This window comes from Kitasatospora sp. CMC57 (genome assembly GCF_045866025.2).
Lineage (GTDB): Bacteria > Actinomycetota > Actinomycetes > Streptomycetales > Streptomycetaceae > Kitasatospora.
The window spans coordinates 3023617-3081287 of sequence record NZ_AP035881.2 but is presented as its reverse complement, the minus strand read 5'-3'; the positions used below and the strand labels follow the sequence as shown (position 1 = coordinate 3081287).

General features: G+C 71.9%; 45 protein-coding genes, 1 tRNA gene, 1 pseudogene and 1 riboswitch (2 of these 48 only partly in view). Of the genes and pseudogenes, 32 read left to right on the top strand and 15 right to left on the bottom strand.

Annotated features, from left to right (window positions below):
* The 5 genes from glmU to ACKUU6_RS13460 all read left to right on the top strand — a co-directional run.
* Positions 1-1058 carry the 3' portion of a bifunctional UDP-N-acetylglucosamine diphosphorylase/glucosamine-1-phosphate N-acetyltransferase GlmU gene (glmU, locus tag ACKUU6_RS13480; protein WP_407988755.1) on the top strand. Its footprint begins 385 nt before the window's first position, so only the last 1058 of its 1443 coding nucleotides appear in the window; its start codon lies off the left edge, out of view; it ends in the stop codon at positions 1056-1058.
* 200 nt (positions 1059-1258) lie between these two features.
* Positions 1259-2236, top strand: coding sequence for a ribose-phosphate diphosphokinase (locus ACKUU6_RS13475; RefSeq protein ID WP_407988754.1), 978 nt, complete (start codon positions 1259-1261; stop codon positions 2234-2236).
* A 258-nt stretch (positions 2237-2494) separates the two neighbouring features.
* Positions 2495-3079, top strand: a complete 585-nt coding sequence (locus tag ACKUU6_RS13470) for a 50S ribosomal protein L25/general stress protein Ctc (RefSeq protein WP_407988753.1) — start codon at positions 2495-2497, stop codon at positions 3077-3079.
* A 101-nt stretch (positions 3080-3180) separates the two neighbouring features.
* Complete coding sequence (gene pth, locus ACKUU6_RS13465; RefSeq protein ID WP_407988752.1) at positions 3181-3756, top strand: aminoacyl-tRNA hydrolase; 576 nt, start codon at positions 3181-3183, stop codon at positions 3754-3756.
* 202 nt (positions 3757-3958) lie between these two features.
* Positions 3959-4183 (top strand): hypothetical protein, encoded by a 225-nt coding sequence (locus ACKUU6_RS13460; RefSeq protein ID WP_407988751.1) that lies wholly within the window; start codon positions 3959-3961, stop codon positions 4181-4183.
* A gap of 65 nt (positions 4184-4248) precedes the next feature.
* Here the strand turns inward: ACKUU6_RS13460 and ppc are convergent, their stop codons facing one another.
* Positions 4249-7044, bottom strand: a complete 2796-nt coding sequence (gene ppc, locus ACKUU6_RS13455) for a phosphoenolpyruvate carboxylase (RefSeq protein WP_407988750.1) — start codon at positions 7042-7044, stop codon at positions 4249-4251.
* A gap of 213 nt (positions 7045-7257) precedes the next feature.
* Here ppc and ACKUU6_RS13450 point away from each other — a divergent pair, with 213 nt between their 5' ends.
* A complete protein-coding gene (locus ACKUU6_RS13450) occupies positions 7258-8532 on the top strand; it encodes a sensor histidine kinase (protein ID WP_407988749.1) in 1275 nt (424 codons plus the stop codon).
* Here the strand turns inward: ACKUU6_RS13450 and ACKUU6_RS13445 are convergent.
* From ACKUU6_RS13445 to ACKUU6_RS13435, 3 genes are all read right to left on the bottom strand, one after another.
* Positions 8444-9637 (bottom strand): acyltransferase family protein, encoded by a 1194-nt coding sequence (locus ACKUU6_RS13445; RefSeq protein ID WP_407988748.1) that lies wholly within the window; start codon positions 9635-9637, stop codon positions 8444-8446. The two genes, ACKUU6_RS13450 and ACKUU6_RS13445, sit on opposite strands and share 89 nt — an antisense overlap.
* 118 nt (positions 9638-9755) lie before the next feature.
* The gene (locus ACKUU6_RS13440; protein WP_407992118.1) at positions 9756-10268 is read right to left on the bottom strand and encodes an SUKH-3 domain-containing protein; all 513 of its coding nucleotides are present in this window, start codon (positions 10266-10268) and stop codon (positions 9756-9758) included.
* Between the two features lie 29 nt (positions 10269-10297).
* Positions 10298-10759: a YwqJ-related putative deaminase gene (locus ACKUU6_RS13435; RefSeq protein ID WP_407988747.1), complete on the bottom strand. Its 462-nt coding sequence runs from the start codon at positions 10757-10759 to the stop codon at positions 10298-10300.
* A 309-nt stretch (positions 10760-11068) separates the two neighbouring features.
* Here ACKUU6_RS13435 and ACKUU6_RS13430 point away from each other — a divergent pair, with 309 nt between their 5' ends.
* From ACKUU6_RS13430 to ACKUU6_RS13395, 8 genes are all read left to right on the top strand, one after another.
* Positions 11069-12247, top strand: coding sequence for a Gfo/Idh/MocA family protein (locus ACKUU6_RS13430; protein ID WP_407988746.1), 1179 nt, complete (start codon positions 11069-11071; stop codon positions 12245-12247).
* Positions 12244-13221, top strand: a complete 978-nt coding sequence (locus tag ACKUU6_RS13425) for an NAD-dependent epimerase/dehydratase family protein (protein WP_407988745.1) — start codon at positions 12244-12246, stop codon at positions 13219-13221. The genes ACKUU6_RS13430 and ACKUU6_RS13425 overlap by 4 nt, the downstream gene beginning before the upstream one ends.
* A 35-nt stretch (positions 13222-13256) precedes the next feature.
* Positions 13257-14420 (top strand): DegT/DnrJ/EryC1/StrS family aminotransferase, encoded by a 1164-nt coding sequence (locus ACKUU6_RS13420; protein WP_407988744.1) that lies wholly within the window; start codon positions 13257-13259, stop codon positions 14418-14420.
* Positions 14417-15898: an MBL fold metallo-hydrolase gene (locus tag ACKUU6_RS13415; protein WP_407988743.1), complete on the top strand. Its 1482-nt coding sequence runs from the start codon at positions 14417-14419 to the stop codon at positions 15896-15898. The genes ACKUU6_RS13420 and ACKUU6_RS13415 overlap by 4 nt, the downstream gene beginning before the upstream one ends.
* Entirely contained in the window at positions 15895-16995 is a 1101-nt protein-coding gene (locus ACKUU6_RS13410) for a DegT/DnrJ/EryC1/StrS family aminotransferase (protein WP_407988742.1), read from the top strand. The genes ACKUU6_RS13415 and ACKUU6_RS13410 overlap by 4 nt, the downstream gene beginning before the upstream one ends.
* A gap of 120 nt (positions 16996-17115) precedes the next feature.
* Complete coding sequence (locus ACKUU6_RS13405; protein WP_407988741.1) at positions 17116-18156, top strand: SMI1/KNR4 family protein; 1041 nt, start codon at positions 17116-17118, stop codon at positions 18154-18156.
* Positions 18150-20210 carry an SUKH-4 family immunity protein gene (locus ACKUU6_RS13400; RefSeq protein ID WP_408649630.1) on the top strand — a complete coding sequence of 687 codons (2061 nt, stop codon included), beginning with the start codon at positions 18150-18152 and terminating at the stop codon, positions 20208-20210. Before ACKUU6_RS13405 ends, ACKUU6_RS13400 begins: the two co-directional genes overlap by 7 nt.
* 186 nt (positions 20211-20396) lie before the next feature.
* Positions 20397-21593: a hypothetical protein gene (locus ACKUU6_RS13395; RefSeq protein WP_407988739.1), complete on the top strand. Its 1197-nt coding sequence runs from the start codon at positions 20397-20399 to the stop codon at positions 21591-21593.
* Positions 21594-21614: 21 nt separating this feature from the next.
* Here ACKUU6_RS13395 and ACKUU6_RS13390 read toward each other — a convergent pair whose 3' ends face one another.
* The gene (locus ACKUU6_RS13390) at positions 21615-22928 is read right to left on the bottom strand and encodes a nucleotide sugar dehydrogenase (RefSeq protein ID WP_407988738.1); all 1314 of its coding nucleotides are present in this window, start codon (positions 22926-22928) and stop codon (positions 21615-21617) included.
* Positions 22929-23446: 518 nt separating this feature from the next.
* On the opposite strand from ACKUU6_RS13390, the gene mfd reads away from it, so the two are divergent.
* Positions 23447-27061 (top strand): transcription-repair coupling factor, encoded by a 3615-nt coding sequence (gene mfd, locus ACKUU6_RS13385; RefSeq protein ID WP_407988737.1) that lies wholly within the window; start codon positions 23447-23449, stop codon positions 27059-27061.
* 61 nt (positions 27062-27122) lie between these two features.
* Here the strand turns inward: mfd and ACKUU6_RS13380 are convergent, their stop codons facing one another.
* Positions 27123-28280 carry an ALF repeat-containing protein gene (locus ACKUU6_RS13380; protein ID WP_407988736.1) on the bottom strand — a complete coding sequence of 386 codons (1158 nt, stop codon included), beginning with the start codon at positions 28278-28280 and terminating at the stop codon, positions 27123-27125.
* A gap of 217 nt (positions 28281-28497) precedes the next feature.
* Between ACKUU6_RS13380 and ACKUU6_RS13375 the strand changes: the two genes are divergently transcribed.
* Together ACKUU6_RS13375 and ACKUU6_RS13370 are read left to right on the top strand one after the other, a co-directional pair.
* Positions 28498-29136 carry a SurA N-terminal domain-containing protein gene (locus ACKUU6_RS13375; protein ID WP_407988735.1) on the top strand — a complete coding sequence of 213 codons (639 nt, stop codon included), beginning with the start codon at positions 28498-28500 and terminating at the stop codon, positions 29134-29136.
* Between the two features lie 29 nt (positions 29137-29165).
* Positions 29166-30167, top strand: coding sequence for a MazG family protein (locus ACKUU6_RS13370; protein ID WP_407988734.1), 1002 nt, complete (start codon positions 29166-29168; stop codon positions 30165-30167).
* Between the two features lie 74 nt (positions 30168-30241).
* On the opposite strand, the gene ACKUU6_RS13365 is transcribed toward ACKUU6_RS13370, so the two are convergent.
* Positions 30242-30655 carry an SDR family NAD(P)-dependent oxidoreductase gene (locus ACKUU6_RS13365; protein ID WP_407988733.1) on the bottom strand — a complete coding sequence of 138 codons (414 nt, stop codon included), beginning with the start codon at positions 30653-30655 and terminating at the stop codon, positions 30242-30244.
* Positions 30656-30815: 160 nt separating this feature from the next.
* Here ACKUU6_RS13365 and ACKUU6_RS13360 point away from each other — a divergent pair, with 160 nt between their 5' ends.
* The 7 genes and pseudogenes from ACKUU6_RS13360 (at position 30816) to ACKUU6_RS13330 (ending at position 38633) form a co-directional block, all read left to right on the top strand.
* Positions 30816-32075: a cytochrome P450 family protein gene (locus ACKUU6_RS13360; protein WP_407988732.1), complete on the top strand. Its 1260-nt coding sequence runs from the start codon at positions 30816-30818 to the stop codon at positions 32073-32075.
* Positions 32076-32287: 212 nt separating this feature from the next.
* Positions 32288-32438: riboswitch (cyclic di-AMP (ydaO/yuaA leader) on the top strand.
* 5 nt (positions 32439-32443) lie between these two features.
* A complete protein-coding gene (locus ACKUU6_RS13355) occupies positions 32444-33181 on the top strand; it encodes a transglycosylase family protein (protein WP_407988731.1) in 738 nt (245 codons plus the stop codon).
* A 194-nt stretch (positions 33182-33375) separates the two neighbouring features.
* A complete protein-coding gene (eno, locus tag ACKUU6_RS13350; protein WP_407988730.1) occupies positions 33376-34662 on the top strand; it encodes a phosphopyruvate hydratase in 1287 nt (428 codons plus the stop codon).
* 129 nt (positions 34663-34791) lie between these two features.
* On the top strand, positions 34792-35214 hold the full coding sequence (locus tag ACKUU6_RS13345) for an FtsB family cell division protein (RefSeq protein ID WP_407988729.1): 423 nt from the start codon (positions 34792-34794) through the stop codon (positions 35212-35214).
* Between the two features lie 25 nt (positions 35215-35239).
* Positions 35240-35731 (top strand): annotated as a pseudogene (locus ACKUU6_RS13340) (DUF501 domain-containing protein); the annotation flags it as partial.
* Positions 35732-35877: 146 nt separating this feature from the next.
* Entirely contained in the window at positions 35878-36831 is a 954-nt protein-coding gene (locus tag ACKUU6_RS13335) for an exopolyphosphatase (RefSeq protein ID WP_407988728.1), read from the top strand.
* A 428-nt stretch (positions 36832-37259) separates the two neighbouring features.
* Positions 37260-38633 carry an NAD(P)/FAD-dependent oxidoreductase gene (locus ACKUU6_RS13330; protein ID WP_407988727.1) on the top strand — a complete coding sequence of 458 codons (1374 nt, stop codon included), beginning with the start codon at positions 37260-37262 and terminating at the stop codon, positions 38631-38633.
* 196 nt (positions 38634-38829) lie between these two features.
* Here the strand turns inward: ACKUU6_RS13330 and ACKUU6_RS13325 are convergent, their stop codons facing one another.
* Both ACKUU6_RS13325 and ACKUU6_RS13320 read right to left on the bottom strand, forming a co-directional pair.
* Positions 38830-41391, bottom strand: coding sequence for an ABC transporter permease (locus ACKUU6_RS13325; protein WP_407988726.1), 2562 nt, complete (start codon positions 41389-41391; stop codon positions 38830-38832).
* A 47-nt stretch (positions 41392-41438) separates the two neighbouring features.
* Positions 41439-42212, bottom strand: a complete 774-nt coding sequence (locus tag ACKUU6_RS13320) for an ABC transporter ATP-binding protein (protein ID WP_407988725.1) — start codon at positions 42210-42212, stop codon at positions 41439-41441.
* A gap of 347 nt (positions 42213-42559) precedes the next feature.
* On the opposite strand from ACKUU6_RS13320, the gene ACKUU6_RS13315 reads away from it, so the two are divergent.
* The 3 genes from ACKUU6_RS13315 (at position 42560) to ACKUU6_RS13305 (ending at position 44075) form a co-directional block, all read left to right on the top strand.
* A tRNA-Leu gene (locus ACKUU6_RS13315) sits at positions 42560-42644 on the top strand.
* Positions 42645-42783: 139 nt separating this feature from the next.
* Positions 42784-43674, top strand: coding sequence for a Bax inhibitor-1/YccA family membrane protein (locus tag ACKUU6_RS13310; RefSeq protein WP_407988724.1), 891 nt, complete (start codon positions 42784-42786; stop codon positions 43672-43674).
* Positions 43675-43757: 83 nt separating this feature from the next.
* Complete coding sequence (locus ACKUU6_RS13305; RefSeq protein ID WP_407988723.1) at positions 43758-44075, top strand: hypothetical protein; 318 nt, start codon at positions 43758-43760, stop codon at positions 44073-44075.
* A 63-nt stretch (positions 44076-44138) separates the two neighbouring features.
* On the opposite strand, the gene ACKUU6_RS13300 is transcribed toward ACKUU6_RS13305, so the two are convergent.
* The 3 genes from ACKUU6_RS13300 to ACKUU6_RS13290 form a co-directional block, all read right to left on the bottom strand.
* Entirely contained in the window at positions 44139-45101 is a 963-nt protein-coding gene (locus ACKUU6_RS13300) for a hypothetical protein (protein ID WP_407988722.1), read from the bottom strand.
* Between the two features lie 280 nt (positions 45102-45381).
* On the bottom strand, positions 45382-46602 hold the full coding sequence (locus ACKUU6_RS13295; protein ID WP_407988721.1) for an acetyl-CoA C-acetyltransferase: 1221 nt from the start codon (positions 46600-46602) through the stop codon (positions 45382-45384).
* Positions 46603-46692: 90 nt separating this feature from the next.
* On the bottom strand, positions 46693-47766 hold the full coding sequence (locus ACKUU6_RS13290) for an SGNH/GDSL hydrolase family protein (RefSeq protein WP_407988720.1): 1074 nt from the start codon (positions 47764-47766) through the stop codon (positions 46693-46695).
* 229 nt (positions 47767-47995) lie between these two features.
* Between ACKUU6_RS13290 and ACKUU6_RS13285 the strand changes: the two genes are divergently transcribed.
* The 4 genes from ACKUU6_RS13285 to ACKUU6_RS13270 all read left to right on the top strand — a co-directional run bounded on the left by ACKUU6_RS13285 (position 47996) and on the right by ACKUU6_RS13270 (position 53071).
* Positions 47996-49396: a cystathionine beta-synthase gene (locus ACKUU6_RS13285; RefSeq protein WP_407988719.1), complete on the top strand. Its 1401-nt coding sequence runs from the start codon at positions 47996-47998 to the stop codon at positions 49394-49396.
* Positions 49397-49832: 436 nt separating this feature from the next.
* Positions 49833-50168 (top strand): hypothetical protein, encoded by a 336-nt coding sequence (locus ACKUU6_RS13280; RefSeq protein ID WP_407988718.1) that lies wholly within the window; start codon positions 49833-49835, stop codon positions 50166-50168.
* A 178-nt stretch (positions 50169-50346) separates the two neighbouring features.
* Positions 50347-51603, top strand: coding sequence for a L,D-transpeptidase (locus ACKUU6_RS13275; protein WP_407988717.1), 1257 nt, complete (start codon positions 50347-50349; stop codon positions 51601-51603).
* A gap of 202 nt (positions 51604-51805) precedes the next feature.
* Complete coding sequence (locus tag ACKUU6_RS13270; protein WP_407988716.1) at positions 51806-53071, top strand: hypothetical protein; 1266 nt, start codon at positions 51806-51808, stop codon at positions 53069-53071.
* 88 nt (positions 53072-53159) lie between these two features.
* Here the strand turns inward: ACKUU6_RS13270 and msrA are convergent, their stop codons facing one another.
* The 3 genes from msrA to ACKUU6_RS13255 form a co-directional block, all read right to left on the bottom strand.
* Positions 53160-53825: a peptide-methionine (S)-S-oxide reductase MsrA gene (gene msrA, locus ACKUU6_RS13265; RefSeq protein ID WP_407988715.1), complete on the bottom strand. Its 666-nt coding sequence runs from the start codon at positions 53823-53825 to the stop codon at positions 53160-53162.
* An 83-nt stretch (positions 53826-53908) separates the two neighbouring features.
* On the bottom strand, positions 53909-54955 hold the full coding sequence (locus tag ACKUU6_RS13260) for a DUF4034 domain-containing protein (protein ID WP_407988714.1): 1047 nt from the start codon (positions 54953-54955) through the stop codon (positions 53909-53911).
* A gap of 18 nt (positions 54956-54973) precedes the next feature.
* Positions 54974-56593 (bottom strand): M48 family metalloprotease, encoded by a 1620-nt coding sequence (locus tag ACKUU6_RS13255; protein WP_407988713.1) that lies wholly within the window; start codon positions 56591-56593, stop codon positions 54974-54976.
* A 189-nt stretch (positions 56594-56782) separates the two neighbouring features.
* Between ACKUU6_RS13255 and ACKUU6_RS13250 the strand changes: the two genes are divergently transcribed.
* A protein-coding gene (locus ACKUU6_RS13250) for a cystathionine gamma-synthase (RefSeq protein WP_407988712.1) crosses the window boundary here: on the top strand, positions 56783-57671 show its 5' portion. Its footprint extends 266 nt past the window's final position; the window shows 889 of its 1155 coding nt (coding positions 1-889); its start codon is at positions 56783-56785; its stop codon lies beyond the right edge, outside the window.

Here is a 57671-nt window from a genome sequence, read left to right as displayed (position 1 = left end):
CGCACGCCGCGCAGGGCAACGGCGTCACCGTGCTGACCGCCGTGGTGCCGGACTCCACCGGCTACGGCCGGATCCTGCGGGACGGTGCGGACGCGGTCGCGGCGATCGTCGAGGAGAAGGACGCCACCGACGCGCAGCGCGCGATTGCCGAGATCAACTCCGGCGTCTTCGCCTTCGCCGCCAAGCTGCTGGCCGAGGCGCTGGCCCAGGTCACCACCGACAACTCGCAGGGCGAGGAGTACCTCACCGACACGCTCGGCATCCTTCGGGCGGCGGGCCACCGGGTGGGGGCCGTGGTGGCCGCCGACCACCGGGACATCCTGGGCATCAACGACCGGGTCCAGCTGGCCGAGGCCCGCCGGATCATGAACGCCCGGCTGACCGAGCGGGCCATGCGCGCGGGCGTCACCGTGGTCGACCCGGCCACCACCTGGATCGACGTCCAGGTCACGTACGAGCCGGACGCGGTGGTGCTGCCCAACACCCAGCTGCACGGCACCACCCACTTGGGCGAAGGCTGCCAGGTCGGTCCGAACTCGACCCTGACCGACACCGCCGTCGGCGCGGGCGCCACTGTGAGCAACACCACGGCAATCGGTGCCGAGATCGGCGAGCAGGCCGGCGTCGGCCCGTACGCCTACCTGCGGCCGGGCGCCAGGCTGGGCCGCAAGGCCAAGGCCGGCACGTACGTGGAGATCAAGAACTCCGAGCTCGGCGAGGGCGCCAAGGTGCCCCACCTGTCGTACATCGGGGACGCCACCATCGGCGAGCACACCAACATCGGCGCGGCCTCCGTGACGGTCAACTACGACGGTGTGAACAAGCACAGGACCACCATCGGGGCCCACTGCCGCACGGGTTCGGACAACATGTTCATCGCACCGGTGACGGTCGGGGACGGCGCCTACACCGCGGCCGGTTCGGTGATCATCAGCAATGTGCCGGCCGGTGCGCTCGGGGTCTCCCGGGCCCAGCAGCGCAACGTCCCGGGCTGGGTCGAGCGCAAGCGCCCCGGCACCGACTCGGCACGCGCGGCGGCAGAGGCCAACGGGGCCTGAGCAGCCGGTGGGGATCTTGAGGAGTGGGCCCGGGGCGGACGGTTCCCGGCCCAGCGCGTAACCTGGTGTACATACGTGCGCCACTGGGCTCCCTGGCCCGTGTCAGGGCGTACTCCCATCCCCGTTGACCACCGATCCCCGCTGCGCCGGGGTACGGCGCGGCGGGTTCATGTGCGTCAGCAACACGAGGAGACGGTGCAGTGAGCGGGATCACGACGTCGGGTGAGAAGAAGCTCAAGCTCTTCTCCGGCCGTGCCCACCCCCAGCTGGCGAAGGAGGTGGCCGAGGCGCTCGGGACGGACCTGGTGCCGACCAAGGCGCTGGACTTCGCCAACGGTGAGATCTACGTCCGTTTCCTGGACTCCGCCCGCGGGGCGGACTGCTTCGTGATGCAGAGCCACACGGCCCCGATCAACCAGTGGATCATGGAACAGCTCATCATGATCGACGCGTTGAAGCGGGCCTCGGCCCGCAGCATCACGGCGATCCTGCCGTTCTACGGGTACGCCCGTCAGGACAAGAAGCACCTCGGGCGCGAGCCCATCTCGGCCCGTCTGGTGGCCGACCTGCTGGCCGCGGCCGGTGCCGACCGGATCATGGCGGTGGACCTGCACACCGCGCAGATCCAGGGCTTCTTCTCCGGCCCGGTGGACCACCTGTTCGCGCTGCCGCTACTGGCGGACTACGTGGGCAAGAAGGTCGACCGGTCGAAGCTGACCATCGTCTCGCCGGACGCCGGCCGGGTGAAGGTCGCCGACCAGTGGTCGGACCGCCTCGGTGCGCCGCTGGCGATCATCCACAAGCGCCGGGACATGACCCAGGCCAACACCATCCTCTCCGCCGAGGTGGTCGGTGACGTCAAGGGCCGGGTCTGCGTCCTGGTCGACGACATGATCGACACGGCCGGCACCATCTGCGCCGCCGCCGACGCGCTGTTCGAGAACGGCGCCGCCGACGTCATCGTGGCCGCCACCCACGGCGTGCTGTCCGGCCCGGCCGCCGACCGGCTGAAGAACTCCCGGGTCAGCGAGTTCGTGTTCACCAACACCCTGCCCACCCCGGACGAGCTCCAGATGGACAAGGTGACCACGCTCTCGATCGCCCCGTCTATCGCCGCCGCGATCCGCGAGGTCTTCGAGGACGGCTCGGTCACCAGCCTCTTCGAGGGTGTGCACTGACCTCCCGTCAGGCCTGAATCGGCCCCGGTGCTCAGCTGAGCACCGGGGCCGATTTCGTGGTTGACGAGGCTGCGGTTAGACTTGTGAGACTGCTCGGCGAGGGATGCTGTGCGCCCATTCGGTGCCGTCTCCGTGATCGACGCGCTGCTGAGAAACATTCAGCCGTCGTCTGCCGTCGAGCGAAACCCCCAGGTATTTGAGGGTGTGGCTTCGGCGGTTTTCGCTTGTCTGCACCCGTTTTCGCTATGAGGAGCAGACGTGTCCGAGATCCGCCTTGCCGCCGAGACCCGCACCGAGTTCGGCAAGGGTGCCGCCCGTCGCGCCCGTCGCGCCGGCTTCGTCCCCGGTGTCGTCTACGGTCACGGTCACACCCCGGTTCACCTGAACCTGCCGAGCCACGACCTGATGATGGCGCTCAAGACCCCGAACGCCCTGCTGGTTGTCCCGATCGAGGGCAAGGACGAGTTCGTCCTGCCGAAGGCCGTGCAGCGCGAGGCCATCAAGCGCACCATCGAGCACGTCGACCTCCTCCTGGTGAAGCGCGGCGAGACCGTCACCGTCGAGATCCCGGTCCTCACCGAGGGCGAGCTGGCCCCCGGTGGCAACCTGCTCGAGCACGTGCTGAACAACCTCCCGGTCGAGGCCGAGGCCACCCACCTGCCCGAGTCGGTCACCGTCTCGGTCGAGGGCCTGGAGGCCGGCGCCTCGGTCCTGGCCGGCGACATCACCCTGCCGAAGGGCACCAAGCTGGCCGTCGAGGCCGACACCGTCGTGCTGCAGGTCATCGGCGCCCAGGCCTCGCAGGCCGACGCCGACGCCGAGGCCGCCGCGGCCGAGGCCTGAGCCTCACCCGTTGCCTGACCGCTGCCCCGGTCGCTCCGTACGGAGCGACCGGGGCAGCGGTGTGTCCGGGATGATGGCGGTATCCGAAGAAGGAGCGGTACATGAACGACTACGACGGTCCGTGGCTGGTCGTCGGCCTCGGCAACCCGGGTGACGAGTACGCCCGGAACCGGCACAACATCGGCTTCATGGTGGTCGACCTGCTGGCCCAGCGGATCGGCGCCAGGTTCAAGACCCACAAGAGCCGGGCGCAGATCGCCGAGGGCCGGATCGGCGGGAAGCGGGTCGTGCTGGCCAAGCCGATGACCTTCATGAACCTCTCCGGCGGCCCGACCACCGCGCTGCGCGACTTCTACAAGGCGCCCACCTCGGCGATCGTGGCCGTCCACGACGAGCTCGACCTCGACTACGCCACCCTGCGGCTCAAGCTCGGCGGCGGCGACAACGGCCACAACGGCCTGAAGTCCATCACCAAGTCGCTCGGCCCGGACTACCACCGGTTGCGCTGCGGGATCGGCCGGCCGCCGGGCCGGATGGACGTCGCGGACTTCGTGCTCAAGGACTTCTCCTCGGCGGAGCGCAAGGAACTCGACTGGTTCGTGGACCGCTCCGCCGACGCCGTGGAGGCCCTGTTGACGGAGGGCCTGGAACGCGCACAGGGCACGTACAACTCCTGACGGTCCGTCAAGACACCGCGCGGGGTTTGCACAACGGTCGTGCAACGCTTGCTCGATCGTTTCCGGAACTGTGTGGGAACGACCGGTCCGATCCGATAGCGTCAGCCCCGTACGCAGGGTTGAGGGGTTGGACTTGGGGGTAGGGACCGTGATTCGGTCACAGCGCGTCCGTGTCGGACGTGTGGTCGGTGGTACGACGTTGGTGCTCGCCGTCTCGGCGTTCGGGGTGACGGCCGCTCAGGCGGCCGACCCGTCCGCGCGGCCCGGTGGGACGCCGGAGCCGGCGGCCGCGCAGTTCCCCGCGCCGACCGGTGAGCTGGGCACCTCGTCCGGGCTGTACGCGGTGGGCACCGGCCTGGTGGTGGTCGCGGGCGGGGCGGCGATGTGGCTACGCCGCCGGAAGTCCGGCCGGTTGACGGTGCACTGAGCGTGTGTCAGCAGACGTGAGAGGAGGGGCGGTCCGTGCGGACCGCCCCTCCTTCGCTCACCCGATCAGCCGGTGTTGCGCAGACCCGCCGCGATGCCGTTGACGGTCAGCAGCAGCGCCCGGGCCCGCAGCGGGTCCTCCTCCCGGCCCTGGGCGACCTGCTCGCGCTGGTGGCGGAGCAGGGCGACCTGGAGGTACGAGATCGGGTCGAGGTAGGCGTCGCGGACCGTGAAGGTCTGCTTCAACACCTCGTTGTGCTCCAGCAGTTCGCTCTCACCGGTGAGCCGGAGCACCTCCTGCAGGGTCAGCTCGTGCTCGGCCACGATCTGGTCGAAGACGTGGTGCAGCTCGGCCGGGACCAGCTGCTCGACGTAGTGCCTGGCGATCCGCAGGTCGGTCTTGGCCAGCGTCATCGCCACGTTGGACAGGAAGTTCTGGAAGAAGTGCCACTGGCCGTGCATCTCGGCCAGCACGTCGCCCAGACCGGCCTTGCGGGCCGCCGCCAGGCCGGAGCCGACGCCGTACCAGCCGGGCACGATCTGCCGGGACTGGGTCCAGCCGAACACCCACGGGATGGCCCGCAGTCCGTCCAGGCCAGCACCGGAGTCCGGGCGGCGGGACGGGCGGGAGCCCAGGTGCAGCGAGGCCAGCTGGTCCACCGGGGTGGCCGCGAAGAAGTACTTCGGCAGGTCCTCCTGCTCGACCAGCCCGCGGTAGGCGGTGTGCGCGGCCTCGGAGACCTGGTCCATCACCTGGTCCCAGCGGGCCAGCTCCTCGGGCGCCTGGCGCGGTGCGGTGTGCAGCGCGGAGGCGGCCAGCGTGGCCGAGATGGTCAGCTCCAGGTTCTCCCTGGCCAGCGAGGGGAGCAGGTACTTGTCCGAGATCACCTCGCCCTGCTCGGTCACCTTGATCTCGCCCTCCAGGGTGCCCCACGGCTGGGCCAGGATCGCCTCGTGCGAGGGACCGCCGCCGCGGCCGACGGTGCCGCCGCGGCCGTGGAAGAGGCGCAGCCGGATGCCGTACCGGTGCGCGACGTCGCGCAGCCGGCGCTGGGCTCGGTGAATCTCCCACTGCGAGGTGGTGATGCCGCCGAACTTGGACGAGTCCGAGTAGCCGAGCATGACCTCCTGGATGTCGCCGCGGAGCGAGACCAGCAGGCGGTAGGACGGGTCGGAGAGCATTTCGTCCAGGATCCGGTCGGCCTCCTGGAGTTCGTCCGTGGTCTCCAGCAGCGGGACGATGCCGATCTTGGCGATCCCGGCATGCAGGTCGATCAGACCGGCCTCGCGGGCCAGCACGGTGGCCGCGAAGACGTCGTCCGCGCCCTGGCACATCGAGATGATGTAGCTCTCGACGATCTCGTCGCCGAACCGCTCGAAGCCCTCGCGGATGGTGTTGAAGACGCCCAGCGTCTTGGTGCCCGCCGCGTCCAGCGGGGCCGGGGTGGGCGCCAGCGGGCGGCGCGAGCGCAGCTCCTTGGCGAGCAGCTTCTGCCGGTACTCGCGCGGCATGTCCGCGTAGCGCCAGGCCTCCTCGCCGAGCCGGTCGAAGAGCTGGCCGAGCGCGTGGTGGTGCGCCTCGGCGTGCTCGCGGACGTCCATGGTGGCGAGCTGGAGGCCGAACGCCTCCACCGTGCGGATCGCCCGGGCCAGCCGGCCGTCGGCGATCAGCTCGCCGCGGTGGGCGCGCAGCGAGTCCTGAATGAGCTTCAGGTCCGCCACCAGCTCCCGGGTGCCCAGGTAGTCCCGGCCCGGGGTGTGCGGGGTGCCGGTGGCGAGCCGCTCGCGGGTGTTCTCCAGCTTGAGCCGGACGCAGGTGGCCTTGAGCCGGTACGGCTCCTCGGCGTTCATCCGCTTGTACCGGGGGCTCAGTTCGGGCAGCAGCCTGAGGTCGGCGTCCAGCGATGCGAGCAGCTCCTCCGAGGCACCGGCCAGCCGGACCGAGGTGGAGAGCGAGTTGCGCAGGTCGTCGACGGCGGCCAGGGCGTCCTTGATGCCGTACTCGTGCTGCAGGTTGAGCACGTCCCAGGTGACCTGCGGGGTGACGTTCGGGTTGCCGTCCCGGTCGCCGCCGATCCAGGTGCCGAAGGTCAGCGGGCGGACGCCCTCGGGCAGGCTCAGCCCGACCCGGGCCAGCTCCTCGTGCAGCTCCTCCAGCACCTCGGGGACGGCGTCGCGGTACAGCTCGTCCAGGTAGTAGACGGCGTTCCGGGCCTCGTCGGCGGGCTCCGGGCGGGCGATCCTGAGCTCGTCGGTCTGCCAGAGCAGGTCGATCACCTCGGCGAGGCGGCGGTCGGCCTGGCGCTTGGCGGAGCTGTGCCGGGCCGGGTCGGTCGTGGAGAGGCCGGAGGCGGCGTGCTCGCGGTGGATGCGCTCCAGCAGCTCACCGATCCGGCGCAGCTTGTTCAGCACGCTGCGGCGGGCGGCCTCGGTCGGGTGCGCGGTGAAGACCGGACGGACCGCCAGGTTCGCCAGCGTGTCGGCCAGGTGCTTCGGATCGGCGTCGGCCAGCTGGTCGGCGGTCTGCGCCAGCAGCGACCCCTCCCGAGCCCTGCGGGTGGCGAACTCGCGACCGCGGTGCACCTGCTCGGTGACGTTCGCCAGGTGGAAGTAGGTGGAGAAGGCCCGGACCAGCTTGGCCGCCGTCTCCAGGTCGATTCCGGCGAGCAGCTCGGCGGTCGCCTCGCCGTCGGTGCGGCTGAGCAGACGGACCTGCTCGACCAGGCCGAGCAACTCGGCGCCCTCCTGGCGGACCAGGGTCTCGCCGAGCAGGTCGCCGAGACGGCGGATGTCCGCGCGGAGCGCGGCGTTGTCGGCGATCGGCGTGGGGCTCTCCGCCGGAGTGGGGACCGGAGCGGTCACGGCTGGCTCCCTTGGTGGTGGGGTTCGGCAACGGCTCTCGCCGCCTGGGTCCAGGCGGTGTGTGCGGACCGCGCTGTCCGACGCGACCAGCATAGGTGGCACCCGGTGCCGTCCCGGCGAGGTAACCGCATCGCGGACACGGTGGAATCGCATGAATCGGCGGACGGCGGCCGAGCGAGTTATCCGGTTGCCCGCTCGCATAGGCTGACGTCCATGACCAACTCGCCGGGGGACGGGGGCGGGCCGGGCCGATCACTGTGGTGGTGGGGGCGGCGCCGCAGCGTGGTGCTGGATGTCGGACTGGCCGGGCTGGCCGGGCTGGAGTGTGCCCTGGGGGCGTACTCGATGGTGGCCAAGCAGCTCCACTGGGGGTTCCCGGCGGCCCTGGCCGTGGCCGTGCTGGGTGCGCTGTCGGGCGCGACGCTGGTGGTGCGGCGCAGGTGGCCCGCCGTACCGGTGGTGGCGGCGCTGGTCCTCGTACCGGGGTCGTTCGGCGTGGTGCTGCTGATGGTGTCGCTCTACACGCTGGCGACCACCTGGGAGTGGCCCACCAGGCGCTGGCGGGTGGTGGCGTTCTCGGCGCTGGCGTTCGTGGAGACGCTGGCCGTGGTGCTCTTCACCATGCTGGCGACCAGCCCGGACCAGGGCGAACAGGCGCCGCCCACCTGGGTGTTCGTGGTGATGGCGGTGCTGATCTCGATCGGGGCGACGGTCCCGCCGGTGGTGACCGGGCTGTATTTGGGGGCGCGCCGTCGGCTGGTGGAGAGCCTGAAGGACCGGGCGCACGGCCTGGAGACCGAGCTCGACCTGCTGGCCGAGCAGGCGCAGGAGCGGGCCCGTCGGGCCCGGCTGGAGGAGCGGACCCGGATCGCCCGGGAGATGCACGACGTGGTGGCGCACCGGGTGAGCCTGATGGTGGTGCACGCTGGGGCGCTGGAGCGGGTGATCCCGAAGGACCCGGCGAAGGCGCAGGAGAGCGCCAAGCTGATGGGCGAGGTGGGCCGGCAGGCGCTGAACGAGCTGCGCGAGATCCTCGGTGTGCTGCGGATGTCCGAGGAGGCGGTGGCCGCTCCGGCCGGGCTGGCCGAGCTGTCCCGACTGGTGCAGCAGTCCGAGGCGGCCGGGATGCTGGTCACCCTGACGGTCAGTGGGGCGCGGCGGCAGTTCGTGCCGGAGGCGGAGCAGACCGCGTACCGGGTGGTGCAGGAGGGGCTGACGAACGCTCACAAGCACGCCGGCGGGGCCAGGGTGTCGGTGCTGCTGGCCTTCGTGCCGAACGGTGTGCGGGTCGCGGTGCTGAACGACTGCCCGGGCGGCGGCGAGCGTGCGGCGGGCCTGCCGAGCGGGGGCAACGGGCTGGTCGGGATGCGCGAGCGGGTGCTCGCGCTGGGCGGCAGCTTCAGTGCCGGGCCGGAGCCGGACGGGGGGTTCCGGGTGGAGGCGGTCCTGCCGTCCCGGCTCGCGGTGCAGGACGCTCGGCTCGCGTAGGCGTAGGTGCGGACGCGGGGGCTTCGGCAGGGTCGGGCGACGTGGGCACGGGCGGTGCGGGACGACGCAGCAGCCACCCGATCGGCGGCTGCACCAGCGGGCCGAACAGCCGGACGCTGACCGGCAGGGCGAGCAGCACCGCCAGCGTCAGGGCGAAGCCGCCGTAGACCGGCAGCGCCGTCCAGGCGTGCTGCAGCGAACGGGCGTGGTAGACGCCGCTGGCCTGCAGCACCTTGAGCGGCAGGCCGTGCAGCAGGTAGACGTACAGCGAGGCGGCGCCGAGCGAGGTCCAGCGCAGTCGGCGGGCCGGGAGCAGGGCGAGGAAGGAGGCGGTGGCGACCAGCGAGAGCAGGCCCAGGGCGGCTTTGACGGCCAGCCAGACCGGGTAGCCGACGCCGAGCTGGGCGGCGGTCTCGGTGTACTCGACCCAGGCGGGGTTCAGCAGCTTGGGGTAGGCCAGCCAGACCGCGGCGAACGCGGACAGCAGGCCGAGCGGGGCCAGGGCGCGGACCGTCCGGCGGTGCAGCAGCTCGAAGTGGTGCGGCCGGAGCACCAGGCCGAGCACGAACCAGGGCAGGAAGCCGATGGTGCGGCCGAAGGCCAGTTCGGCCGGGTAGGCGTGCAGCGCGCCGGAACCGGCCGCGACCAGCACGGCCACCGGGAGCGGGTGCCGCAGCGCGGTCCAGAGCGGCACGCTGAGCCGCCAGATCAGCAGTGACAGCAGGAACCAGGTGAGCCATCGCGGCTCCAGCAGCCGGATCGGCTGGAGTCTCTGCTCCAGGGCCATCCCGACCAGGTTGTACAGGAGCTGGAAGACCAGGTACGGGACCGCGACCTGGGCGAGCAGCCGGCCGCCGTCCACCTGCGGGCGGCCCGGGCGGCCAGAGGGTTGACGCGAAGCCTCTCCGGCAAGGGTGGTGGTGGGCGACGGGTGGGCGAAGTAGCCGCAGAGCACGATGAAGACCGGCATCGAGAAGGCCGCGATGGTCAGCACCACCGCGCCGACGGTGCGGTCCTTCTCCAGCAGCGGCATCCAGGTGTGGGCGCAGGCCACCAGCGCCACCGCGGCGAACTTGGCGTTGTCGAAGAGCGGTTGGCGTTCCAACGCGAATCCTCCTGCTGTCCCCCGCGAAAGCTCCACAGTCGGGCTGGGGGTCAGTGTGGACTCAACGGGTCGTCAGCGGCAGCGGATTGGCGAAAGTGTCACGCGCTGACCGGACCTGTCATACCGTCAGCGCGCTCAGCCGTTCGGGCTGGAAGCCGAGCACCAGGGTGGCCACCGCCTGGTCGACCGAACAGCCCAGGTACCACTCGCCGGTGTGGTCCAGGCTGTACACCCGGCCCTCCTCGTCGATGGCCAGCAGCGCCTGGCCGTACGCCTCCTCGCCGAGCGGTGCGACCCGGCTGCCCAGCGCCCGGCCCAGGTCGGCCAGGGTGCGCGGCTGGTGCAGCCCGCAGCGCGGGTCGAGCAGGAACGGCGTCCGGGCGATGTCCCGGCCGGCCCCGGTCAGTTCGACGGCCAGACCGCCGAACTCGGCCCAGGCCTCGATCGCGGCCGGGAAGACGGCGTGCTGGGCCTGGTCGGGGGAGCCGTGCGCAACCAGCGCGTCGGCCCACTCCTCGGCCTGCCGGATCTGCCAGCGGCCCGGGTGCCAGCCGGCCTGCTTGAGCGCTGCGGCGACGTCGGCGGGGAAGCGCGGTTGGGTGCGGAGGGCGGAGTTCAGTGCGGGCTCCAGTCGTACGGGGCGGGTCGGGGCGTTGCGGGTCAGGACGTGGCGGGGCCGACCGCGACGCTTGCCACCTGGAGGTGGCCGAGCAGCGGCTCGCAGGAGCGGCAGGGCGGCGCGTGCGTGCCGTGCGCCGGGTCGCCCTCCTCCCGGATCCGGACGGTGGTCAGCCGGGAGCCCTTGAGCGCCTTGCGGGCGTCGTGCAGGGTGAGCGGCTTGCGGGCGGACCGCTTCGAGCGGGTGGTGTCCACTTCGGTCAGGAACCGGGAGAGCAGCTCTGTCTCCGGGCAGCGGCCGAGGAACCGCTCGCGCCGTTCGGCCGGCAGCCCGGCCAGGAACTCGGCGACCAACGGGTGCAGCTCGGGCAGCCGGTCGGGCTTGTGCCCGGCCAGCGTGTGCACGGTGCCGTTCTTCAACGAGAGCGCGGCGGCCACTGCGGGGAGCAGGCTGTCCCGGAGGTGGCGCAGCGCCGGGGCGTGCGAAGGCTCGGTCGGTTCCACGGGCGGCTGCTCCTCACGGGGGTCTCGGCGGTCGGTGGACAGGGTGCTGTCCGACGGTAGGGCTCAAGACTGCCAAACGCCGCCGACAACGCCGACGTCGGGGCCGGAAAGGGTGCCTGACCCGCCGTCCGCTGACCGGGCTTCACCATTCCCCCACGTTTTCCGGATTCGGGCCCCGCGCGCCGACGCCAGCCGATAGCGTTCCGGCAGCAGGGCCGGGGCGACCGCGGGGGAGCGGGCGGGCCGGGCCGACTGCAGGGCAGCCGGGGGCGAAGGGGCCCACCGGTACCGAGCAAGGGGGGTCTTGCGATGACGTCGTCCGGTGGGGTGTCTTCGGCGGAGCAGGCGCACGAGGCGCCCGGTGAGCACGTACCGACGCCCGGGGTGCCCGAGCCCAGGCCGGCCGAGCGAATCGGCATGGCGGTGGTCGGCGCCGGGTACTGGGGGCCGAACCTGGTCCGGAACGCGCAGCAGACGGCCGCACTGCGGCTGCACTGGCTGTGCGACCTGGACGAGGCCAGGTCCCGGCGGGTGCTGGGCGAGTACAGCACGGTCGGCTGCACCACCTCCTTCGAGGAGGTGCTCGCGGACCAGCGCGTCAGGGCGGTGGCGATCGCTACCCCGGCGGCCGCGCACTACCGGCTGGTGCGGGCCGCGCTGGAGGCTGGCAAGCACGTGCTGGTGGAGAAGCCGATCACCACCTCCGCCGAGGAGGCCGCCGAGCTCTGTGAGCTGGCCGAGGCGCGCGGGCTGGTGCTGATGTGCGACCACACCTTCTGCTACACGCCGGTGGTGCGCCGGATCAGGGAGCTGGTGCACGGCGGGGAGCTGGGCGACATCCAGTTCTTCGACTCGGTGCGGATCAACCTCGGCCTGGTCCAGCCCGACGTGGACGTGCTCTGGGACCTCGCCCCGCACGACCTGTCGATCCTGGACTTCGTGCTGCCGCCGGGCGTCGAGCCGGTCGGAGTGAGCGCCCAGGGGGCCGACCCGATCGGCGCCGGGCGGGCCTGCGTGGCGTACCTGACCGTGCGGCTGAGCAACGGCGCGCTGGCGCACTGCCACGTGAACTGGCTCTCCCCGACCAAGGTCCGCACCACCATGATCGGCGGCTCCCGGCGCACCCTGGTCTGGGACGACCTCAACCCGCAGGCCCGGCTCGCCGTCCACGACCGTGGGGTGGACCTCACCCCACCGGACGAGCTGACCGACGCGATCAGGCACCAGGCGCTGATCTCCTACCGGGTCGGCGAGATGGTCGCCCCGGCGCTGGTCGAGCAGGAGGCGCTGCGCAACGTGATGGCGGAGTTCGCCGCCGCGATCACCGAGGGCCGGGCGCCGCTCACCGACGGCCGGTCCGGGCTGCGGGTGCTGCGGCTGCTGCACGCCGCCTCGCGCAGCCTCGAACTCGGCGGTGCCACCGTGCCGGTGGAGACCACCGGCGACGTAGAACTGATCACTGCTCAGGAGAGGGCCACCGCCCGATGAACGCTGTCCCGATCGAGGGTTCCCGCTGTCTGGTCACCGGCGGGGCCGGGACCATCGGCTCGACCGTGGTCGACCAACTGCTCGTGGCGGGGGTCCGCGAGGTGATCGTGCTCGACAACTTCGTCCGGGGCCGGATGGCCAACCTGGCGCACGCCGAATCGATCGCCGCCCCCGGTCAACTGCGGGTGGTGGACGGTGACATCAGGGATCGCGTGCTGCTCCGCGAGCTGCTGGGCAACGACACCGACCTGCTGTTCCACCTGGCCGCGATCCGGATCACCCAGTGCGCGGCCGAGCCCAGGCTTGCCCTGGAGATCATGGTGGACGGCACTTTCGACATCGTCGAGGCGGCCGCCGAGTGCGGGGTGAAGAAGGTGATCGCCTCCTCCACCGCCTCGGTCTACGGCCTGGCCGACACCTTCCCGACGCCGGAGACCCAGCACCCTTACAACAACGACACGCTGTACGGGGCGGCCAAGGTCTTCAACGAGGGCCTGCTGCGCAGCTTCCACGCGATGTACGGGCTGGACTACGTGGCGCTGCGCTACTTCAACGTCTACGGCCCCCGGATGGACGTGCACGGCCGCTACACCGAGGTCTTCATCCGCTGGATGGAGCGGATCAACGGAGGGGAGCCGCCGCTGATCTTCGGCGACGGCGCACAGACCATGGACTTCGTGCACACCGAGGACATCGCGCGGGCCAACCTGCTGGCCGCCGCCGCCCCGGTCACCGACCGGGTCTACAACATCGCCAGCTCCACCGAGGTCTCGCTGCGCGGTCTGGCCGACGCGCTGCTGCGCGCGATGGACTCCGAGCTGGACGTCGAGCACGGCCCGGCCCGGGGCACCGCCGGCGGGGTGGTCCGTCGGCTGGCCGACATCTCCGCCGCCGAGCGGGAGCTCGGCTGGAAGCCGGAGCTCGGCCTGGACGAGGGCCTGCGCCAGCTGGTCGCCTGGTGGCGCGAGCAGTAACCGCCCTTCCCTGCAACGCACTTCGGAGCAGCCCTGTGTCCACCATCCCCTCCACGCCCCCCATTCCCGTGATGCTGCCCTGGCTCGGCGAGGAGGAGGCTCAGGCCGCCGCCGAGGCCGTCCGCTCCGGCTGGGTGGCCCAGGGCCCCCGGGTCGCCGAGTTCGAGCGGGCCATCGCCGCGTACCTCGGCGTACCGCACGCCGTCGCGGTCTCCTCCTGCACCACCGCGCTGCAGCTGGCGCTGATCGGTGCCGGGGTGGGGCCGGGTGACGAGGTGGTGGTGCCCTCGCTCTCCTTCATCGCCACGGCCAACGCGGTCACCTACGTGGGCGCCGTCCCGGTCTTCGCGGACGTCGAGCTCGCGAGTGGCAACCTGACCGCCGAGACGGTCGCGCCGCTGCTCACCGAGCGCACCAGGGCGGTGATCGCGGTGGACCAGGGCGGCGTACCGGTCGACCTGACCGCGATCGAGGCGCTGGCAGGACCGCGCGGCATCACGGTGATCGAGGACGCCGCCTGCGGGGCGGGCTCGCTGCTGCGCGGCCGCCCGGTGGGCAGCGGCGCCGCGATCGCCGCGTACTCGTTCCACCCGCGCAAGCTGCTGACCACCGGCGAGGGCGGCATGGTGACCTGTCAGGACGGTGAACTCGCGGCCCGGTTGCGGAGGTTGCGCGAGCACGGGATGAGCGTCTCGGCCGCCGACCGGCACGCCGCGAGCGGCGGGGCCGGGGTGGTCGAGACCTACGACGAGATCGGCTACAACTTCCGGATGACCGACATCCAGGCCGCGATCGGCCTGGTGCAGCTCGGCAAGCTGCCCGCGATGGTCGCGCGTCGGCGCGAACTCGCTTCTCGTTACCGCTCGTTGCTCGGCCCGTTGGGCGAGCGGCTGGTGGCTGACCCGGCGCACGGCACTGGCAACTTCCAGGCCTGCTGGCTGTTGCTGCCCGAGGACGCGCCGGACCGCACCGAGGTGCTGACCCGGCTGGCCGGGGCCGGGGTCTCCGCCCGGCGCGGCATCATGGCGGCCCACCTGGAGGCTCCGTACAAGACTGGTCGACCTCAGGGTGGCGCCCGGGTGCCGCTGCCCAACACCGAGCTGCTGACCGGGCGTTCGCTGATCCTGCCGCTCTTCCACACGCTCACCGAACAGCAGCAGGACACCGTGGTCGGCGCGCTCCGGGTGATCCTCGGTTGACCGAGATCAGGCACCTCGGCCACGCGGGATTCGTGGTCGGGCACGCCGGTCTGCGGATCCTGATCGACCCCTGGTTCCACCCCGCCTTCCTGGACGCCTGGTTCCCCTACCCCGACAACCGGGAGCTGCTGCCCGAGGTGGTGGCGGGCCGGTACGACTACCTGTACGTCTCGCACACCCACGAGGACCACTTCGACGAGCGGCTGCTCGGGCAGCTGGACCGGGACGTCACGGTGCTGGTGCCGAGGTTCCGCTCGCACGGGCTGCGCAAGCGGCTGAGCCGGCTCGGCTTCGGCCGGCAGGTGCTGCTCGGCCACCGGGAGACGTACCGGCTCGGGCCGGACGCCACCGCCACCATGCTGTTGGACACCAGTCACAAGGAGGACAGCGCCCTGCTGCTCGACCTGGGCGGCTACCGGTTCCTGGACCTGAACGACTGCAACACCCCGATGTCCGAACTCCCGGACGACGTCGACCTGCTGGCCGCCCAGTACTCCGGCGCGATGTGGTACCCGAACGCCTACGACTACCCGCCGGAGGCGATGGCCGCCAAGACCGCCGCCGTCCGGGCCGACCTGCTGGACACCCTGGTCCGCAAGGTGAAGCTGACCGGCGCCCGGGCCTACCTGCCCTCGGCCGGGCCGGCCTGCTTCCTCGACCCGGAGCTGGACCGGTTCAACGACCGGGCGGCCACCATCTTCCCGCACTGGGAGGACGTCGCCGCGACCTTCGCGGCGGCCTGTCCGGAGACCGAGGTGCTCCGCACCGGCCCCGGTGACCTGGTCGACTCCCCGTCCGAGCCCGGCCGTTGGGCCACCGACCCGGCCGGCTACCTGGCCGCGTACCGGGAGCGCCGCCGGGACGAGTGGGAGGGCTACCACCGGGGCCCGGTCACGGCCGTGGACGCCGCCGAGGTGGCCGGGTACTTCGCCCGGCTCCAGCGGCTCAACCGCCCGCTGCTCGCCGACTACCGGCGCGACCTGCGGCTGGAGACCGACGGCACGGTCTGCGCCCTGCCGCTCGGCGAACTGGCGCTGCGGGTGGAGCTGGAGGACGAACCGGTCGACCCCGCCTACACCATCCGGGTCCCGGCCCGGGCGCTGCGCGCCGTCCTGGACGGCCGGGCCGGCTGGGAGGAGGCGCTGCTCTCCATGCGGCTCAGCCTGCACCGCGACCCGGACGTCTTCGACCTCACCCTGCTCAGCCTGCTCCGGTACGGCCACCAGCCCGCCCAGACTCGGCAGTTGGTCCGCGAGCGGGCCGCCGCCGCCGAGCAGCTGGTGGAGCGGGACGGGCTGCGGTTCCAGCGCTACTGCCCGCACGCGGGTGAGGACCTGGGCCACGCCCTGATCGCGGACGGCGTCATCGAGTGCCCGCGGCACCACTGGAAGTGGGACGCCCGGACCGGCCGCTGCCTGGCCGGCGGCTCCCTGCCCCTGCTCGTCGAACACCTCTCCCTGGAAGGGCCCGTCGGATGAACCCGATCCCGCTCGTCGACCTGCACGCCGCCCACGCCGAGGTCGCCGAGGAGGTCAGGGCCGGTTTCGACCGGGTGCTCACCTCCGGCGCCTACATCAAAGGCCCGGACGTGACCGCCTTCGAAGCCGAGTACGCGGCCTTCTCCGGTGTCGCCCACGCGATCGGCACCGCCAACGGCACCGACGCGATCGAGATGGCGCTGCGGGCGCTCGAACTCCCGCCGGGGGCCCGGGTGGTGCTCCCGGCCAACACCTTCGTCGCCACCGCCGAGGCGGTGGTCAGGGCCGGACTGTACCCGGTGCTGGTGGACGTCGACCCGTACGCCCTGCTGATGGACCCGGCCCGGGCCGCCGAGGCCGCCGCCGACGCGTACCTGCCGGTGCACCTGAACGGCCAGCTCGCGCCGATGGAGCACATCCTGGAGCTGGCCGAGGGCCGTCCGGTGATCGAGGACGGCGCCCAGTCGCAGGGCGCCACCCGGCACGGCCGCCCGTCCGGCTCCTGGGGCCTGCTGGCCGCCACCAGCTTCTACCCCGGCAAGAACCTCGGCGCCTACGGCGACGCGGGTGCCGTGGTCACCGACTCGGCCGAACTCGAGTCGCTGGTCCGGGAGATCGGCGACCACGGTTCGAGCCGGAAGTACGTCCACGAGCGCTTCGGCTTCAACTCCCGGCTGGACACCCTGCAGGCCGTGGTGCTGCGGGCCAAGCTCCGCCACCTGCCGGGCTGGAACGTCGCCCGCCGGGCCGCCGCCGCCCGCTACCACTACCTGCTGGCCGGCCTGCCCGGCCTCACCCTCCCGGTCACGCTGCCCGGCAACGAACACGTCTGGCACCTCTACGCGGTCCGGGTGCCGCGCGGCCGGGACGAGGTGCTCGCCGCGCTGCACGCGGCGGGCATCGGCGCGGGCGTGCACTACCCCGTGCCGGTCCACCTCCAGCCGGCCTTCCAGTACCTCGGCCACCCCGAGGGCAGCTTCCCGGTCACCGAGCGCGCCGCCCGCGAGATCCTCACCCTTCCGCTGCATCCGCACCTGACCGAGGACCAGCAGATCTTCATCGCCGAAACCCTCGCCAAGGCGCTGAGCAGGATCTGACGGCGCAGCAGTGGCCCGGGTGGTCCGCGTCCGGACAACCCGGGCTGGCGCCACCCGGGCCACCCGGCACCCCCTAGGCTGTCTGCAGCAATCGTCGCAGCAGCCAGTGGGGGCACCCAGATGACGACAGGTCGGCCCGGTACTGCCGCCGCGCCCAACGGGGCGTACGCGGGGCAGGTGGTGCAGTTTCCCGATCCGGTGCGGGCGGGGAAGTACCCGGCCGGTGTGCGGGTGGACGAGGCAGGGCTGCCGGACTTCGGCCCGTACGCCGTGGCGGTGGCCGAGGTGGCCGATCCGCCGGACGGCTTCGGGGTGGACGAGCTCCGGCTGACCGACTACGTGTCGGCGAACGCCGCGCTCTACACCCAGGGGCACGAGCTCTGGGCCGACCAGGACACCGCCGTGGCCACCCCGCCCGGCTGGACCTGGCACCACGTCAGCGGCCGGGCCGAGCCCGGCTGGCGACGGATGGAGCTGGTCCCGGTCGAGGTCAAGGCCCTGCTGCGGCACCACGGCGGACTGGCCCGCTCCGGTGCCGACCACGGCCGCCGGGGCACCAGGCCGCTACAGGACCACCGCCCCGCACACTTCCCGCTCGCGCTGGACGGCGGCGACCCGCTGGCCGTCACCGAGGACCTGGTGCAGCGCGCCGAACAGCGGCTCGGCCACCCCCTGCCGCCCGCCTACCGGGACTTCCTCAAACTCGCGGGCGGCCGGGCCCCGGTCGGCGTGGCGCTGGACACCGAGCTCGGGCTGCTGCTGGACCAGCCGTTCCTGACGCTCAGTGAGGAGTACGGCGTCCACGACCTGGTGTACGCCAACAAGTGCCTGCGCGACCACCTCACCAAGGACTACCTGGGCATCGCGTACGTGCAGGGCGGTCTGCTGGCGGTCAAGGTGCGCGGGGAGGACACCGGTTCGGTCTGGTTCTGCCTGTACGACGACGCCCGGGACGCGGGCGACCCGGCGGAGACCCCCGAGCAGCGGGCGGCCAGGCTGCTGCTGCCGTGCGGGGCGGACTTCGACCAGTTCCTGCTCCGACTGGCGGGCAGCCCACAGGAGTTGGAGACGGTGGCGGCGATGATGGTGGACGGCGGCTTCGTCCGCGCCGTCCCGGTGAGTGTCCCGGTGAACGGGGAAGGGGTGCAGCGGGCGTGGTGACGTACGCGCAGGCGCAGGAGCTGGCCGAGGACTGGATCAACGCCGGGGTGCCGCGCTCGCAGCAACGCGAGGTCCGGGTCCGGGAGTTCGACCTGGGTTTCGTCTGCTGGGCGGAGCCGCGGACGGACGCCCCGTCGGCCGACCCCGGTTCGGCGCCCGGACCCCGGCTGGTGATCGCCCGGGACAGCGGGGCCAGCACCCTCTGGCCCGCGTTGCCGGTCAACGAGGTGGTCAGCCGCTACGAGGCCGCCTACGGCAGCCCGACCGAGCCCAACCCCGCCGGGGCCGCCAAGCCCGTGCAGGGCGCGGTGGAGGCCACCTCCTTCCTGCTCAGCCCGCCGCAGTGGCTGAAGGACGCGGGCGAGGCGGCGATCGCGGCCGAGCACGCCCGGCTCGGCGAGCCGGGGGCGTCGGACGGACCGACCCTGACCAAGGGCGTCCTGCCGGAGCCCGACGCGTCCGGTAGCTCGGCCACGGTCCAGACCCCGGTCCCGAATCCGAACCCGGCCCCGGCCCCGGCCCCGGCCGATGGTCCGTCGGTTCCGCCCGCCGTGTTCACCACGCCCCCGGCCTCCGGCCGTCCGGCGGGTGACGCTCCGACCATGCTGGCTCCGCCGCCGGGGATGCAGCCGCCCGGGACACCGCCACCGTACGGGGCCGCGCCGACGCCGCCCGCCCCGCCCGGTGCCCCGTACGCGCCCACCCTGCTGGCGGCCGACGGCCTGCCCGGCGCGCCGTTCCCGCCGCCGGTCGGCCCGCCGCGCGGGGTGGCCGTGCCGCCGCCGGGGCACCCGGCCGCGCCGCCGCCCCCGCCGCCCGTGGAGCTGCGCGGCCCGGCGACCCCGCCGCCCACCCCGCCCGGCGCAGGCCGCGCCCCGAGCGCTCCGCCGCCGCCCCCGCCCGCCGAGCTGCGCTCCCCGGGCGCGACGCCCGTACCCGGCTCCGTGCCGGTCCCCGGGGCGCCGCCGGTCGGTTACGGCTACCCGGACGCCGCCTCGCTGGGCGCCCCCGCCCCGGCCTCGCCCCCGGCGCCGATGCCCCCGCCGGTCGTGCTGCCGGTGAACCCCGGCGTACCGTCGATCGGCCCGGGCAGCAGCGCGGTGGTCCGCTACCGGGGCCCGGACGGCTCCGAGCAGACCCTGATCCAGCGCAGCGAGCCCGGCACCCCGCACCCGGAGTGGAAGGCGCTCCAGGAGCTGCGCCGGCTCAACGTCCCGCCGGACCAGGTGCTCGAATTGCACACCGACCTGGAGTGCTGCGACCTGCCCGGCGGCTACTGCCTGCGGATGGTCCGGGCCGCCTGGCCGAACGTCCGGCTCAGCCACACCGCCCCGTACGGCCGGGACCAGCAGGCCAGGCAGGCCGGGATGGCGGTGCTGCTCGACCACGTGGACCAGCTGCACCAGCTCGCGGCCGCGCCGCGGCGCCCCCGGCCGGTCCGTGCGCCGCTGCCGCAGCCCGGTGCGCCGGCCGGTGCGGCGGTACCGCTGCCACCGGCCGCGCCGCAGCAGCTGGCCGCCGAGCTGGGCCAGGTCTTCGGGCCGGCCGTGTTCCGCTTCGAGCAGCGCGCGGTCTCCCGGCAGGGGGTGCCCGAGCCGGTCGCGCAGACCCTGATGTGGGCCGGCCTGCCGCGTGACTTCGCGCCGTTCTTCTGGGCCCAGGCCCAGGAGGGCCGCCCGATCCCGACGCTGGCCGAGCTGGCCGCCGAGCGCGGCCTGCCGGCCGGTCCCGACTTCGGTGGCTACCTGGTGCTGGGCAATGACTACGGCCGCCAGCTCTGCGTCCAGTACGGCACGGCCGCCGTGGTGGCGGTCGACCTGGAGAACGGCGGCGAGGGCCCGCGCTTCGTCAACACCGGCGTCCCGGAGTTCGTCCGCTCGCTCGCCCTGCTCGGCCGGATGTGGCGTCTGCGCTACGGGCTCACGCCTGATCAGGCGGGCCGGTGGACCACCGACTTCCAGGCCCAGCTGCTGGCCGTCGACCCGGCCGCGCTGCAGTCGCCGGAGACCTGGTGGTCGGTGCTGCTGGAGCAGTTCTGGGACGGGCTGTTCTGACCGTCGGCGTGAGCTCGGTCACGCGGACCCGGAGTGAAGCCGAGTCCGTTGGCCGCACTCCGGCTCTGCCTTGTTTGGGTTTCGATGACGTCTGCGCAAAATAGGTCAAGAGGAACGTCGTACCGGCGGTCCTCCGTCACGTCCGTCACCGGGGCTCCGCAGCCCGCGAGCACGAGGGAAGAGCCCATGAGCGACGCAGTCTCCCCGCACGGCTTCACCGCTGCCCGGCGGGGCTACGCGCCCGAGCAGGTCGATCAGACCCTGGCCGCACTCACCGCCGAGCGGGACCGCGCGTGGGAGCAGCTCGGCATCCTCGGTTCGGGTGTCCGCGAGATGGAGAAGCGGCTCGCCGAGGTCACCCAGGCCGCGGCCGACGCGCCCGCTCCGGACTACGGGGTGCTCAGCGAACAGGCCGCCAAGCTGATGGGCATCGCCCAGGCCGAGGCACAGGCCGTCCGAGAGCTCGCCCAGCGGGCTGCCGAGGACGCCAGGGACGACGCGTACGAGGCCGGGCAGGCCGCCGCCGCAGCAGCGGAGAAGTACGCCGCCACCACCCGCAACGACGCCGACCAGGCCGCCCGCCGGACTGAGGAGCGGACCAGGGCCGAGGCGGCGCAGCTGCGCGCGGACGCCGACCGGGAGGCCAGGGCGATCCGGGACACCGCCACCGCCGAAGCGGCCAAGACCAGGGTCGCGGCGGCCGAGGCGGAGGAACTGGCCGAGGACAAGCTGGCCGAGCTGCGCCGCCGGGCCGACGAGACCTTCGCCGCCGCCGAGGCCAAGGCCGACGCGGAGGACGCCAAGATCTCCGCGACCGCCGAGCGCCGCCTCAAGGAGGCCGAGCAGTACCGCGACTCGGTGCTCGCCCAGGTCAAGCAGTCCGACGCGAAGGCGAACGCCGAGGCCGAGAAGCTGATCGCGGCGGCCCGGCGCGAGGCGGAGAAGATCCACTCGACGATCGAGCGCGAGCAGACCGAGTTCGCCGCCGAGCTGGAGCAGGTGCAGCAGCACCTCGACCACATCAAGCAGACCCTGGCCGCCCTGACCGGTGCGGCGGTCGGTCAGATCGAGAAGTCGGTGCCCGCCGCGGCTCCGGCCGAGGCAGCGGCCAAGGCCGAGGTCGAGGACGCAGCCCCCAAGGACGAACCCAAGGACGAACCCAAGGACGAACCCAAGGACGCAGCCCCCAAGGAAGCACCCCAGGACACGCCCACCACGGTCCTGCCGGTGGTCCCGGCCGTCCCGGCGAAGCCCCCGGCCCCGCCGGCCGCCCCCGCTGCTGCCCCTGCCGCTCCTGGCGACGCGGCGACCCGGGTGATCCCCAAGATCGTGATCGTGGACGACGGCAACGAGTACCCGAGCGAAGTGATCCGCCGGGGCTGACGGCCGTTCACCGGCGCCCGCTCAGAGCACCTCGACCGAGGCGCCGGTGAGTCGGCGGCGGCAGTCCAGGACGTAGCGGGCGTGCGCGGTGACGGCCTCGTAGTCGAAGTCGTCGTGGTCGGCGAGCAGCACCACGGCGTCGGCGGCGGCCAGCTCCTCGGGGGTGGCCTCGACCCGGCGGACGGCGGCGAACGGGTCGCCGTGGCTGTCCGGTTCGGCGGCTCGCTGGCCGGGAACCACCGGGTCGGGCACGTGCACGCCGACGACCACGTGCGGGTCGGCGGCACACACCTGGGCGCCCATCCGGACCAGCAGCTCGGCCACCCGGGCCGCCGGGGTCTCCCGGGCGTCGCCGGTGTTCTTCTTGTACGCCAGGCCGAGCAGCAGCACCCGCGAGCCGTTGACCGACCGCTGACGGTCGTTCAGCGCCTCGGCCAGCCGGCGCACCACGTAGTCGGGCATGTGGCTGTTCACGTCGTTGGCCAGCTCGACGAACCGGAACGACTGCCCGAGCGCCCGCTCGACCCGCCAGGACAGGTAGGAGGGGTCGATCGGCAGGCAGTGCCCGCCCACGCCCGGGCCCGGGGTGAAGCGCAGGTAGCCGAAGGGTTTGGTGGAGGCGGCGTCGATCGCCTCCCAGACGTCGATGCCGAGGTCGTGCGCGAACATCGCCAGCTCGTTCACCAGGGCGATGTTGACGTGCCGGAAGGTGTTCTCCAGCAGCTTGGTCAGCTCGGCCTCCTTGCAGGAGGAGACCGGCACGGTGCGCTCGACCAGCTGGGCGTAGAAGCCGTCCACGGCCGCCAGCCCGGCCGGCGAGGTGCCGGAGACCACCTTGGGGGTGTTCTCCAGCTTCCAGATCGGGTTGCCCGGGTCGATCCGCTCCGGGCTGTAGCCGAGGTGGAAGTCCTGTCCGGCCGTCAGGCCGGAGCCCTGCTCCAGCAGCGGAGCGAGCAGCTCCTCGGTGGTGCCCGGGTAGGTGGTGGACTCCAGGACCACGGTGGCCCCCGGGCGGAGGTGCCGGGCGAGCAGCCGGGCCGAGGACTCGATGTACGAGAGGTCCGGCACCCCGTCCCGCAGCGGCGTCGGCACGGTGATCACCGCGACGTCGAAGCCCGCCACCTCGGCCGGATCGGCGGTCGGCTGGTAGCTGCCGTTCTCCAGCAGCGGCCGCAGCCGCTCCGCCGGGATGTCCTCGACGTACGACTCGCCGAGGGCCAGCCGCTTGATCCGCCGCTCGTCCACGTCGTACCCGACCACCTGGTGCCCGACCTCGGCGGCCCGGACCGCCAGTGGCAGCCCCACGTACCCCTGGCCTGCGATGACGACGCGCATGACGAAGTACCCCCTCCATCGCGATTCACGGTGTCCCCACACCGCCTTCACACGAGAGAGTACGGAGCCCGGCCGGGCCGCGTGGGCCTTCGGGCAAAGTGGCGGGAACGGTGCAGTCCCCGGAAAAGCCGAGGGCCGTGGCGCCCTCGACAGAGGACACCACGGCTCCCGCGAATGGGCGCGGGCGCCCCCACCCAGGGCCGCCCGGCCACGCACTCCGACCCCCATCGGGGTGCGTCCGCGCCACCACAGCCATCCCCCACGGTTGGGTGCGGCGGGCACGCACACCATCCTGCGCGACCACCATGGACGGGCAGTGACGGCCATATGTCGAGCTCGTGATCTGTCGGGCACGCGGTGAGCTCCGGCGGCGGCTCCGAGCCCCCTGGTGTCAGATGCCCGGAGCGCATCCCGCGGCGTAGGCTGGAGACCCCCGGGGCGCTCCGCGTTCCGGGCCGTTCGCGTTGCCCGGCCGGTCGCTCCGGCGCCTGGGCACTCCAGCCGTGGAGCCGAGAAGTATGAGCCTGTCCGGACTGCTCGATGTCGTCGTACGGGACGCCGCCCTCGCCGAGGCGATCGAGGCCGCGGCCGCCGGGCAGCGGCAGCACCTCGACCTGGTGGGGCCGCCCGCCGCCCGCCCGTTCGCGATCGCCGCGCTGGCCCGTTCGCTGGCCGGGAAGGCGGGGGAGCGGGGCCGCCCGGTGCTCGCGGTGACCGCCACCGGCCGGGAGGCCGAGGACCTGGCGGCGAGCCTGCGCTCGCTGCTGCCGCCGGACGCGGTGGCGGAGTTCCCGGCGTGGGAGACGCTGCCGCACGAGCGGCTGTCGCCGCGCTCGGACACCGTCGGCCGCCGACTCGCGGTGCTGCGGCGAATCGTTCACCCCCGGGCCGACGATCCGGCGGCGGGCCCGGTCCAGGTGATCGTGGCGCCGGTCCGCTCGGTGCTGCAGCCGCAGGTGAAGGGGCTGGCCGAGCTGGAGCCGGTGGCCCTGCAGCGGGGCGAGCAGCACGACCTGGAGCAGGTGGCCCGCAGGCTCGCGGCCGCCGCGTACTCCCGGGTCGAACTGGTCGAGAAGCGCGGCGAGTTCGCCGTCCGCGGCGGCATCCTGGACGTCTTCCCGCCGACCGAGGAGCACCCGCTGCGGGTGGAGTTCTGGGGCGACGACGTCGAGGAGATCCGGTTCTTCAAGATCGCCGACCAGCGCTCGCTGGAGATCGCCGAGCACGGCCTCTGGGCGCCCCCCTGCCGGGAGCTGCTGCTCACCGACGACGTACGGGCCCGGGCCGCCGAGCTGGCGCAGCGTCACCCCGAACTGGCCGAGATCCTGGACAAGATCGCCCAGGGCATCGCCGTCGAGGGCATGGAGTCACTGGCGCCCGTGCTGGTGGACGAGATGGAGCTGCTGCTCGACGTGCTGCCGACCGGCTCGGTCGCGGTGGTCTGCGACCCCGAGCGGGTCCGCACCCGGGCGGCCGATCTGGTGGCGACCAGCCAGGAGTTCCTGCACGCCTCCTGGGTCGCGGCCGCGAGCGGTGGCGACCGGCCGATCGACATCGAGATGATCGACGTCTCGGCGGCGTCGCTCTGGTCGCTCGCCGACGTCCGGGAGCACGCGGCCGAGGTCGGACTGCCCTGGTGGTCGGTCAGCCCGTTCGCCACCAGTGACTCGACCGTCACGGAGATCCTCGAGTTCGACGCCAACACCCTCACCCTGGGCATGCACGCCGTCGAGGCGTACCGGGGCGACACCGCCCGCGCCATCGCGGACGCCAAGGAGCGGCTGAACGCCGACTGGCGGGTCGTCATGGTGACCGAGGGCCACGGCCCGGCCTCCCGGCTCGCCGAGGTGCTGAGCGGCGAGGGCATCCCGGCCCGGCTGGTCGCCGACCTGGCCGAGGCCCCGACCCGGGACGTCGTGTACGTCTCCTGCGGCTCGATCGAGCACGGCTTCGTGGACGAGCAGCTCAAGCTGACCGTGATCACCGAGACCGACCTGTCGGGCCAGAAGTCCTCCACCAAGGACATGCGCCGGATGCCGTCCAGGCGCCGGAACGCGATCGACCCGCTGGCCCTGGCGGCCGGCGACTACGTCGTCCACGAGGCGCACGGCGTCGGCCGGTACGTGGAGATGGTGCAGCGCACCGTGCAGGGCGCCACCCGCGAGTACCTGGTGCTGGAGTACGCGCCCGCGAAGCGCGGCCACCCCGGCGACCGGCTGTTCGTGCCGACCGACCAGCTCGACCAGGTGACCAAGTACGTCGGCGGCGAGGCCCCGACCCTGCACCGGCTCGGCGGGGCGGACTGGGCGAAGACCAAGCAGCGGGCCAAGAAGGCGGTCAAGGAGATCGCCGCCGACCTCATCAGGCTCTACTCGGCCCGGATGGCCGCGCCCGGCCACACCTTCGGCCCGGACACCCCCTGGCAGCGCGAGCTGGAGGACGCCTTCCCGTACGCGGAGACGCCCGACCAGCTGACCACCATCGCCGAGGTCAAGTCCGACATGGAGAAGTCGGTCCCGATGGACCGGCTGATCTGCGGCGACGTCGGTTACGGCAAGACCGAGATCGCGGTCCGGGCGGCGTTCAAGGCGGTGCAGGACGGCAAGCAGGTGGCCGTCCTGGTGCCGACCACGCTGCTGGTGCAGCAGCACTTCTCGACCTTCGCCGAGCGGTACGCCAACTTCCCGGTGAACGTGAAGGCGCTGTCCCGGTTCCAGAGCGACTCCGAGGCCAAGGCCGTGCTCGAAGGGCTCTTCGAGGGCTCGGTGGACGTCGTGATCGGCACCCACCGGCTGTTCTCCAGCGAGACGAGGTTCAAGGATCTCGGGCTGGTGATCGTGGACGAGGAGCAGCGGTTCGGTGTCGAGCACAAGGAGCAGCTGAAGAAGCTCCGCGCCAACGTGGACGTGCTGACCATGTCCGCCACCCCGATCCCGCGCACCCTGGAGATGGCGGTCACCGGCATCCGGGAGATGTCCACCATCACCACCCCGCCGGAGGAGCGGCACCCGGTGCTGACCTTCGTCGGCCCGTACGACGAGAAGCAGATCTCGGCCGCGATCCGGCGTGAACTCCTGCGCGAGGGCCAGGTTTTCTACATCCACAACCGGGTCGAGTCGATCGACAAGGCGGCCGCCCGGCTGAAGGAACTGGTGCCGGAGGCCCGGATCGCCACCGCGCACGGGCAGATGGGCGAGAACCAGCTCGAGAAGGTGGTGGTCGACTTCTGGGAGAAGGAGTTCGACGTGCTGGTCTCCACCACCATCGTGGAGTCGGGCATCGACATCTCGAACGCCAACACCCTGATCGTGGAGCGCGGCGACACCTTCGGACTCTCCCAACTGCACCAGCTGCGAGGCCGGGTGGGCCGTGGTCGGGAGCGCGGCTACGCCTACATGCTGTACCCGCCGGAGAAGCCGCTCACCGAGACCGCGCACGAGCGGCTGGCCACCATCGCCCAGCACACCGAGATGGGCGCGGGCATGTACGTGGCGATGAAGGACCTGGAGATCCGCGGCGCGGGCAACCTGCTCGGCGGCGAGCAGTCCGGGCACATCGCGGGCGTCGGCTTCGACCTCTACATGCGGATGGTCGGTGAGGCGGTGGCGGAGTTCCGCGACTCGTTGGCCGGCGGCGGTGCGGAGCCGGAGGAGGAGCCGCTGGAGGTGAAGATCGAGCTGCCGGTGGACGCCCACGTGCCGCACGACTACGCCCCTGGCGAGCGGCTGCGCCTCCAGGCGTACCGCTCGATCGCGGCGGTCAACTCCGAGGACGACATCGTCCAGGTCCGGGACGAGCTGACGGACCGTTACGGCAAGCTGCCCGAGGCGGTGGAGAACCTGCTGCTGGTCGCGGCCCTGCGGCTGTACGCGCGGCGCTGCGGGATCGGCGACATCACGCTGGCCGGGGCCAACGTCCGGTTCGGGCCGGTGGAGCTGCGCGAGTCGCAGCAGCTGCGGCTGAACCGGCTCTACCCGCGCAGCCAGGTCAAGGCCACCGCCCAGCAGCTGCTGGTGCCCCGGCCGTCCACCGGACGGATCGGGGGCAAGCCGCTGGTCGGGCGTGAACTGCTGGACTGGTGCCGGGAGTTCCTGACCACGATGTTCGACGATCTGGCGGGTGCGAAGAGGTAACCGGCGCACTGCCGGACGACGGAGGGGCGGGCCGGTCGGCCCGCCCCTCCGTCGTCCGTGATCAGACCTCGGTGCCCGAGCGGCGGCGCGAGGCCACCAGCAGGGCCGCGCCGAGGCCGACGGCGGCCGCGCCGCCGCCGATCTGCCACGGGAGGTCGGTGCCGCCACCGGTCGCGGCCAGCTCGGTCGCGGTGGTCGAAGCCGTGGTGGTGGACGTGGTGGTGGTCGACGTGATGCTGGTCAGACCGGCCTGGGTGACGGTGCCGTTCGCCTTGTCCCTGGCCGTCTGCTCGGCAGCGGCCTTGTCCTTCGCGGCCTGCTCGGCAACGGCCTTGTCCTTGGCCGCCTGCTCCTCGACCGCCTTCTCCGCAGCGGCCTTGGCGTCCGCCTTGTCCTTGGCCTCGGCCTCGGCCCAGCCGGTGTTCAGGAACGCGGCGACATCCGCGTAGGTGCCGTCGAGCGCCGCGAGAGCGGCCGCCCTGACGGCCGGGCCGCCGGTCTCGGCGAGCTGGCTGGTGTGCACCCGGTCGGCGCTCTTGGCCTTGGCCCAGCCGGTGTTCAGGAACGCGGCGACATCCGCGTAGGTGCCGTCGAGCGCCGCGAGAGCGGCCGCCCTGACGGCCGGGCCGCCGGTCTCGGCGAGCTGGCTGGTGTGCACCCGGTCGGCGCTCTTGGCCTTCTCCCAACCGGAGTTGAGGAAGACGGCGATGTCGTCGTAGGTGCCGTTGAAGGCCGCGTTGGCGGCATCCCTGACGGCGGGGCCGCCGACGCTCATCAGCTGGGCGGCGTGCACCCGGTCGTCGTCCTGGGCGATCTTCAGGCCGACGGTGAGGAACGCCCGGACATCCTCGATCGTGCCGCTCATCGCGGTGTTGGCGGCCTCCCGCACCGCAGGGCCGCCCTTGGACAGGATCTGCATGAGGCGGACGCGGTCGTCGTCCTCCCGTGCCTTGAACTGCCCGACCTTCAGGAACTGGACCCGATCCTCCGGGGTGCCGTTCATGGCCGTCTGGGCGGCCTCCATCAGGCCCCGGCCGGTGTTCTTGTCGGCGATGATCCGCAGGATCGCGACCCGGTTGTCTTCGTCAGCCTGGTCGGGCGCGGAGATCCCGGCCGGTCCGGCGGTGTCGGTCGAGGTGTCGGTGGCGGAGGCGCTGGCCGGGAACAGGATCGCCGGGGCGAGAGCCACCGCCGTCAGGACGGCCGAAACACGGGACAACTTCTTCACTGGACGAACCCCCACCTGCACAAAACGATCAGAGGATCGAATGATAGTTCGCCAACGGTTCGGGCCGACAACGGGTTACCGATGTCCGGAAAGCCAGGGAAAGAAGCCTTTTGGCCCGCGTCGACACCCTTGGCCAAACGCCCCCGAGCTTGGAGACTGAGCACCGTCAGGAGAACCACGCGCACCCCACAACTCCCGGGAGCCCCACGTGATCCGCACCCGCACCGCGCTCCGCCACGGCCGCACCACCGTCGGCGTCCTGCTCGCCGGGGCCGCCCTGGCCGCCTGTGGCAGTGGGGCACCCCATCAGGGGTCGGCGGCCGTGGTCGGCGGTGAGCAGATCTCCATCGCGGCCGTGGAGTCCCGGGTGACCGGCCTTCGGGACGCCGTCGCCGCCGAGTCGGGCGGCGAGCGGACCACCGAGCGGGCCGGGCTGGTCCGGCGCACGGTCGCCGAGCTGGTGCTCAACCAGGTGGTGGCCAAGGCCCTGGCGGACCGCCAACTGACGGTCACCGACGGGGAGATCGACGAGGCCAGGGAGAGCGAGGCCAAGCTGCTCGGCGGCACCGCCGAGCTCCAGCGCGAGCTGCTGTTCAAGCAGAGCGTCCCGGCCGCTGACGTCGCCGCCTTCTACCGCCAGCAGTTGGGCATCCAGAAGCTCGCCGCCGCCCAGGGCAAGGACGCCCGCACCGCCGAGGGCGACGCCGTGGTCCGGGCCGCGCTCACCGACGCCGGGGCCAAGCTGCGGATCGAGGTCAACCCGCGCTACGGCCGCTGGGACGTCAAGCAGATCGGCCTCACCAACACGGTCTCCGACTGGCTCCGGCAGCCCACGGCCACCGCCTGACCCCGGCCGGGCCGGGTAAGTTCGGTGGTGTGGACACTCCGAAGCTGATCCTGCTCACCACCACCCACCGGGTCGCCCCCGGCCTGCTCTCCTGGCCCGCCTGGCAGGCCCTGCACGGGGCGGCCCGGGTCCTCGCCGGGGACCCGGACCACCCCCAGCTGGCCGCCGTGCGGCAGGCCGGGGTCGAGGTGGAACTCGTCGAGCGCGGCACCGCCCCCGCGCTGGCCCGGCTGCTCACCGGCACCGAGGGCACCGTGCTCTGGCTCGGCAGCACCGACGGCGACCCCGGGCTGACCGACGCGCTGGCCCGGATCGCCGTCGAGGAGGCAGGCCAGGTCCCCGAGATCGAGGTGCTGCCCGGCTCGTACGACCTGCCCGGCGCCCGGCTGCTTGACCTGGCTTCGGTGATGGACCGGCTCCGCTCGCCCGGTGGCTGCCCCTGGGACGCCGAGCAGACCCACGAGTCGCTGGTGAAGTACCTGGTCGAGGAGACCTTCGAGCTGGTCGAGGCGATCGAGGACGGCGACCGCGAGACCTTCCGCGAGGAGCTCGGCGACGTGCTGCTCCAGGTCTTCTTCCACTCCCGGATCGCCGAGGAGGACGCCGAGGACCCGTTCTCCATCGACGACGTCGCCGGCGACATCGTGGAGAAGCTGATGTACCGCCACCCGCACGTCTTCGGCGACGTCGAGGCCACCGAGTCCGCGCAGGTCGAGGCCAACTGGGAGGAGCTCAAGGCCGCCGAGAAGCAGCGCGACTCGGTGCTGGACGGCGTCCCGGCCGGTCTCCCCGCCCTGGCCTACGCGGCCAAGCTGGTCTCCCGCGTCCGCCGGGCCGGCTTCACCGCCGTCCCCGACGCCCCGTACGCCCTCCCGGCCGAGCTCACGCCGGAGTCGGTGGGCCGGCTGCTGCTCGCCGTCGCCCAGCGCGCCCATGACGCCGACGTGGACATCGACGCGGCCCTCCGGGCGGCGGCTCGCGCCTACCGCGCCGACGTTCGGGCAGCCGAATCGCAGAGCTCGGCCAGGTGAGGACCAAAGGCTCGGGGCTCTGCTCAGGTACGGCTCCGGGTCCCTGACCGTGGATCGGGTGCCGTGGCGCGGCCTTACGCGGGCTGCTCGGCGCCGTTGCGCTGGCGGGGGACGACGACCTCGCTGATGGCCTCGCCGATCTGGGCGAGGAGTTCGGCCAGCGGGTCGAGGTGGTTGGGGAGGTCGGCGAGGGGGACGATGCGTTCGCCGTCGGGGCCGGCCACGCAGAAGAGGTCGATCGGGCCGAGGTGCTTCGCGGCGGTGGCCACCAGCGCCGCGACGTCGCTGGGCTGCCGGGCGTCGCCGCTGACGCCGACCACGGGGCAGCCGGGCCGGTCGAGTTCGGCGGCGAGGTCCTCGGCCACTCCGGGGTGTTGGTCGGCGATGAGCATGCCGGCGGCGCCGGCCGCCGAGAACCGGCGGGCCAGACCGATCCCTGAACCGCCTTCGAGCACCGCGATGACCACCACTGCCCCGGCTACCCGCATGGCCTGCTCCTCCCTGAGAGCTACGCCCGGTGGAGCACGCCGCACCGGCGTCCACCGAGACCGTATCGGAGGATCGTAAGCACGCCAGGATCCTCCGCAAGAGCAATTACCCGTCAGGTGACCCAGCTCACTCCTGTCCTGGCAGGTTACGGTGCACGACATGCCGGACACGTACCGAACCGCTCAGCCCGAACTCTTCACCTGGGAGTTCGCCGCCGACCCCTACCCCGCGTACGCGTGGCTGCGCGAGCACTCGCCGGTGCACCGCACCACGCTACCGAGCGGGGTGGAGGCGTGGCTGGTCACCCGGTACGCGGACGCTCGGCAGGCATTGGCGGACGGGCGGCTGTCGAAGAACCCGGCGCACCACAGCGGGCAGGCGCACACGAGCGGCCGGGTGGGCATCCCGGGCGAGCGGCAGGCGGATCTGATGACGCACCTGCTCAACATCGACCCGCCGGACCACACCCGGCTGCGGCGGCTGGTGTCGAAGGCGTTCACGCCCCGCCGGGTAGCCGAGTTCGAGCCCCGGGTGCAGCAGTTGACGGACCGGTTGATCGACGACTTCGCGGCCCGCGGCTCGGCGGACCTGATCCACGAGTTCGCCTTCCCGCTCCCCATCTACGCCATCTGCGACCTGCTCGGCGTACCGCCGGAGGACCAGGACGACCTGCGGGACTGGGCGGGCGCCATGATCCGCCACCACGGCGGCCAGCGCGGCGGGGTGGGCCGGGCGGTGAAGCGGATCAGGACGTACCTGCTGGAGCTGATCCACCGCAAGCGGGCGGACCTGGGGGACGACCTGATCTCCGGGCTGATCCGGGCGAGTGACCACGGTGAGCACCTGACCGAGAACGAGGCCGCGGCGATGGCCTTCATTCTGCTGTTCGCCGGCTTCGAGACCACCATCAACCTGATCGGGAACGGCACGTTCGCGCTGCTCCGCAACCCGGCGCAGCGCGCCCTGCTGCAGGAGTCGGTGCAGCGCGGCGAGACGGCGCTGCTGGCCACGGCGGTGGAGGAACTACTGCGCTACGACGGTCCGGTGGAGCTGGCCACCTGGCGGTTCGCCACCCAGCCGCTGACCATCGGCGGCGTGGACATCCCGGTCGGGGACCCGGTGCTGGTGGTGCTGGCGGCGGCCGACCGGGACCCGGCCAGGTTCGCCGAGGAGAACACCCTCGACCTGGCCCGCAAGGACAACCCGCACCTGGGGTTCGGCCACGGCATCCACTACTGCATCGGCGCCCCGCTGGCCCGGCTGGAGGGCCAATTCGCCCTGGCCACCCTGCTGACCCGGCTGCCCGACCTCCAACTCGCCGCCGACCCGGCAGACCTGCGGTGGCGGGGCGGTCTGATCATGCGTGGACTGCGGGAGTTGCCGGTGTCCTTCACGCCGGAGGGAGCGGTTTCCCGCTGACGGCGTGTCGGTCACATCTGATCGGGTGTGATCTGAGTGCGCATCAATCCGGACATCACAGTACGGTTTGTGGACGATCCACCGCGCAGCGTGATTTCGATGTGATGTGCTCGACATAAGCTTGTGATCTGTCTGGTCATCTGCTTACCCTCCCTGGTGTTCGCAGCTGCGAACCCCGTGCGCGGAACGCCGAATCCTGCCCGCCGCGCTGCCGGGGACACCGACCAGACCCTTGGGCAGGGGCGGGGGACCCAGGTAAGTCGCCGTCCCCCACGGCTTGGGGTGAAGCCGCCAGCAGTGGCGGCCGGGCCACCTCCCGGTCCGAACCCGACAGCTCACCTCGCAGGCGTGCGGAGAGGAAATTCTTCATGCTCTTCACCGGATCGGGCCGTCACCGTCGTCGTACCCAGGCCGAGAAGGCCATCGCCGTCGCGGGTGTCGCGGGCGTCGGCCTCGCACTCCCGCTGCTGACCGCCACCGGCGCGCACGCCGCCCCGGTCGACACCTGGGAGAAGGTCGCCCAGTGCGAGAGCGGCGGCAACTGGAGCATCAACACCGGCAACGGCTTCTACGGCGGACTCCAGTTCACCCCGAGCACCTGGAAGGCGTTCGGCGGCCAGTCCTACGCCGCGCAGGCCCACCAGGCCAGCAAGGGCCAGCAGATCGCCGTCGCCGAGCGGGTGCTCGCCTCGCAGGGCCCCGGCGCCTGGCCGGTCTGCTCCGTCAAGGCCGGTCTGACCAAGGGCGGTTCGGCCGCAGCCGTGGACACCTCGGCCGACCGGGCCTCCCGCTCGGAGACCCGCACCCCGGCGCCCAAGGCCGCCCCGGCGCCCAAGGCCGCCCCGGCCCCCAAGGCCGCGCCGAAGCAGCAGGCCGCGCCGAAGCCCGCCACCCCGAAGGTGGACGCGCCGGCGGTCAGCACGCCGAAGCACGCCGCCCCGGCGAAGCCCGTCACCGGCGGATACACCGTCAAGTCCGGTGACACGCTCTCGGGCATCGCCGCCGCGCACGGACAGGACTGGCAGCAGGTGTACCAGGCCAACCGCTCCGTCATCGGCGGTGACCCGGACCTGATCCTGCCGGGCCAGGTGCTCGGGCTCGGCTGACGCGACATCCCGCCAGAGGGGGTCGTACCGCTTACCGGTGGTACGGCCCCTTTCGTGGTCATTCAGGTGAACTACCGGCGAGTAGCCGAACCACACGGTGAGACGGGGCCGAGGTCGGCGTGGTGCCGGGGCCAGGTGCGGTTAGGCTCTGGTCGTATCGACAACAGATCCCGCTTCCGTCAAGGAGATGCCTCGTGCCGTCCATTGATGTCGTCGTAGCCCGTGAGATTCTCGACTCCCGTGGCAACCCCACGGTCGAGGTCGAGGTCGGTCTGGACGACGGCAGCACCGGCCGTGCCGCCGTCCCGTCGGGTGCCTCCACCGGTGCCTTCGAGGCTCTCGAGCTGCGTGACGGCGACAAGAACCGCTACTTCGGCAAGGGCGTCGAGAAGGCCGTGCTGGCCGTCATCGAGCAGATCGGCCCGGAGCTGGTCGGCTACGACGCCACCGAGCAGCGCCTGATCGACCAGGCCATGCTCGACCTGGACGCCACCCCGGACAAGTCCTCGCTCGGCGCCAACGCGATCCTCGGCGTCTCGCTCGCCGTGGCGCACGCCGCCTCCGAGGCCAGCGACCTGCCGCTGTTCCGCTACCTCGGTGGCCCGAACGCGCACGTGCTGCCCGTCCCGATGATGAACATCCTCAACGGTGGGTCGCACGCCGACTCCAACGTCGACATCCAGGAGTTCATGATCGCGCCGATCGGCGCGGAGTCCTTCTCCGAGGCCGTCCGCTGGGGCGTCGAGGTCTACCACACGCTCAAGGGCGTGCTGAAGGAGCGCGGTCTCTCCACCGGTCTGGGCGACGAGGGCGGCTTCGCGCCGAACCTCGACTCCAACCGCGAGGCGCTGGACCTCATCGTCGAGGCCATCAAGAAGGCCGGCTACGTGCCCGGCAAGGACGTCGCGCTGGCGCTGGACGTCGCCGCCTCCGAGTTCTTCAAGGACGGCGCCTACCAGTTCGAGGGCAAGGGCCTCACCTCGGCCGAGCTCATCGACTACTACGCCGAGCTGGTCGCCTCGTACCCGCTGGTCTCCATCGAGGACCCGCTGGACGAGCAGGACTGGGACGGCTGGAAGGCCATGACCGACAAGCTGGGCGACAAGGTGCAGCTGGTCGGTGACGACCTGTTCGTCACCAACCCGACCCGCCTGGCCCGTGGCATCGAGACCGGCACCGCCAACGCGCTGCTGGTGAAGGTCAACCAGATCGGTTCGCTGACCGAGACCCTGGACGCCGTCGAGCTGGCCCAGCGCAACGGTTACCGCTGCATGATGTCGCACCGCTCCGGCGAGACCGAGGACGTCACCATCGCCGACCTCGCCGTCGCCACCAACTGCGGCCAGATCAAGACCGGCGCCCCGGCCCGCTCCGAGCGCGTCGCCAAGTACAACCAGCTGCTGCGCATCGAGGAGATCCTCGACGACGCCGCCGAGTACGCCGGCCGTGGCGCGTTCCCGCGCTTCCGCTTTGCGGAGTAGTCGGCACGGCAAGTCGTACGCCTGAGACACCCGGGGCTGAAACCCCAGGCGTCTGCACCGGTGCCCCGGCTCCCACCCCGTAGGGTGGAGGGCCGGGGCACCGGCATGTGATCAGGAGGGGTACCAGCGATGTGGAAGATTCCGGGTTTGGCGGCGCGTCCGCGCTTCACCAGCCGGGCCACCGTCCTGGTGCTCGTGCTCTGCTCGCTGGTGGCGATCCTCGCCTACCCGACCCGGCAGTTCATCGCGCAGCGCTCGGAGATCTCCGCCCAGCGGGCCAAGGCCGAGCACGCAAGGCAGCAGGTCGAACAGCTCCGCCGGGAGCGCGCCCGCTGGCAGGACCCGGAGTTCGTGAAGGCGCAGGGCCGCGAGCGGCTGCACTACGCGATGCCCGGCGAGACCCCCTTCATCTCGGTGGACCCGCACCCGCCGACCACCAAGTCCTCCTCGGCCGACGCGGGGTCAGCTCCGCAGGCCAAGGCCGCCCAGCCCTGGTATGCCAGTGTCTGGGACTCGGTCGACCAGGCCGACTCCACCCCCGCACCCCGCTAGATACCGCCAGAGGCAGCACATCCCCATGACTGAGAACCCGACCGTCCCGGACCAGGACGTCGCCGCGATCGCGGCCCAGCTCGGCCGCGTCCCGCGCGGCCTGCGCGGCGTGGCGCACCGCTGCCCGTGCGGCAACCCCGACGTGGTGGAGACCGCGCCCCGGCTGCCGGACGGCACGCCGTTCCCCACCCTGTACTACCTGACCTGCCCCAAGGCCGCCTCGCTGATCGGTACCCTGGAGGCGGACGGCGTGATGAAGGATCAGACCGCCCGGCTGGCGGAGGACCCGGAGCTGGCGGCGGCGTACCAGAAGGCGCACGAGGACTACATCGCCCGCCGGGACGCCATCGAGGTGCTGGAGGGCTTCCCGAGCGCCGGCGGCATGCCGGACCGGGTGAAGTGCCTGCACGTGCTGGTCGGCCACTCGCTGGCGGCGGGCCCGGGGGTCAACCCGCTCGGTGACGAGGCGATCGGGATGCTGGAGGACTGGTGGGCCAAGGGCCCCTGCGTCTCACCGGAGGAGGTCGAGGCGGCCGGTGGCCGGGTGGCCAGGAACCGGGCGAAGGACCAGGACCACGCGGCCGTGATCGCCGCCAAGGAGCAGCTGGCCGCCGAGCGCGCCGCCAAGAAGGCGGCCGCCGAGGCCGAGCAGGGGGAGTCCGAGTGACCGTCACCCGGGTCGGCGCGATCGACTGCGGCACCAACTCGATCCGGCTGCTGGTCGCCGACCTCACGGTGACACCCGATGGGTCGACCGGCGAAATCACCGACCTGGACCGTCGGATGGTGATCAACCGGCTCGGCCAGGGCGTCGACCGGACCGGCCGGCTGGCGCCCGAGGCGCTGGAGCGCACCTTCGCGGCCTGCCGCGAGTACGCCGCCGTGCTGGCCGAGCACGAGGTCGGCCCGGACCGCCTGCGGTTCGTCGCCACCAGTGCCTCCCGGGACGCGGAGAACAGCGCCGAGTACACCGCAGGGGTGCGCGAGATCCTCGGCGTCGAGCCGACCGTGGTGAGCGGCGACGAGGAGGCCCGGCTGTCCTTCACCGGCGCCACCAAGGAGCTGACCGGAGGCCAGTTCCCCGCGCCCTACCTGGTCTTCGACCTCGGCGGCGGCTCGACAGAGTTCGTGCTCGGCGGTCGGGACGTCGAGGCGGCCCGCTCGGTGGACATCGGCTGCGTCCGGTTGACGGAGCGCCACTTCGCCGGCTCCGAGCTGCCCACGCCCGACCAGGTCTCCCGCGCCACGGCCGACATCCGGGCCGCGCTGGACGTGGCGGCCGAAGCCGTCCCGCTGACCGCCGCCACCACCCTGGTCGGCCTGGCGGGCACCGTCACCACCGTGGCGGGCATCGTGCTGGGACTGCCCTCGTACGACTCCGAGGCCATCCACCACGCCCGTCTGACGGTGAACCAGGTCCGCGAGGTGGCCGGCCGGCTGCTGACCATGACGCACGAGCAGCGCGCCGCGATCCCGGTGATGCACCCGGGCCGGGTGGACGTGATCGGGGCGGGCGCCCTGGTGCTGCGGGAGATCATGGAGCGGACCGGTGCCACCGAGCTGGTGGTGAGCGAGCACGACATCCTGGACGGGATCGCCTGGAGCCTGGTCTCCTGAGCCCTCGCCGGAACCCCGCCGGACGGCCCCGGGACGCCGCTGTGGCACCCGGGGCCGCGTGCTGCACGGCGTGCCGCGAGAAAGTTCGTGAATTTCTTCACATGGCGATCCAGTCATTCGACGCAGTCCGGGGCCCGGTCCGTCCGGAATGCGGGACCCAAGGTCGTTTCCGGCGGGTGTCCACTGGATCGCAGGCAGGCTTCGCGGCGGGTAATGGAATCGAAACACCGTGCGGGAACCCGGCCGCAGTGGGGATCGTTGCTGCTCAGGGCCACCCCGTCGGCCGACGGCCGCACAGGGGCCGTTCCGGCCGCGTGAGGTGAGGGTCGCGCCGGGAAAGTGTGGCCGGGCAGTGTAGCAGGTGGTGTCCAGGGGCTTGTGACGGGCCTCACGAAGGAGCCCCCGATCGGGGGTGGATACTTTCGGATATGAGCACCACGGAGCGTCCTCGCATCCTGATCGTCGGCGGTGGTTACGTCGGCCTGTATGCCGCGATGCGCATCCTCAAGAAGATGCGCTACGGCGAAGCGACCGTCACGGTCGTCGACCCGCGGTCGTACATGACGTACCTGCCCTTCCTCCCCGAGGCGGCCGGCGGCAACGTCGCGCCTCGCAACCTCGTTGCCCCGCTGCGCAGCGCCCTCAAGAAGGCGGAGGTGCTCACCGGTCACGTGACCGGCGTGGACCACGCCCGCAAGGTCGCCACCATCCACCCCGCGGCCGGCGACGCCTACGAGCTGCCCTTCGACTACCTCGTCGTGGCCACCGGCTCGGTCTCCCGCACCTTCCCGATCCCCGGCCTGGCCGAGCACGGCATCGGCATGAAGACGGTCGAAGAGGCGATCAGCCTCCGCAACCACGTCATGGCGCAGCTGGACAAGGCCGAGTCCACCACGGACGAGGCGATCCGCCGCAAGGCCCTGACCTTCGTGGTGATCGGCGGCGGCTTCGCCGGCGTCGAGACCATCGCCGAGGTCGAGGACATGGCCCGGGACGCGGCGAAGATCTACAAGACCGTCAGCCGCGACGACATGCGCTTCATCCTGGTGGAGGCGGCCAACCGCATCCTCCCGGAGATGGGCCCGGACCTCGGTCTGTGGACCAAGGAGAAGCTCGAAGAGCGCAACATCGAGATCTACATCGAGACCTCGATGGACTCCTGCGTCGACCAGCACGTGGTGCTGAAGAACGGCGTCGAGGCGGACGCCTCCACCATCGTGTGGACGGCGGGCGTCAAGCCCAACCCGGTGCTGAACCACTTCGGTCTGCCGCTCGGCCCGCGCGGTCACGTGGACACCGCCCCGACCCTCCAGGTCCAGGGCTTCGACTACGTCTGGGCGGCCGGCGACAACGCCCAGGTGCCCGACCTTGCGGTCGGCGACGGCGCCTGGTGCCCGCCGAACGCGCAGCACGCGGTCCGTCAGGCCCTGGTGCTCGCCGACAACGTGATCTCGGGCATGCGGGGCTTCCCGCAGTCCGAGTACAAGCACAAGAACCTGGGTGCGGTGGCCGGTCTCGGCCTGCACAAGGGCGTGGCGATCCTCTTCGGCAAGTACAAGCTGAAGGGGCGTCCGGCCTGGTGGTTCCACCGCCTGTACCACGGCAGCCGGGTGCCGACCATGAACCGCAAGGTCCGGGTCTTCACCGACTGGACGCTGGCGATGTTCCTCAAGCGCGAGACCGTGGGTCTGGCCGAGATGGAGAACCCGTTCGTGGCGTTCCAGGAGGCCGCGGCCCCCGCGCCGAAGCCGGTGGCCGCCGCCACCGCCGAGCCTGCGAAGGAGCTCGCGAGCAGCAAGTAGGACGACTGGCCCCGGGAGGACCCGGGGTATGAGTCGGAGGCTCTCCGCCCGGCAGCGTCGCCGGACCACGACCTCCGTGGTGCTCAGCCGGCCGTGCGACCGGGCGGAGTACAGCAAGTCCAGATCGAAGCGAGTACCAGAAGGCCCCTGCCGGATACCCTCCCGGCAGGGGCCTCTCGCGTGTCCGGACGGACCGTCAGTCGGTCTTGATGCTCTCCAGGATGTCCAGCTTGGACGCCCGGCGGGCGGGCCAGAGCGCGGCCACCAGGCCGACCAGGCCGGCCAGCAGCAGGAAGAGCAGCAGCTGACCGTACGGCAGCTCGGTGACCAGGCCCGGGATGCTGGAGCCCAGGGTGTCGTTGAGCGCCCAGGCCAGGAAGACCCCGAGCAGGACGCCGATGGTCGCGCCGAACAGCGAGATCACCACCGACTCCAGCCGGACCATCCGCTTGATACCGCTCCGGTCCAGACCGATCGCCCGCAGCATCCCGATCTCCCTCTTCCGCTCGAAGACCGACATGGCCAGGGTGTTGATCACGCCGAGCACGGCGACCAGGACCGACATGGCCAGCAGGCCGTACATCATGTTCAGCGCGAAGGAGATGATCTTGCTGTACTCCTCCTTCATGTCCGCCTGGCTCTTTACCTCGATCACCGGGTTCCGGCCGGTGGCGTCCTTGATGGACTGCTGGAGGGCTGCGGTGGCGCCGTCGGCGCCGCGGACCAGGACGTCCCGGATGTCGACGTCCTCGGGGCTGTGCTTGGTGATCTCCGCGTTGGACATCACCGTGCCGGAGAGCAGGTCGATCGGCTGGAAGACGCCGCCGACGGTGACCGTGCCGGTCGAGCCGTCGCCGTAGTTCACCTTTACGGCACTGCCGACCGCGAGGTTGGCGCTCTTCGCCCGCTCGCTGCTGACCAGGATCTGACCCCGGCTCAGGGCGTTCGCCGAGCCGCTGTCCATGGTGAGGTCGAGCAGCTTGTCCAGGCTCGTGGCGTCCACGCCGCTGATCGCGCTCATCCGGTCGTCCAGCGTCCAGTAGACGTTGGTCAGCGGGCTGGAGGCGGCCACGCCGGGGGCCTTGGCCACGTCGGCGGCGAGCTCGGGCGACATGCCCATCCGGTTGGCGGTGGTGACGTTGTAGTCCGCGACCATGCCCTTGGTGACGATCCGGTCGACCGCGCCGCCGACCGAGGCGCCGAGCACGGTCATCGCGGAAACCAGGGTCAGCCCGATGGTGAGCGCGGCGGCGGTGGTGGCCGTCCGGCGCGGGTTGCGGACGGCGTTGCGGCGGGCCAGCTTGCCGGGCGTGCCGAACAGCCGGGCCAGCAGCGGGCCGACCAGGGCGATCACCGGGCGGGACAGCAGCGGCAGCAGGACGAAGATGCCGATCAGCGCGAACGGGGCACCGCCGCCGATCAGGTACCGGCCGTTCTCCCCGCCGGTCGCCGCGCCGCCGAGGATCAGCGCGAAGCCGCCGGCCGCGACCACCGAACCGATGATGTTCCGAATCAGCAGGCTCTTCTGGGTGCTGGGCTGGTCACCGCTGCTCATCGCCGCGACCGGGGCGACCCGGGAGGCGCGGACGGCGGGCAGCACGGCGGAGAGCACCGTCACCAGCACGCCGACCACGAGGGCCACCGCGACGGTCACCGGGGCGACCACCAGCGAACCGGTGGGCATGCCGGAGGACAGCGCCTTGATCAGCGATTGCATGCCGGCGCCGATCCCGATACCGGCCAGCAGACCGGCCACCGAGGCGGTCGCACCGATCACCAGCGCCTCGACCAGCACCGACCTGGTGACCTGCCAGCGCCCGGCGCCGACCGCCCGGAGCAGCGCCAGCTCCTTGGTGCGCTGGGCGACCAGCATGGTGAAGGTGTTGGCGATGATGAAGATGCCGACGAACAGCGAGATCCCGGCGAAGGCCAGCAGCATGGTCTTCATGCCGGACATGCCTGCGGAGATCATCTTGGTCTGGTCGGCGGTCAGCTGCTCGCCGGTCTCGACGGTGAACCGGGCGTCCTGCGGCAGTGCGGCCCGCACCTCGGTGAGCAGCGCGCCCTGCGCCACGCCGGGCTTGGCCTGCACGGTGATGCTGCTGAACTGACCCGGCGTCAGCAGGAACCGCTGCGCGCTCGCGGTGTCCATCAGGGTGAGCGTGCCGCCGGAGGTGACCTGGGGGTCGTCGGTGGTGAAGACGCCGGTCAGCTTGGCGTCCACGGCCGGGCCGTTGCCGGCGATCCGGACGGTGTCGCCGACCTTGAAGCCGCCGCTGCTCGCGGTCTCCTGGTCCAGCGCGATCTCGCCGGACTTCTGCGGGCCCCGGCCTTCGGCCATCGGGTAGCGGCCGTCCTGGCCGGTGGCGTCCGGGGTGAAGTTCGAGCCGCGGGCCTGGAACGCCTCGCCGATCAGCGCGCCCTTGCGGTCGGCCACCCCGGTGAAGCCGCCCACCACGCCCTGGACCCTGGCGGCGCCGGGCAGGGCGGCGATCCGGTCGACCGTCTCCTTGGTCAGCTCGGACTTGGTGGCCTCGCTCCGGTCCCTCGCCGAGGCGCCGGAACCGGCGGAGTCGTCGGTGACCAGGACGGAGACGTCGGAGTAGCTCTTGGAATAGCTGTTCTTCATGGCCTGGCCGAGCGTGTCGGAGAAGACCATGGTGCCGGCCACGAAGGCCGTGCCGAGCATGACGGCCAGCGCCGTCATGAGGAGTCGGCCCTTGTGGGCCAGCACATTGCGCAGTGCGGTGCGGAACATGGGGTGTCCTGGGGGAAGTTGGGTGCGGGCCGGAGGCTGGCGGAGCGTCAGCTCGTACGGCCCTTGGCGTCGAAGCGGCGCATCCGGTCCAGGACGCTGTCGGCGGTCGGGTCGGTCAGCTCGTCGACCACGCGGCCGTCGGCGAGGAAGATCACGCGGTCCGCGTAGGAGGCGGCGACCGGGTCGTGGGTGACCATCACGACGGTCTGGCCGAGCTCGCGGACCGAGTTGCGCAGGAAGGAGAGGATCTCGGCGCCGGAGCGGGAGTCGAGGTTGCCGGTGGGCTCGTCGGCGAAGACGATGTCCGGCTTGGAGGCCAGTGCGCGGGCGCAGGCGACGCGCTGCTGCTGGCCGCCGGAGAGCTGCGAGGGGCGGTGCGTGAGCCGGCCGGAGAGGCCGACCGTCTCCACCACCCGGTCGAGCCAGGCCTTGTCGACCTTGCGGCCCGCGATGTCCATCGGGAGCGTGATGTTCTCCAGGGCGGTCAGCGTGGGCAGCAGGTTGAAGGCCTGGAAGACGAAGCCGATGTGATCGCGGCGGAGCTTGGTGAGCTGCTTGTCGCGCAGCCCGACCAGCTCGGTGTCGCCGATCATCGAGGAGCCGGAGGAGACCGTGTCGAGGCCCGCCATGCAGTGCATCAGCGTCGACTTGCCCGAGCCGGACGGCCCCATGATGGCGGTGAACTGGCCCTGCGGGAACGTCACGCTGACGTTGTCCAGCGCGACCACCCGGGTCTCGCCCTCTCCGTAGACCTTGTTCAGGCCGGTGGCTCGGGCGGCCGCCTGGCCGGTCTGGACGGCGGATGCGGTCGTGGTGGTCACGGAGGGCTCCTTGCGGACGGGTCGTGCGGAAAGGGTGTGGGCGGTCGGTGCGCAGAACACCGACCGCTACCCCATCCTCCGCTGGACGATCATGGAATTCGTCGCTCCCGGGGACGGTTGGCGTCACCGCCGCTGGACGTACGGGCGGGTCGGCTGCCTCCTCCTCCGGTATGACACAACCCCTGAGAACCGGCTTGTGGCCGATTCCGAATCAGGGGGTGGCCGAATCACCGACGATTCGTCAGATGGCAAGGAAACATGACAAATTAGCTGGCGGAGAGTGTGCGAAAGGGCGCGCCGGGCGACTAGTCTCGGGGGTAGCCCGCACAGGGGCGGATGGGGTACCCGCCCGGGTGGTGGAACGCAGACACGGGCAGCTTAAAACTGCTTGGCCGCGAGGCCGTGCCGGTTCGAGTCCGGCCCCGGGCACCACTCCGCGCTGTTTCGTCCGACCGCGAGATCCGGGCCGTTCCGGCCGGAGAGATCATCCTCGCGGCGTAGATCCATCCCTTTGCCAAGGCATTACCCTGGAGCGGTGCGGGTGGCACCACGCCGCCCCGGAGGGAATGACATGAGAAGCAGCAACCCGGTCTTCTCGCGGGAGGGGTCCTTCACCCGCGACAACGGCACCGGCTACGCGGGGTTCTCCACGGGCCAACCGCAGGCCGGGGCCCCGACCGCGGGCAACCCGTACGGAAACAACCCCTACGGCAACAGCCCCTACGGACAGCCGCAGGGCGGCCAGCTGACGGACGAGCAGCTGACCGAGATGTACCAGGCGCCGTCGGCCGGCCCGCTGCAGACCGGCCGGATGACCATGGACGACGTGGTCGCCCGGACGGCGCTCACCCTGCTCACGCTGGTGGCGACCGGCTCGATCGCCTGGTTCGCGCTGCCGGCCACCAACTTCGGCCCCGCCATCGGGGCCGCCCTGGCGGCCTTCGTGGTCGGCATGGTGATCAGCTTCAAGCGGAGCGTCAGCGCCCCCCTGATCATCACCTACGCGGCGCTGGAGGGTTTCTTCCTCGGCGCCGTCAGCCACGCCTTCAACATGATCTGGGAGGGCATCGCGATCCAGGCGGTGCTCGGCACGGCGGCGGTCTTCGCGGCGATGCTGATCGCCTACAAGTCCGGCCGGATCCGGGTCACCCCGCGCTACACCAGGATCGGCCTCGCCATCGCGATGGGCTTCGTCCTGCTGATGCTGGTCAACCTGGTGGCCGCGCTGCTCGGCGCCGACATGGGCCTGCGCTCGGGCCCGCTCGGCATCCTGGTGGGCATCGTCGGCATCGCGCTCGGCGCCTTCTTCCTCTCGCTGGACTTCGCCGAGATCGAGGCGGGCATCCAGGGCGGCGCCCCGCAGCAGGAGTCCTGGCGGGCGGCCTTCGGGTTGACCCTCTCGCTGGTCTGGATCTACCTGGAGATGCTCCGGCTGATCGCGATCCTGCGCGGCGACGACTAGGCCCTGGTGACACTCCCGGAGGCGCGGCGGACCACCCGGTCCGCCGCGCCTCCGGCGTTCTCGCCGGCGGATAGGCTCCTGGCATGGCAGATGCGCAGACCTTGCTGGCCGCCGTGGACCGGCTGGCCGACCGCTTCCGTTCGATGCCGCAGAGCCGGCTGCTCGGGCCCGTCGACGGTCACCCGAGCCGGGCGGCGGCCGTGCACGCGCTGGCGGCCCGGCTGGCGGTGGGGGCGCTGGAGTCGGCCGGTGAGCCGGCCAGGGAGTTCCCGGACGCCGGCCCCTTCGCGGTGGGCGACCAACTCGCGGTGGCCGGCCGGGAACTCGCGGCGGTGGCCGGCCCGGCCGAGCTGGACGCGGCGGTGGCGGAGGTCCGGACGGTCGACCGACTGACCGCCTGAGCACGCACGAAGGCCGGTCGAGTCGGTAACCCCGGGGACTCGACCGGCCTTCGGTACGTCAGGTCAGATGCTGGCGACCACCCGGTCGGCCAGTACGTAGACGGCCTCCTCGTCGGTGGAGAAGGTCAGCGAGTACGACCCGGAGAACCGCGAGCCGCCGAGCAGCCGGACGTCCTCCCCGGCCCGGACGGCGTCGATCAGGCGGTAGGCCGCCTCCCGGTCGCCGGGGGCGACGCAGAGCGTGGTGCCGTCGGCGAAGGCGTACACGTCCAGGGTCCCGAGCGGGCCGGGACGGACGTCGGTGAGCGCGACGGCCTCCTCGGCCAGCGCGGCCAGCCGGGTGTCGGTCCACTCGCGGGACGGGGCCTGGTTCGGCACGAAGTCGGGGTGCGAGGGGTGGCGGCGCGGGTCGGGCGCGGCCACCGGCTCGGCCTGCTGGGCGGTCCCGGCGTCGAGCAGCCCGGCCTCCAGGCCGGTGGCCAGCAGGTCGGCCTCGCGGCGGGCGCGGGCCTCCCCGGCGGTCTCGCCGCCGCCCGCGGGGTGTCCGCCTGCGGGGTGGCCGCCGGAGGGGTGCCCCGCAGCCGGACGGGCCGGGGTGCCACCGTCCTCGTTGACCAGGTCCTCCAGCGCGGAGCGCAGCGCCTCGCCGAACTCCGGGTCCATCGTGCCGGAGTGGTCGGCCGCGTCCTGCGGGCCGGTCGGCCGCGGGAAGAACAGCGGCCACTCCTCACCGGAGTTGAGCCCGGCGCTGGTGAACGGGGAGTCGAAGAGCGGGGCGTCCTCGGTCGCCCTGGCCTCCTGCTCGGCCCAGAAGGCGCGGGCCTCGGCTATCTCCCGCTCACGGTCGGCGGCCAGCGCCTCGTTGACCGCGCGGCGGATCACGGCTTCGTCAACCGGCGCGGGGGCGGCGGCTGTTGACGCTTCGGACGGGACGGCGAGTCGGCGGGCGAGGCTGCGCAGCTGGCAGAGCACAGCGGTGCAGAGGGCGATCAGGACCAGCAGCAGGGAGATGTACACGGCGCTCACGGAACGTACTCCTAGCGAGGAGCGGAACGGGGTTACCTCTCCACACTGCCGCATGGGGGCGAGTTACTGCAGTGGCAGATGTCCGATTTGGTGGGGACTTTCTGCCTTGTCCTCAAATTGTTAGGTAGTCCCGTTCTACGCAGCGGAGTTGACCGACTCCGGGCCGTCGACAAAAGGGCCTCGAAGCGGCGTGCGGAGAGCCGGATCACGATCGCGATGTGATCCGGCTCTCAATTACGCACGGTCACTCCGAATGGGTGGTGCAGACCAGTTCGGTGACTCAGCTGAGTCGCTCGATCACCATCGCCATGCCCTGGCCGCCGCCGACGCACATGGTCTCCAGGCCGAACTGCTTGTCGTGCCACTGCAGCGAGTTGATCAGGGTGGTGGTCAGCCGGGCGCCGGTCATGCCGAAGGGATGGCCGACCGCGATCGCGCCGCCGTTGACGTTCAGCTTCTCCAGCGGGATGCCCAGGTCCCGGTATGAGGGGATGACCTGGGCCGCGAAGGCCTCGTTGATCTCCACCAGGTCGATGTCGTCGATGGTCAGCCCGGCCCGCTTGAGCGCCCGGCGGCTGGCCTCGACCGGGCCGTAGCCCATGATCTCGGGGGAGAGGCCGCTGACCCCGGTGGAGACCACCCGGGCGAGCGGGGTGAGGCCGAGCTCGCGCGCCTTGGTGTCGGACATGACCACCAGGGCGGCGGCGCCGTCGTTCAGCGGGCAGCAGTTACCGGCGGTAACGGTGCCGTCGGGGCGGAACACCGGCTTCAGGCCCGACACCGCGTCCAGGGTCACCCCGGCGCGCGGGCCGTCGTCGGCGCTCACCACGGTCCCGTCGGGCAGCGTGACGGGGGTGATCTCACGGGCCCAGAAGCCGGACTTGATGGCGGCCTCGGCCAGGTTCTGCGAGCGGACGCCGAACTCGTCCTGCTCGGCCCGGGTGATGCCCTTGAGCGCGGCCAGGTTCTCGGCGGTCTGGCCCATCGCGATGTACGCGTCCGGCAGCAGCCCGTCCTCGCGCGGGTCGTGCCACTCGCCGCCGCCCTCCTCGGCGCGCTTGGCGGTGCGCGCCATCGCCTCGTCGAACAGCGGGTTCACGGTGCCGGGCATGCCGTCCGAGGTCCCGTTGACGCTGCGGGAGACGGTCTCGACGCCGGCCGAGATGAAGATGTCGCCCTCGCCCGCCTTGATCGCGTGCAGTGCCATCCGGGTCGTCTGCAGCGAGGAGGAGCAGTACCGGGTGATGGTGGCGCCGGGCAGGTAGTCCATGCCCATCTGGACCGCGATGATCCGGGCCAGGTTGTGGCCCTGCTCGCCGCCGGGCAGGCCGCAGCCGAGCATCAGGTCCTCGATGCTGCGCGGGTCCAGCTCGGGGATCTTGGCCAGGGCGGCGCCGATGATCTGCGCGGTTAGGTCGTCCGGACGGATGTCCTTGAGGGAGCCCTTGAAGGCCCGGCCGATCGGCGAACGGGCGGCGCTGACGATGACGGCTTCGGGCATGACGGGCTCCTCGCTGAGTGTCCGGGCTGGTGGGCCTCCACTCATGACCGTACTCCGGGTCAAGCGGGCAGCCCGGGAGGAAAGTTACCGTTAAGTAGCTCGGGCGTCATCCGTTCCCGGGTGTGAGTTCGCCGACGCCGACCCGGGCTCGGGGACGCTCTCCGAGCTGTCCGGCAGGCCCAGTCGGAGTCGCAGTTTGACCTGCGCCCAGCGGCGGCCGAGATCGCCGAGCCGCTCGGCGGCGGCCACCTCGGTGCCGGAGCGTCCGGCTGCTGCGGCGGCGGCCACCGCCATCGGCAGCACCTGCTCGGCCTCGATCCGTGGGCCGAACTCCTCCGGCCAGAGGTCCAGCGCGGCGCAGAGCGAGGGCAGCAGAGCCATCGCGGCGGTGGCGTACCCCTGCGCTGACGGGTGGTAGCGGTCGGCCGCGAACATCTCCGGGCGGGCCGCGAACTCCGGGCCGAGCAGCGAGCCGAGCGAGACCGTCCGGCCGCCCTGCTCCACCACCGTGATGGTCTGGGCGGCGGCCAGCTGGCGGCTGAGCCGCCTGGCCACCCAGCGCAGCGGCGGCTGGACCGGCTTGATGGTGCCGAGGTCCGGGCAGGTGCCGACCACTACCTGGCAGCCGGCGGCGCGCAAGTCCCTTACGGCCTCGCCGAGGTGACGGACCGCCAGGGCGGCGGGGGAGTGCCTGGTCACATCGTTGGCCCCGACCATGATCACGGCCAGGTCCGGGAGGTGCGGAAGGGCCCGCTCCACCTGCTCGGCCAGCTCGGCGGACTGTGCGCCGGACCGGGCCACGTTCACCAGTCGGACCCGGCGCTCGGCCACCGAGGCCAGTCCGGTCGCCAGCAACGCACCCGGGGTCTCCTCGCCCCTGGTCACCCCGAGTCCGGCGGCCGTCGAGTCACCCAGGAAGGCGAGCACCAGCGGCGGCTCGTCACTCCCCGGGTCGGCGAAGGCCGCCCCGTACACCCCGTCCGCCGGCGGCGGATCGCCCTCCAGCAGCCCGACCGCGCGGATCGCCAGCCTGCTCTCGGTCACCAGCAGCCCGACCAGCCCGACGCCGAGCAGCCCGAGACCGCCGCCCCCGTACGCGGCCGCCGTGGCGATCTTGCGGGCCACCCGGGCCCGTGACGCCTGTGACACCTGTGACGCTGCCACCCCGGCCCCCCTTCACCTGGCCCCTCCTGGGGCGCCGCCTGTGTTCTGTCTCTGTTAGGTACCCAGGGATCCGGGGGCCTATCGGGGCGGATCGCCCATCCGGTGGGTGAACGCCCGGGAAGCGAACCGGTGAAATCGGACCTCCGATGCGTGCGCGTCCAATCCTTGAGACGCCCTAGGCTTTGAAGTACCCATAACTGTCGTAGCGTCCCAGACCGGGAGGACCCCCGTGCGGTACCACAATTCGATCATCGACCTGGTCGGCAACACGCCTTTGGTGAAGCTCAACAAGGTCACCGAGGGCATCAGCGCCACCGTGCTGGCGAAGGTCGAGTACTTCAACCCCGGGGGGTCGATCAAGGACCGCATCGCGATGCGCATGATCGAGGCCGCCGAGGCGTCAGGCGCCCTCAAGCCGGGCGGCACGATCGTCGAGCCCACCTCGGGCAACACCGGGGTCGGCCTGGCGATCGTGGCCCAGCAGAAGGGCTACCACTGCATCTTCGTCTGCCCGGACAAGGTCTCCACCGACAAGATCAACACCCTCCGGGCCTACGGCGCCGAGGTGGTGGTCTGCCCGACCGCGGTCGCCCCCGAGCACCCGGACTCCTACTACAACGTCTCCGACCGCCTGGTCAGGGAGACCCCGAACGCCTGGAAGCCGGACCAGTACTCCAACCCGGAGAACCCGGCCTCGCACTACCACTCGACCGGCCCCGAGCTCTGGGAGCAGACCGAGGGGAAGATCACCCACCTGGTCGCGGGTGTCGGCACCGGCGGCACCATCTCCGGTACCGGCCGCTACCTCAAGGAGGCGTCCGGCGGCGCGGTCAAGGTGATCGGTGCCGACCCGGAGGGCTCGGTCTACTCCGGCGGCACCGGCCGCCCGTACCTGGTCGAGGGTGTCGGTGAGGACTTCTGGCCGACCGCCTACGACCGGGACGTGGCCGACGAGATCGTCGCGGTCTCCGACAAGGACTCGTTCCAGATGACCCGCCGCCTCGCCAAGGAGGAGGGCCTGCTGGTCGGCGGCTCCTGCGGGATGGCCGTGGTGGCCGCGCTCGAGGTGGCCAAGCGGCTCGGCCCGGACGACGTGGTCGTGGTGATCCTGCCCGACGGCGGCCGCGGCTACCTGTCGAAGATCTTCAACGACGACTGGATGGCCGACTACGGCTTCCTGCCGTCGGGCACCGACGAGGCGCACATCGGCGAGGTGCTGGCCCGCAAGGACGCGATCGAGCACGAGGGCATCCCGCAGTTCGTCCACATGCACCCGAGCGAGACGGTCGCCGAGGCCGTCCGGGTGCTGCGGGACTTCGGTGTCTCGCAGATGCCGGTGGTCTCCGCGGGTGCCGGACACCCCGACATCATGGCGGGCGAGGTGATCGGCTCGGTGGTCGAGCGGGAGTTGCTGGAGGGCCTGTTCGCCCAGCGGATCGCGCTCACCGACACGCTGGAGAGCGTGATGTCCAAGCCGCTGCCGGTGGTCGGCTCCGGCGAGACGGTGACCAGTCTGATGACCGTACTGGAGAAGGCCGACGCCGCCGTGGTGCTGGTCGAGGGCAAGCCGCAGGGCATCGTGACCAGCCAGGACCTGCTGGCCTTCCTGGCCAACCGGGCCGGTCACTGACCTGTCGTCAGTACCCCTGGGCCGCCGATCGGGTGAGGATTCGTCTCCTCACGAAGTGGTACACCGGCGTCACCTCCGCGCATCACGCGGTTAACACGGCTCGGGCACTGTATGTCTCACGGCAAGACGCCGAGCATGGTGACAGCAGCAGTCGGGAGCGGCTCCCCGGCACCGCGGTCACCACGGACACGTCGGTCGGCCCTGACCCGGCCCTCCGTGTCCGCCCGCAGGGGTTGCCGTCGTCCCGCCCCTGGCAGCGGCTTCGGCCGAGGCCAGGGTGCGGCGGCTCCTGCGGCACCTAACCGCGCTGCGAGGCGCGTCTCCGTGGCTCCCGGGTGGGGGAGTCCGACGGAGAACGGTAGGGCCGGTCCCCGGTATCCGGGGGCCGGCCCTCCCTGTTTCCCGGGAGGGGTGCGACTCGCCTACGCTCGCACACATGACCAGCACTGACCTGCCCGAGCAGGACGCCCCGCGTTACGTACGCCTCAGCATCGAGATCATCGCCGAGATCACCGACGAGCAGGCCCTGAAGGCCGCGGCCCTCGCCCAGGTCCAGAACGACGAGTACCTGGACGACGAGGAGCGCACCCAGTCGGTGGAGGCGATCGAGGTGGACCCGTCCGGTTCGCTCGCGCACTTCATCGACCCGGTGGCGCTGCTCGGCGAGGTGCCCGGCATCGAGCTGACCTCCGCCACCTGGGAGTCCGCCCAGACCGAGTTCGACCCGACGGACGAGAACTGGGACGAGTACTCCGTCGAGTCGGCCGAGTAGTCCGCCCCCCGTACCACCGATCGCCCGTCCGGACTGCTCCGGGCGGGCGATTCGTCCGTTATGGCAGCATCTTCAGTAGTCTCATACGATCTCAACCGTTTGGTGATGGAACCGCTTCGTCCTGAATTGCGTGGTTCGTAGCCGTAACGCCCGAAGGTGAAGAGCAGGGAGACCCACCGTGACGTCAGCCGATGAGCAGCGCCCCACCTCCGGTGGCAGCTGGACCCGACGCGGAGTGCTGGGCGGCCTGCTGGGAGCCCCGGTCCTCCTGCTGGCGGCCTGCAGCGGCGACTCCGACAAGGGTGACAAGGGCGGCGGCAGTACCGGCGGGAGCGGCGGCGCGAGCAGCTCGCCGAAGACCTCGGTCGCCAGGATCACGGTGACCCCGGCCGACGGTGTGACGGACGCCTCCTTCACCGATCCGGTCACGGTCGCCGTCGCCGACGGCAGCCTCACCTCGGTCAAGGTCACCGGCGAGGACGGCGCGGAGATAGCCGGCCGGCTCGCCGCCGACGGGACGGGCTGGACCTCCACCGGGCCGCTCGCCAGCGGCACCAAGTACCGGGTGGCCGCCGTCGCGAGCGACGCGGACCGGCTGGAGGCGGACGCCAACACCGTGTTCGGCACCGCCTCCCCGGCCAACACCTTCATCGGCTACTTCACCCCGGAGAACGGCTCGACCGTCGGGGTGGGCATGCCGGTCTCGATCAACTTCAACAAGCCGGTCACCAACCGGAAGGCCGTCGAGCAGGCGATCACGGTGACCGCGCGGCCGGACGTCGAGATCGTCGGCCACTGGTTCTCCAGCACCCGGCTGGACTTCCGGCCGCAGCAGTACTGGGCGAAGGGCACCCAGGTCACCCTGCGGCTCCGGCTGAAGGACGTGGAGGGCGCCAAGGGGGTCTACGGCACCCAGTCCAAGGATGTGAGCTTCACCGTCGGCCGTAGCCAGACCAGCGTGGCCGACCTCTCCGCCCACACCCTCACCGTCACCACCGACGGTCAGGTCACCGCGACCTACCCGATCATCGGCGGCGCCCCGGACCACCGGACCTGGGGCGGGAAGCTGGTCATCGCCGAGCAGTACCAGCAGACCAAGATGGACTCCACCACGGTCGGCCTGGGCGACGAGTACAACATCCCCGACGTGCCGCACGCGCAGCGGCTGACCACCTCCGGCACCTTCATCCACGGCAACTACTGGTCGCCCGCCGAGCAGTTCGGCAGCGCCAACACCAGTCACGGCTGCATCGCGCTCAGGGACGCCAAGGGTGCTTCGGATCCGAACACCAACGGCGCGAAGTTCTACCGGAGTTCGATCGTGGGCGATGTGGTCGAGGTGGTCAACTCCGGTGACCGGACGGTCGATCCGGCGAACGGGCTGAACGGCTGGAACATGGACTGGGCGACCTGGAAGGCCGGCAGCGCGCTCTGACCCCCCGTGATCGGACTGTCGTAAGAACCGGATAAGTTGTGGGCCACGTCCCGATTCCGCCACGACCGGTGAAATCGGGGTGCCCCGGCAGGCGAAAGCTGCTTGTCTGAGCACCGTGTCCAGCAGTAGTCCGAACTTGTCGCCCGGTCGCACACACCGCCAGGGCGCAGCCTCACGGGGGAGAAGTCCCATCAACACCACCATGCGCCGCACGGTCCGGGGGGCCGTCGCCGCGACCGCCTGCACCGTCGTCCTCGCCACCGGCCTGGCCGCCTGTGGCACCGTCAAGCAGCTGTCCGCCGCCGACAAGGTCTCCGACGCGTTCGGCCGGATCACGGACGGCAAGAACCTCAAGGCCGAGCTCTCCTTCGGGGCGACGGCCGACGAGATCATGGCGTTCGACAAGGTCGCCAGCTCCAAGGGCGAGCCGATGGACCGCAAGACCGCCGAGCTGATGGCCGAGCTCAAGGTCTCGGTCGCGGTGAGCGCCGACAAGCCGCTCAAGGACCTCGACTCCTTCAAGAACGCGCAGACCAGCGCCGACCCGTTCAACACGCTCGGCCAGGACCCCGGCTTCGACGTCGCGTACGCGCTGGCCGGCAAGAGCGGCAAGAGCTACGCCGAGCTGCGCTGGGTCGACGGCAACTTCTACCTGAAGGCCGATGTCGACGGCATCGCCCAGATGGCCGGCAAGGACGCCGGTGAGCTCAAGGACGCCGCCGGGGCCTTCCCGAAGGTGATCCAGGACGCCGTCGCCGGCAAGTGGGTCTCGGTCGAGGGCAAGACCCTCAAGGACCTCGCCGAGCAGGCGGGCAAGGCGGCCGGCAGCAAGCCCGGCGGCGCCTCGGCCGCCCCGTCGGTCGACCCGAAGGTCGCCTCCGGCCTGGTGAACACCGTCAAGGACGTCCTCTCCCGCAACGTCACCTTCGAGGACAAGGGCAAGCAGGACGGCGCCGACCACATCTACGTCTCCGCCCCGGCCAAGGCCCTCGCGGACGACCTGCTGAAGAGCGTCAAGCCCGTGCTCAAGGACGTCCCGGGCATGGAGAAGCTGCCCGGCGCCGCCCCGACCGACGTCCCGGACAAGAAGGTCGGCCTCGACGTCTTCATCAAGGACGGCTCGGTCTCGGCGATCTCCTTCGACCTGGCCCAGATCGACTCCAAGCTGCCGTCCGACGCGCACCTGCCCGTCAAGGTGACCTTCAGCAAGGATGCGGCGGAGGCCCCGAAGGCGCCGGACGGCGCCACCAAGTTCGCCATGTCCGACTTCGAGGAGATCGTCACCTCGATGATGGGCTCGGTCGGCGGCAACGCCAAGACCGGCGGCAAGACCGCGGCGGCCCCGCTCACCGCCGCCCAGATCAAGGAGCTCACGGCCCTCGGCATCCCCGAGGCCCAGATCAAGCTCATGAACAGCAGTGGCATGACCTACGAGCAGATCAAGATGCTGCTCGACACCACCAGCTGACACCCTCGTAGCTGACGAAGGCCCCGCCGGATCCGGCGGGGCCTTCGTGCGTGCGGAGCTCCGTACGTGCGGGGCTTCGCGGGCGGCGTCAGCCGCTGGTGCGGGCGACGCCGATCGGGCAGCTGGCTCCGGTGCCGCCGAGGCCGCAGTAGCCGTTCGGGTTCTTGGCGTCGGAGAGGTACTGCTGGTGGTACGGCTCGGCCGGGTAGAACGGGCCCGCCGGGCCGGTCTCGGTGGTGATCGGCCCGAGACCGATCGCGGTCAGCTCGGGCTGGAAGGCCGTCTGCGAGGCAGCCAGGGCGGCCGCCTGCGCGGGGGTGTGGGTGTACGCGGCGGAGCGGTACTGGGTGCCCTGGTCGTTCCCCTGCCGGAAGCCCTGGGTCGGGTCGTGCGCCTCCCAGAAGGTCTTCAGCAGCGTCTCGTACGAGACCAGCGCCGGGTCGTAGACCACCCGGACCGCCTCGGTGTGCCCGGTCCGACCGCTGCACACCTCCTCGTACGTCGGGTTCTCGGTGTGGCCGCCCTGGTAGCCGACCAGGGTGGTCCAGACGCCGTCCAGCTCCCAGAACTTCCGCTCCGCGCCCCAGAAACAGCCCATCGCGAAGTCGGCCGTCTCGAGACCGGCCGGGTACGGGCCGGCGAGCGGGGTGCCGAGCACGGTGTGCGGCTCGGTCAGCGTGAACAGCGGAGCCGCCCGCCCGGGCAGGGCCTGCTCGGCGGTGACCAGCTCGCTCTTGTGACGGTTGAACAGCACGGCTGCTCCCAGAGATCGGGGGGACGGTGTCCTGTTCAACGCCCGGCGGCCGCCCGGGATTCCGCCGGGCGGCCGGGCGCGGTCTAGCGGGAGAGGGCGACCACGGTGCGGGCCCGGAGCTCGACGAACTCGTCCGGCTCGCCGAGGAACGGGGCCGGGATGATCGGGCCGAGCGCCTGGAACTGGGCCAGGGCCTCGGCGTGCCGGCCCTGGCCGGCCAGGAAGCCGATCATCCGGCCGCGGGCGCCGGCCAGCTCGGGGTGGTCCGGGCGGGCGGCCGCGATGTCGGCCAGTACGGCGTCCACGGCGGCGCGCAGCTCGGGGGTGTCCAGCGTCTCGGCCTTGTCGTACTGCTCGCCGTAGGCGTCCAGCTTGAGGGTGCTGAGCAGGCTGCCGGCCGGGGCGGTGGCGATCGCCTCGTCCACGAAGGCGTGCATCAGCTTGTTGCTGCCGTGCCACTTGCGGCACCAGTACTGCATCGCCTGCCAGTGCGCGTCCCGGTTCAGCGGCGTGCGCTTGACCACCTCGGCCCAGAACGCCTGGAACCTCTCGTTCGACCAGTTGTCACCCCGGGCCAGCGCGAGCTGCGCCAGGTACGGGCCGGGGTCGGCGGCCGGGGCCAGCCGGACGGCCTCGGCGGCGGCCTCGGTGGCCTGCTGGAGCTTCCGCCTGAAGCCGTCCCGCATCTCGTCGGTGACGGTGTCGGCGTAGCCCGAGCCACGGATCGCCCAGCCCGCGTGCACCAGGGCGACCACGTGGAGTGCGGCGGCGTCGGAGCTCTCCGGCTGCTCCATCCGCCAGGCGTTCAGCCAACTGTCGTCCTGGCAAGCCGGGTTGACGAAGAGTTCGGTGCGCTCCCAGCGCTCGTCCCAGTCGGTGCCGGCCGCCTCGACGTACGCGGCGGCCTCCCGCCAGCTGCCGTCCCGGACGGCGGAGAGGGCGATCCGCGCGTCGTCGTCGACCGTGGTGCGGCCGAGCACCAGCCCCTGGTTGGGCACCAGCCCGAACTGGGAGGCGCGGGCCGGGTCCGACAGCACCTCGGCATGGCTCACGGCCTTGGCCCGCTTGGCCTTCAGCGATTTGAACAGGGTGTACAGCAGCGCGCAGACGGCGATGGTGAGGAACAGCATGCGGGGGACTCCGGTGGTTCAGTGGGCGGCCGGGGTGAGCCCGGCGGTGGTGAGCAGGGTGCGCAGCGGGGCGGTGTCGGGACGGTCCGCGACCGCGGCGTCCAGGGCGGGGGTGAAGGTCTCCTCCCAGCCGTCCGGCAGACGCAGGACGGCGGCGGTGGACCAGGAGAACTCCCAGTGCGCCAGGCCGGATTCGGCCAGCGCCAGCACGGTGAGCCCGGCCAGGCTGCCGCGGAAGACCGGACGGGCGGCCTCGCGGGCGGCCAGGCCGGTCGCGGCGGTGGACCGCTCGTCGCGCGGCAGCCGGCCGGCCAGCTCCCAGGTGCGGCCGGCGTCGATCGCGTCCAGCAGCGCCTCGACCGTGCCGGGCAGCCCGACGGAGGTGAGCGCGGTCAGGATCGGCTGGCTGTCCTCGCGGCAGTCGGCCAGGCAGGCGGTCTGCACCAGCTCGGGCCACTCCACCCGGCGCTTGGTCGCGGCCTCGGGCACCAGCGAGACCGACTCCAGCGCCGCCAGCGTCCGCTCCGCCTCGCGCAGCAGCCCGAGCGCGGGACCGGACGCCTCGGCACCCCGGCCGTCGTCGGGCAGTGCCTCGACCGCGGCCACCCGTTGGGCGATCGGCGGGTGCGAGTCGTACGGGTCGGCCTCCGTCTCCGTCGGCTCCAGCGCCAGCTCGGCCAGCTCCTGGCGGCGCTTGGGGTCGGCGAGCAGCTCGGCCAGACCGCCGTACACCTGACCGGGCATCGGCAGCAGCCCGGCGGACCAGCCGATGGTGGCGTACCGGTGCAGGTAGAAGTCCTCGGCGGCGGCCAGCAGCGGCAGCCGGCGCAGCGCGGCGGCGGTGGCGTCCCGCCCGGCGATGGCGGCGGCGGACCGGTCGGCGGCGTACTCCTGACGGCGGCTCACCGACTCGGAGACCCGGAAGTACAGCTTGGCGTACTGCGTGAACAGCTTGGCCAGCACCCGGTCGATCCCGCCGCCGGCCTCCTCGCCGGAGACCTTCTTGCCCTTGGCCAGCCGCTTCGCGGCCTTGGCCCTTAGCTCGGCCTGCTGCTGGGCCTGGTGGCCGTCGGCGCGCGCGTGCAGGCCGTGGATGGCGTGCAGGATCGCGGTCCGCCCGGCCACCGTGACCCCGGCCAGCCGGACGTCGCGGTTGCTGTAGTGGCCGAACTCGTGGGCCAGCACCGAGTCGAGCTCGGCCTCGGTCAGGCCGATCAGCAGCGGCGCACCGATCACCAGGTGCCGCTTGCCCGGAACGAGCCCGAGCAGCTTGGTCTCCTCCCTGACACCCGCGTTGACCTCGGGGATCAGCCGGATCTCGGCCGGTCCGCGGACGCCGGTCCGCTCGGCGATCCGGTCCACCCTGGCCCACAGCTCGGGCTGCTGCTCCCGGGTCACCAGCAGGCCGTCCGGCTCGCCCTGCTCGCGCGGGCGGCGGGTCAGGAAGACCACCCGGAGCACGGGGTAGGCGACGGCCAGGCTGAGCAGGATCAGCTTGTCGATCGCCGGGTTCAGCCGCCCGGTCCCCACCACCAGCGCGACGTCGAGGCCCAGCACGCCGAGCACCAGGCCGGCCGCGAGCAGGTAGAAGCCGACCAGCATGCCGACCGCCAGGGCGGCCCGCCCCGCGGTGCTCATGCCGGTGGGTCTCGCGGACGTGCCCATGCGTTTCTTCCCCTTGACGGTGGGTTCGGTGATCGTCCGCAGACTGAACATGTGTGCGGGAAGTGCAGATCGTAGCGGCCCGGCGGGTCGGATTTGACGGGTGGTCGGCAACGCGGGCGCTCTGTCCGCCCTTGGCCCGGTTCGCCCACTAGGCTCAGCAGCATGACCGAGCACCAGCTTCCCCAGGGCTTCGAGACACTCGCCATCCACGCGGGTCAGGAAGCAGACCCCCAGACCGGGGCCGTCGTCACGCCGATCTACCAGGTGTCCACCTACAAGCAGGACGGCGTCGGCGGCCTCCGGAACGGCTACGAGTACAGCCGTTCCGCGAACCCCACCCGTACCGCGCTCGAGGAGTGCCTCGCCGCGATCGAGGGCGGCGCCCGCGGCCTCGCCTTCGCCTCCGGACTGGCCGCCGAGGACACCCTGCTGCGCACCGTGCTGAAGCCGGGCGACCACATCGTCATTCCGAACGACGCCTACGGCGGCACCTTCCGGCTGTTCGCCAAGGTGCTCACCCGGTGGGGCGTCGAGTTCTCCGTCGCCGACACCCAGAACCTGGCCGCCGTACGGGACGCGCTGCGCCCCAACACCCGCGCGCTCTGGGTGGAGACCCCCTCCAACCCGCTGCTCGGGATCTCCGACATCGCCGGGCTCGCGGAGGTGGCCCACGGGGCCGGTGCGCTGCTGGTCGTGGACAACACCTTCGCCAGCCCGTACCTGCAGCAGCCGATCTCGTTCGGCGCCGACGTGGTGGTGCACTCGACCACCAAGTACATGGGCGGCCACTCCGACGTGGTCGGCGGCGCCCTGGTCGCGGCCGAGGCCGGCCTCGGCGAGGAGCTGGCGTACCACCAGAACGCGATGGGCGCGGTCGCCGGGCCGTTCGACTCCTGGCTGGTGCTGCGCGGCATCAAGACCCTCGGCGTCCGGATGGACCGGCACAGCTCCAACGCCGAGAAGGTCGCCGAGCTGCTCTCCCGCCACCCCAAGGTCAGCCAGGTGATCTACCCCGGGCTGGCCTCGCACCCCGGGCACGACATCGCGGCCA

Bases quoted from the DNA above. Each gene is read 5' to 3' on its own strand.
- pth (WP_407988752.1), top strand. From the start codon at position 3,181: ATGAACGACTACGACGGTCCGTGGCTGGTCGTCGGCCTCGGCAACCCG.
- ACKUU6_RS13450 (WP_407988749.1), top strand. From the start codon at position 7,258: ATGACCAACTCGCCGGGGGACGGGGGCGGGCCGGGCCGATCACTGTGG.
- ACKUU6_RS13430 (WP_407988746.1), top strand. From the start codon at position 11,069: ATGACGTCGTCCGGTGGGGTGTCTTCGGCGGAGCAGGCGCACGAGGCG.
- ACKUU6_RS13425 (WP_407988745.1), top strand. From the start codon at position 12,244: ATGAACGCTGTCCCGATCGAGGGTTCCCGCTGTCTGGTCACCGGCGGG.
- ACKUU6_RS13410 (WP_407988742.1), top strand. From the start codon at position 15,895: ATGAACCCGATCCCGCTCGTCGACCTGCACGCCGCCCACGCCGAGGTC.
- ACKUU6_RS13405 (WP_407988741.1), top strand. From the start codon at position 17,116: ATGACGACAGGTCGGCCCGGTACTGCCGCCGCGCCCAACGGGGCGTAC.
- ACKUU6_RS13395 (WP_407988739.1), top strand. From the start codon at position 20,397: ATGAGCGACGCAGTCTCCCCGCACGGCTTCACCGCTGCCCGGCGGGGC.
- ACKUU6_RS13390 (WP_407988738.1), bottom strand. From the start codon at position 22,928: ATGCGCGTCGTCATCGCAGGCCAGGGGTACGTGGGGCTGCCACTGGCG.
- mfd (WP_407988737.1), top strand. From the start codon at position 23,447: ATGAGCCTGTCCGGACTGCTCGATGTCGTCGTACGGGACGCCGCCCTC.
- ACKUU6_RS13365 (WP_407988733.1), bottom strand. From the start codon at position 30,655: ATGCGGGTAGCCGGGGCAGTGGTGGTCATCGCGGTGCTCGAAGGCGGT.
- ACKUU6_RS13360 (WP_407988732.1), top strand. From the start codon at position 30,816: ATGCCGGACACGTACCGAACCGCTCAGCCCGAACTCTTCACCTGGGAG.
- ACKUU6_RS13355 (WP_407988731.1), top strand. From the start codon at position 32,444: ATGCTCTTCACCGGATCGGGCCGTCACCGTCGTCGTACCCAGGCCGAG.
- ACKUU6_RS13345 (WP_407988729.1), top strand. From the start codon at position 34,792: ATGTGGAAGATTCCGGGTTTGGCGGCGCGTCCGCGCTTCACCAGCCGG.
- ACKUU6_RS13330 (WP_407988727.1), top strand. From the start codon at position 37,260: ATGAGCACCACGGAGCGTCCTCGCATCCTGATCGTCGGCGGTGGTTAC.
- ACKUU6_RS13325 (WP_407988726.1), bottom strand. From the start codon at position 41,391: ATGTTCCGCACCGCACTGCGCAATGTGCTGGCCCACAAGGGCCGACTC.
- ACKUU6_RS13310 (WP_407988724.1), top strand. From the start codon at position 42,784: ATGAGAAGCAGCAACCCGGTCTTCTCGCGGGAGGGGTCCTTCACCCGC.
- ACKUU6_RS13305 (WP_407988723.1), top strand. From the start codon at position 43,758: ATGGCAGATGCGCAGACCTTGCTGGCCGCCGTGGACCGGCTGGCCGAC.
- ACKUU6_RS13295 (WP_407988721.1), bottom strand. From the start codon at position 46,602: ATGCCCGAAGCCGTCATCGTCAGCGCCGCCCGTTCGCCGATCGGCCGG.
- ACKUU6_RS13280 (WP_407988718.1), top strand. From the start codon at position 49,833: ATGACCAGCACTGACCTGCCCGAGCAGGACGCCCCGCGTTACGTACGC.
- ACKUU6_RS13270 (WP_407988716.1), top strand. From the start codon at position 51,806: ATGCGCCGCACGGTCCGGGGGGCCGTCGCCGCGACCGCCTGCACCGTC.
- ACKUU6_RS13260 (WP_407988714.1), bottom strand. From the start codon at position 54,955: ATGCTGTTCCTCACCATCGCCGTCTGCGCGCTGCTGTACACCCTGTTC.
- ACKUU6_RS13255 (WP_407988713.1), bottom strand. From the start codon at position 56,593: ATGAGCACCGCGGGGCGGGCCGCCCTGGCGGTCGGCATGCTGGTCGGC.